This is a genomic window from Myroides albus (assembly GCF_024722315.1).
Taxonomy (GTDB): Bacteria; Bacteroidota; Bacteroidia; order Flavobacteriales; family Flavobacteriaceae; genus Flavobacterium; species Flavobacterium album_A.
In genome coordinates this window covers 1,035,925-1,093,595 of the sequence record NZ_CP102754.1, presented here as the reverse complement: position 1 = coordinate 1,093,595, position 57,671 = coordinate 1,035,925, and the positions used below count along the sequence as shown (strand labels likewise).

Annotated in this window: 46 protein-coding genes (2 of these 46 only partly in view); 29 read left to right on the top strand and 17 right to left on the bottom strand. The window is 34.8% G+C overall.

Features of this window, described 5'->3' with window-relative positions:
• The 8 genes from NWE55_RS05180 to NWE55_RS05145 form a co-directional block, all read left to right on the top strand.
• Nucleotides 1-1,183: the end of a SusC/RagA family TonB-linked outer membrane protein gene (locus NWE55_RS05180; RefSeq protein WP_155091315.1), read on the top strand. It extends 2,060 nt beyond the left edge of the window; only the last 1,183 of its 3,243 coding nucleotides appear in the window; its start codon lies beyond the left edge, outside the window; the stop codon is at nucleotides 1,181-1,183.
• Between the two features lie 11 nt (nucleotides 1,184-1,194).
• Entirely contained in the window at nucleotides 1,195-2,640 is a 1,446-nt protein-coding gene (locus tag NWE55_RS05175; protein ID WP_155091316.1) for a SusD/RagB family nutrient-binding outer membrane lipoprotein, read from the top strand.
• A 1,142-nt stretch (nucleotides 2,641-3,782) separates the two neighbouring features.
• Nucleotides 3,783-4,781: a pyruvate dehydrogenase (acetyl-transferring) E1 component subunit alpha gene (gene pdhA / locus NWE55_RS05170; protein ID WP_155091317.1), complete on the top strand. Its 999-nt coding sequence runs from the start codon at nucleotides 3,783-3,785 to the stop codon at nucleotides 4,779-4,781.
• Between the two features lie 9 nt (nucleotides 4,782-4,790).
• Nucleotides 4,791-6,428: a pyruvate dehydrogenase complex dihydrolipoamide acetyltransferase gene (locus tag NWE55_RS05165; protein ID WP_155091318.1), complete on the top strand. Its 1,638-nt coding sequence runs from the start codon at nucleotides 4,791-4,793 to the stop codon at nucleotides 6,426-6,428.
• Nucleotides 6,429-6,579: 151 nt separating this feature from the next.
• Nucleotides 6,580-7,518: a M20/M25/M40 family metallo-hydrolase gene (locus NWE55_RS05160; RefSeq protein WP_155091319.1), complete on the top strand. Its 939-nt coding sequence runs from the start codon at nucleotides 6,580-6,582 to the stop codon at nucleotides 7,516-7,518.
• A 6-nt stretch (nucleotides 7,519-7,524) separates the two neighbouring features.
• Nucleotides 7,525-8,205 (top strand): SDR family NAD(P)-dependent oxidoreductase, encoded by a 681-nt coding sequence (locus tag NWE55_RS05155; protein WP_155091320.1) that lies wholly within the window; start codon nucleotides 7,525-7,527, stop codon nucleotides 8,203-8,205.
• Nucleotides 8,206-8,216: 11 nt separating this feature from the next.
• Nucleotides 8,217-8,840, top strand: coding sequence for a SprT-like domain-containing protein (locus NWE55_RS05150; RefSeq protein WP_155091321.1), 624 nt, complete (start codon nucleotides 8,217-8,219; stop codon nucleotides 8,838-8,840).
• An 8-nt stretch (nucleotides 8,841-8,848) separates the two neighbouring features.
• Nucleotides 8,849-9,928, top strand: a complete 1,080-nt coding sequence (locus NWE55_RS05145; RefSeq protein ID WP_155091322.1) for a mannose-1-phosphate guanylyltransferase — start codon at nucleotides 8,849-8,851, stop codon at nucleotides 9,926-9,928.
• A gap of 63 nt (nucleotides 9,929-9,991) precedes the next feature.
• Here the strand turns inward: NWE55_RS05145 and NWE55_RS05140 are convergent, their stop codons facing one another.
• From NWE55_RS05140 to NWE55_RS05130, 3 genes are all read right to left on the bottom strand, one after another.
• Nucleotides 9,992-10,771: an ABC transporter ATP-binding protein gene (locus NWE55_RS05140; RefSeq protein ID WP_155091323.1), complete on the bottom strand. Its 780-nt coding sequence runs from the start codon at nucleotides 10,769-10,771 to the stop codon at nucleotides 9,992-9,994.
• A 2-nt stretch (nucleotides 10,772-10,773) separates the two neighbouring features.
• Nucleotides 10,774-11,520 carry an MlaE family ABC transporter permease gene (locus tag NWE55_RS05135; RefSeq protein ID WP_155091324.1) on the bottom strand — a complete coding sequence of 249 codons (747 nt, stop codon included), beginning with the start codon at nucleotides 11,518-11,520 and terminating at the stop codon, nucleotides 10,774-10,776.
• Between the two features lie 69 nt (nucleotides 11,521-11,589).
• Nucleotides 11,590-12,426: a glycosyltransferase family 2 protein gene (locus NWE55_RS05130; RefSeq protein ID WP_155091419.1), complete on the bottom strand. Its 837-nt coding sequence runs from the start codon at nucleotides 12,424-12,426 to the stop codon at nucleotides 11,590-11,592.
• Nucleotides 12,427-12,577: 151 nt separating this feature from the next.
• On the opposite strand from NWE55_RS05130, the gene NWE55_RS05125 reads away from it, so the two are divergent.
• Nucleotides 12,578-14,053: a lipopolysaccharide biosynthesis protein gene (locus NWE55_RS05125; RefSeq protein WP_155091325.1), complete on the top strand. Its 1,476-nt coding sequence runs from the start codon at nucleotides 12,578-12,580 to the stop codon at nucleotides 14,051-14,053.
• A 47-nt stretch (nucleotides 14,054-14,100) separates the two neighbouring features.
• Here the strand turns inward: NWE55_RS05125 and NWE55_RS05120 are convergent, their stop codons facing one another.
• From NWE55_RS05120 to NWE55_RS05105, 4 genes are all read right to left on the bottom strand, one after another.
• On the bottom strand, nucleotides 14,101-15,018 hold the full coding sequence (locus NWE55_RS05120) for a DMT family transporter (RefSeq protein WP_155091326.1): 918 nt from the start codon (nucleotides 15,016-15,018) through the stop codon (nucleotides 14,101-14,103).
• Nucleotides 15,019-15,384: 366 nt separating this feature from the next.
• Nucleotides 15,385-16,584, bottom strand: a complete 1,200-nt coding sequence (locus tag NWE55_RS05115) for an MFS transporter (RefSeq protein WP_155091327.1) — start codon at nucleotides 16,582-16,584, stop codon at nucleotides 15,385-15,387.
• Between the two features lie 93 nt (nucleotides 16,585-16,677).
• A complete protein-coding gene (locus NWE55_RS05110; protein ID WP_155091328.1) occupies nucleotides 16,678-17,592 on the bottom strand; it encodes a helix-turn-helix domain-containing protein in 915 nt (304 codons plus the stop codon).
• A gap of 44 nt (nucleotides 17,593-17,636) precedes the next feature.
• Entirely contained in the window at nucleotides 17,637-19,025 is a 1,389-nt protein-coding gene (locus NWE55_RS05105; RefSeq protein ID WP_155091329.1) for a phosphatase PAP2 family protein, read from the bottom strand.
• A 229-nt stretch (nucleotides 19,026-19,254) separates the two neighbouring features.
• Here NWE55_RS05105 and NWE55_RS05100 point away from each other — a divergent pair, with 229 nt between their 5' ends.
• Entirely contained in the window at nucleotides 19,255-19,434 is a 180-nt protein-coding gene (locus tag NWE55_RS05100; RefSeq protein ID WP_160339120.1) for a hypothetical protein, read from the top strand.
• Between the two features lie 37 nt (nucleotides 19,435-19,471).
• Here the strand turns inward: NWE55_RS05100 and NWE55_RS05095 are convergent, their stop codons facing one another.
• Both NWE55_RS05095 and NWE55_RS05090 read right to left on the bottom strand, forming a co-directional pair.
• On the bottom strand, nucleotides 19,472-20,530 hold the full coding sequence (locus tag NWE55_RS05095) for a 3-oxoacyl-ACP synthase III family protein (RefSeq protein ID WP_155091331.1): 1,059 nt from the start codon (nucleotides 20,528-20,530) through the stop codon (nucleotides 19,472-19,474).
• Between the two features lie 132 nt (nucleotides 20,531-20,662).
• Entirely contained in the window at nucleotides 20,663-21,706 is a 1,044-nt protein-coding gene (locus tag NWE55_RS05090) for an alpha/beta hydrolase (RefSeq protein ID WP_155091332.1), read from the bottom strand.
• 880 nt (nucleotides 21,707-22,586) lie between these two features.
• Between NWE55_RS05090 and NWE55_RS05085 the strand changes: the two genes are divergently transcribed.
• The 3 genes from NWE55_RS05085 to NWE55_RS05075 all read left to right on the top strand — a co-directional run bounded on the left by NWE55_RS05085 (nucleotide 22,587) and on the right by NWE55_RS05075 (nucleotide 27,614).
• Nucleotides 22,587-26,054 (top strand): AAA domain-containing protein, encoded by a 3,468-nt coding sequence (locus tag NWE55_RS05085; protein ID WP_230381495.1) that lies wholly within the window; start codon nucleotides 22,587-22,589, stop codon nucleotides 26,052-26,054.
• A gap of 292 nt (nucleotides 26,055-26,346) precedes the next feature.
• Nucleotides 26,347-27,057, top strand: a complete 711-nt coding sequence (locus NWE55_RS05080; protein WP_155091333.1) for a hypothetical protein — start codon at nucleotides 26,347-26,349, stop codon at nucleotides 27,055-27,057.
• A 68-nt stretch (nucleotides 27,058-27,125) separates the two neighbouring features.
• Nucleotides 27,126-27,614: a hypothetical protein gene (locus NWE55_RS05075; protein WP_155091334.1), complete on the top strand. Its 489-nt coding sequence runs from the start codon at nucleotides 27,126-27,128 to the stop codon at nucleotides 27,612-27,614.
• Between the two features lie 240 nt (nucleotides 27,615-27,854).
• On the opposite strand, the gene gcvP is transcribed toward NWE55_RS05075, so the two are convergent.
• Nucleotides 27,855-30,704, bottom strand: a complete 2,850-nt coding sequence (gcvP, locus tag NWE55_RS05070; RefSeq protein WP_155091335.1) for an aminomethyl-transferring glycine dehydrogenase — start codon at nucleotides 30,702-30,704, stop codon at nucleotides 27,855-27,857.
• Nucleotides 30,705-30,827: 123 nt separating this feature from the next.
• On the opposite strand from gcvP, the gene NWE55_RS05065 reads away from it, so the two are divergent.
• The gene (locus tag NWE55_RS05065; protein ID WP_155091336.1) at nucleotides 30,828-31,658 is read left to right on the top strand and encodes a UbiA prenyltransferase family protein; all 831 of its coding nucleotides are present in this window, start codon (nucleotides 30,828-30,830) and stop codon (nucleotides 31,656-31,658) included.
• A gap of 23 nt (nucleotides 31,659-31,681) precedes the next feature.
• Here NWE55_RS05065 and NWE55_RS05060 read toward each other — a convergent pair whose 3' ends face one another.
• The gene (locus NWE55_RS05060) at nucleotides 31,682-31,891 is read right to left on the bottom strand and encodes a helix-turn-helix domain-containing protein (protein WP_006259555.1); all 210 of its coding nucleotides are present in this window, start codon (nucleotides 31,889-31,891) and stop codon (nucleotides 31,682-31,684) included.
• A 10-nt stretch (nucleotides 31,892-31,901) separates the two neighbouring features.
• Nucleotides 31,902-32,528, bottom strand: a complete 627-nt coding sequence (locus NWE55_RS05055) for a DUF2975 domain-containing protein (protein ID WP_155091337.1) — start codon at nucleotides 32,526-32,528, stop codon at nucleotides 31,902-31,904.
• A 293-nt stretch (nucleotides 32,529-32,821) separates the two neighbouring features.
• Between NWE55_RS05055 and NWE55_RS05050 the strand changes: the two genes are divergently transcribed.
• Nucleotides 32,822-34,213 carry a leucyl aminopeptidase family protein gene (locus NWE55_RS05050; RefSeq protein WP_155091338.1) on the top strand — a complete coding sequence of 464 codons (1,392 nt, stop codon included), beginning with the start codon at nucleotides 32,822-32,824 and terminating at the stop codon, nucleotides 34,211-34,213.
• Between the two features lie 52 nt (nucleotides 34,214-34,265).
• Here the strand turns inward: NWE55_RS05050 and NWE55_RS05045 are convergent, their stop codons facing one another.
• Entirely contained in the window at nucleotides 34,266-35,156 is an 891-nt protein-coding gene (locus tag NWE55_RS05045) for an RHS repeat protein (protein WP_155091339.1), read from the bottom strand.
• A 124-nt stretch (nucleotides 35,157-35,280) separates the two neighbouring features.
• On the opposite strand from NWE55_RS05045, the gene NWE55_RS05040 reads away from it, so the two are divergent.
• The 4 genes from NWE55_RS05040 to NWE55_RS05025 all read left to right on the top strand — a co-directional run bounded on the left by NWE55_RS05040 (nucleotide 35,281) and on the right by NWE55_RS05025 (nucleotide 37,780).
• Complete coding sequence (locus tag NWE55_RS05040; protein WP_155091340.1) at nucleotides 35,281-35,793, top strand: GNAT family N-acetyltransferase; 513 nt, start codon at nucleotides 35,281-35,283, stop codon at nucleotides 35,791-35,793.
• Between the two features lie 164 nt (nucleotides 35,794-35,957).
• Complete coding sequence (locus NWE55_RS05035; protein ID WP_155091341.1) at nucleotides 35,958-36,506, top strand: HugZ family pyridoxamine 5'-phosphate oxidase; 549 nt, start codon at nucleotides 35,958-35,960, stop codon at nucleotides 36,504-36,506.
• Nucleotides 36,507-36,612: 106 nt separating this feature from the next.
• Nucleotides 36,613-36,927, top strand: coding sequence for a hypothetical protein (locus NWE55_RS05030; protein WP_155091342.1), 315 nt, complete (start codon nucleotides 36,613-36,615; stop codon nucleotides 36,925-36,927).
• A 499-nt stretch (nucleotides 36,928-37,426) separates the two neighbouring features.
• Nucleotides 37,427-37,780: a hypothetical protein gene (locus tag NWE55_RS05025; protein ID WP_155091343.1), complete on the top strand. Its 354-nt coding sequence runs from the start codon at nucleotides 37,427-37,429 to the stop codon at nucleotides 37,778-37,780.
• Between the two features lie 109 nt (nucleotides 37,781-37,889).
• Here NWE55_RS05025 and NWE55_RS05020 read toward each other — a convergent pair whose 3' ends face one another.
• Nucleotides 37,890-38,792, bottom strand: coding sequence for a DMT family transporter (locus NWE55_RS05020; RefSeq protein ID WP_155091344.1), 903 nt, complete (start codon nucleotides 38,790-38,792; stop codon nucleotides 37,890-37,892).
• Nucleotides 38,793-39,023: 231 nt separating this feature from the next.
• Here NWE55_RS05020 and NWE55_RS05015 point away from each other — a divergent pair, with 231 nt between their 5' ends.
• The 6 genes from NWE55_RS05015 (at nucleotide 39,024) to NWE55_RS04990 (ending at nucleotide 44,311) form a co-directional block, all read left to right on the top strand.
• Nucleotides 39,024-39,725, top strand: a complete 702-nt coding sequence (locus NWE55_RS05015) for a hypothetical protein (protein ID WP_230381496.1) — start codon at nucleotides 39,024-39,026, stop codon at nucleotides 39,723-39,725.
• A gap of 23 nt (nucleotides 39,726-39,748) precedes the next feature.
• Nucleotides 39,749-40,438, top strand: a complete 690-nt coding sequence (locus NWE55_RS05010) for a hypothetical protein (protein WP_196216215.1) — start codon at nucleotides 39,749-39,751, stop codon at nucleotides 40,436-40,438.
• Complete coding sequence (locus tag NWE55_RS05005; RefSeq protein ID WP_155091346.1) at nucleotides 40,431-41,093, top strand: hypothetical protein; 663 nt, start codon at nucleotides 40,431-40,433, stop codon at nucleotides 41,091-41,093. The genes NWE55_RS05010 and NWE55_RS05005 overlap by 8 nt, the downstream gene beginning before the upstream one ends.
• 289 nt (nucleotides 41,094-41,382) lie before the next feature.
• Nucleotides 41,383-42,063, top strand: coding sequence for a hypothetical protein (locus NWE55_RS05000; protein ID WP_155091347.1), 681 nt, complete (start codon nucleotides 41,383-41,385; stop codon nucleotides 42,061-42,063).
• A 140-nt stretch (nucleotides 42,064-42,203) separates the two neighbouring features.
• Entirely contained in the window at nucleotides 42,204-43,760 is a 1,557-nt protein-coding gene (locus NWE55_RS04995) for a M20/M25/M40 family metallo-hydrolase (RefSeq protein WP_155091348.1), read from the top strand.
• Between the two features lie 161 nt (nucleotides 43,761-43,921).
• Nucleotides 43,922-44,311, top strand: coding sequence for a hypothetical protein (locus NWE55_RS04990; RefSeq protein WP_155091349.1), 390 nt, complete (start codon nucleotides 43,922-43,924; stop codon nucleotides 44,309-44,311).
• 325 nt (nucleotides 44,312-44,636) lie between these two features.
• On the opposite strand, the gene NWE55_RS04985 is transcribed toward NWE55_RS04990, so the two are convergent.
• The gene (locus tag NWE55_RS04985; RefSeq protein ID WP_155091350.1) at nucleotides 44,637-45,620 is read right to left on the bottom strand and encodes an alkaline phosphatase family protein; all 984 of its coding nucleotides are present in this window, start codon (nucleotides 45,618-45,620) and stop codon (nucleotides 44,637-44,639) included.
• 290 nt (nucleotides 45,621-45,910) lie between these two features.
• On the opposite strand from NWE55_RS04985, the gene NWE55_RS04980 reads away from it, so the two are divergent.
• The 3 genes from NWE55_RS04980 (at nucleotide 45,911) to NWE55_RS04970 (ending at nucleotide 53,732) form a co-directional block, all read left to right on the top strand.
• Nucleotides 45,911-52,018, top strand: a complete 6,108-nt coding sequence (locus NWE55_RS04980) for an alpha-2-macroglobulin family protein (protein ID WP_155091351.1) — start codon at nucleotides 45,911-45,913, stop codon at nucleotides 52,016-52,018.
• A gap of 137 nt (nucleotides 52,019-52,155) precedes the next feature.
• The gene (locus tag NWE55_RS04975; RefSeq protein WP_155091352.1) at nucleotides 52,156-53,034 is read left to right on the top strand and encodes a pirin family protein; all 879 of its coding nucleotides are present in this window, start codon (nucleotides 52,156-52,158) and stop codon (nucleotides 53,032-53,034) included.
• Nucleotides 53,035-53,183: 149 nt separating this feature from the next.
• Nucleotides 53,184-53,732: a hypothetical protein gene (locus NWE55_RS04970; RefSeq protein ID WP_155091353.1), complete on the top strand. Its 549-nt coding sequence runs from the start codon at nucleotides 53,184-53,186 to the stop codon at nucleotides 53,730-53,732.
• Between the two features lie 186 nt (nucleotides 53,733-53,918).
• Here NWE55_RS04970 and NWE55_RS04965 read toward each other — a convergent pair whose 3' ends face one another.
• The gene (locus NWE55_RS04965) at nucleotides 53,919-55,946 is read right to left on the bottom strand and encodes a M3 family metallopeptidase (RefSeq protein ID WP_155091354.1); all 2,028 of its coding nucleotides are present in this window, start codon (nucleotides 55,944-55,946) and stop codon (nucleotides 53,919-53,921) included.
• A 265-nt stretch (nucleotides 55,947-56,211) separates the two neighbouring features.
• Here NWE55_RS04965 and NWE55_RS04960 point away from each other — a divergent pair, with 265 nt between their 5' ends.
• The gene (locus NWE55_RS04960; RefSeq protein ID WP_155091355.1) at nucleotides 56,212-57,276 is read left to right on the top strand and encodes an acyl-CoA dehydrogenase family protein; all 1,065 of its coding nucleotides are present in this window, start codon (nucleotides 56,212-56,214) and stop codon (nucleotides 57,274-57,276) included.
• Nucleotides 57,277-57,549: 273 nt separating this feature from the next.
• Here the strand turns inward: NWE55_RS04960 and NWE55_RS04955 are convergent, their stop codons facing one another.
• Nucleotides 57,550-57,671, bottom strand: the end of a protein-coding gene (locus NWE55_RS04955) for a four helix bundle protein (protein ID WP_155091356.1). Its footprint extends 247 nt past the window's final position; 122 of the gene's 369 nt are visible here — the last part of the coding sequence; its start codon lies beyond the right edge, outside the window — the gene reads right to left on this strand; it ends in the stop codon at nucleotides 57,550-57,552.

The following is a 57,671-nucleotide window of genomic DNA, read 5'->3' as shown; positions in this document are numbered from 1 at the left end:
TTTAAGTGATATTTTTAATCTACCTTCTGTGATAGATTACTCTAAATTGCGATTTTCTTTTGCTGAAGTAGGTAATGGTACTAAGCCATATCAAACGTTGCTGTATTATAGCAATAGTGCATTTGCAAGTTCTGCTACTTCACCTACAACCTTACACAATGATGACTTAAAGCCAGAACGCACAAGAAGTTATGAAATTGGTTATGAGCAAAGGATGTTCAAGAATCGCTTATCTTTTGACGTTACCTTGTATAAAACTAATACCGAGAACCAGATTTTAACGGTGCCTTTAAACTACGCAACAGGTTATAGTAAGAAAGTTTTGAATATGGGTGATATTCAGAACAAAGGTATCGAATTGATGGTGAGTGGTACTCCTGTTAAAACAAAACATTTCTCTTGGAGAACCTCTTTGAATTGGGCGAAGAATGAGAATAAGATATTGAGTTTGGCAGAAGAGTTTGAAGGAGGAGATGAACAAGTAATTGCTCAATCGGGTACAGCTTCAATCATTGCGAAGGTTGGAGGAAGTACAGGTGACTTATATGGAGCTAAGTTTGTTCGAAATGACCAAGGTCAAATTATCTACAATGACAAGGGATTGCCAGAACAATCGAATGATTTACACTATATCGGTAGCGCTTATGCTGATTGGACGATGGGATGGACGAATACATTAAAATACAAGAATGTAACTTTTAGCTTTACAATTGATGGACAGTATGGTGGAAAAGTTTATTCTCAATCGCATCACAAGATGAGTGAGCAAGGTAAGTTGAAACATACCTTATACGGTCGTGAGCAAGGGTACATCGTTGGAGATGGAGTAGTGCAAAATGGCGATGGTTCATTTTCTCCCAATACAACTCAAGTTGCACCAGCTGATTATTATAAAGAGTATTACCGTAGAGCTAATTTAGAGTCTAATACATTTGATGCCTCTTATGTGAAGTTAAGAGAGGTAAGCTTAGAGTACAGTTTTCCTAAAACTGTTTTAGATAAGTTGAGATTAAAAAAGTTAAGCTTATCAATCTTTGGACGCAACTTAGCTATGTTGTCAAATTTCCCTTTGTTTGATCCAGAAACGGCTGCTCTAAATGGTGGGTCGATGATGCCTGGAGTAGAGATGGGACAGATGCCTTCTCCTGCTACCTATGGTTTTAATTTGAAACTTGAAATATAATATATAAAGACATGAATTTTAAAAAGATATTTATAGCAATTGTTGGTGTATGTTCGATTGCAAGTTGTACTTCTGATTTTGAAGAAACAAATACTGATCCCAATCGTCTACAAGCGATTTACCCTTCTACCTTATTAAGCCCTATTATATATGAAGTGGCAAGTCATGGGATGTATAGAAGTTGGTCACACAACAATCACTTTATGCAAGATATTGTTGCCTTTCCAAGTAATACAGATGGAATACAACGATATGATTTTTCTGACGACATAGGTTCTTCTTCTTGGAATGCTTATTTCAGATGGATGAAGAATGCTCGTGATATGGAGGCTGAAGCAGTAAAGGTTGCTGATCCAAACTATCAAGCAATTGCCATTACACTGAGAGCATGGATGGCATCTAACCTAACAGATCTTTTTGGACCTATTCCTTATTTTGATTCTTCTAAAGGAGATGAGGGAGTATTGAAACCAAAATTTGACAAGCAAGAAGAAGTGTATAAAAGTTTGCTTGAGGAGTTAGAATATGCTAATTCATTGTACGATGTAAAGCGTCCTATGAACTTTAGACCTGACATATTATTTGTCGATCAGAGTACTTATTGGTTGCGTTGGCAAAAATTCACGAATAGCTTACACTTGCGTTTATTGTTAAGAGTATCGAACAAAGCTGAGATGAATGCTTATACAAAGATGGCAAACATTATCAATGATCCTATAAAGTATCCAGTAATAGAGAATAACCAAGAATCTGTTATTTTGGATATAACAGGAGTTACACCTAATGTATCGCCTTGGAGTCGTATTCAAGATTTTACGTTAAGTAGAAAAATGGCATCTTTCTTCCTTGACAATTTAGTTGACTTTAAAGATCCGCGTTTGCCTTTGTATGCTACAGAGGCTTATAGAGTTGTAGATAAGAAAAAGGTTTATATCGGATATAAGGGAATACCAAGTGCATGGGATGGACCAGACTCTCAATTTGATTATGAGGCTTCAGGGTTGAACAATATTATAGCAAAGAATCCTACTAAAGCACCAATTTTGACATATGCGGAATTGATGTTTATCAAGGCTGAATTGGGAGTTAAAGGTTATTTGAGTGATGCTAAACTGCATTATGAAGAAGGGGTGAAGTCAGCAATAACTCAGTATGGAATTGAAGTGCCAGCAGACTATTTTGAGAATGAAAAAGCAGCTTTTGACGGTACTTTAGAGAGAGTAATGTTGCAAAAGTACTATGCATTGTATATGGTTGATTATCAACAGTGGTTTGAGCATAAGCGTACAGGGTTGCCAAAATTACCTAAGACGCAGTCTATGTTGAATGACGGTAATATGCCTAATCGCTTTCCTTATCCTTTGTCTATTCGCAGTCAGAATAAAGATGAATATGAGAAGGTTAAAGCAGAGATGGGTGGAGATGATATTAATGTAAAAATGTGGTGGCAAAATTAGATAACGCGATATGAGTTTAAGACACAGCGTTATAAAGATTTTCTTTTCCTTGGATTTAGTGAAGTTGTAGTAAGCACTAATTTAAAATCTTAGAAGGATAAAGCCTTTTTTTACCAGTGAAATACACTTATAGTAATGAAAAGTATAGGTTATAAGTAATGATCCTTTAGGTGTAGTATTACACAAAGGAGTAAAAATATTGGAGAGAATAATAATAGGGAGAGCCTGAATTGATTAATCACCTATTTTTATTATCTCCAGCTTCCCAAGCGAAGTCAGTTGTTGTAGAAATTATAGATAGGTTTGGTAATATTTATAGTGAAATGTATTCTAATCAAGTAATACATGAAGTTTGGTTGTGGTTTTTTTGGCCCAGGAGATTTTTTCTTCTGGGCCTTGTTTTGTTTAGTCAATGTTAAAGGTGAGTTCACCCTGAAAAATGGCAAAAGGAAATAGTGGCTAATGTTTTAAAGCTGTTAGTATAGCTTCTTTTTATTTGTGTAGTCTATTAGGTATTATTCCGGAAATTAATGAAGAATCAGGTGAGATTTCAAAGGCATATTTATATGTTTTAGTATAGGAGTGGCTTGCACTTTGTTGGGGATTACTGGCACTTTTCTTGGGGTTTCCTCGCCCAGAGAGAGGTTTTCTCGAAGAAAGGTGCAAGAAAGGTGCAAGAAAAGTGAGTGCAACACGCAAGCAATCTCCACGCGAATTGGTGTCAAACTATGGAGTACTTGAAGCTTTACTTGTATGAGGTGTGGCATCATAAGCAATATATTCGTAAAATAGGAACTAATAGAAGCGCTTATTTGTAGTGTAAAACGAGTCAGATAAAGTAAGAAGGGAGTTATATTTTGTTCTCTAAGACTAACTTAGCTGTGTATTTAGTGGTATGTATGTTTAGAAGGTCTTAAAACGAGAAAAGGCAATTACGATAAAAGTATAATTAGGTATAAAATAGTAAAAAAGTTTAAACAAAATCATAAAATTTATATATATAATCTGTTGAGTTCTAAAATAGAGAAAATAAATTTTCCTATGTAAAGTAGATGTGCTACTTTTGTTGCTCCACACTATTGTGGGATATTGAAACAGTCTGTATTTTAAGCGGTCACGCCGCAGATGAAAAGTAAAGTCATATGAAAGAAATTACAAAAGAAGTTTATCTAAAATGGTATGAAGACATGCTGTTTTGGAGAAAGTTTGAAGACAAACTTGCCGCACTATATATTCAACAAAAAGTTAGAGGATTCTTACATTTATATAATGGGCAAGAAGCTGTTTTAGCTGGAGCTTTACATGCAATGGATTTGTCAAAAGACAAAATGATTACGGCATACAGAAATCACGTTCAGCCTATAGGATTAGGTGTTGACCCAAAAAGAATCATGGCTGAGTTATTAGGAAAAGCAACTGGTACTTCACAAGGTTTAGGAGGATCAATGCATATCTTTTCGAAAGAGCACCGCTTTTATGGAGGACACGGAATCGTAGGAGGACAAATTCCTTTAGGAGCAGGGTTAGCATTTGCAGATAAGTATTTTGACCGCAACGCAGTAACTATGTGTTATTTTGGAGATGGTGCTGCTCGCCAAGGTTCATTACATGAGACATTCAATATGGCTATGAACTGGAAATTGCCAGTAGTATTCTGTATCGAGAACAATGGATATGCTATGGGTACATCAGTAGAGCGTACAGCAAACCATACAGATATATGGAAATTAGGTTTAGGTTATGAAATGCCTTGTGGACCTGTTGATGGGATGAATCCTGTGAAGGTTGCAGAAGCGATGTACGAAGCTATTGAAAGAGCTCGTCGTGGAGATGGACCTACATTATTGGAAATAAAAACGTATCGTTATAGAGGACACTCAATGTCTGATGCTCAACATTATCGTACGAAAGATGAAGTTGAGGAGTACAAAAAAATCGACCCTATTACTCAAGTGTTAGATGTTATCAAAGCAAATAACTATGCTACACAAGAGGAAATAGAAATCATGGATCAAAGAGTAAAAGATCTTGTATCTGAGTGTGAGAAATTCGCAGAAGAGTCTCCATTCCCAGATAAGAATGTTATGTATGACGTAGTATACGAACAAGAAAATTATCCTTTTTTACCTCATAGATTATAATAAAATAATATGGCAGAAGTAATTACAATGCCACGCTTAAGCGACACGATGACAGAAGGTGTTGTTGCGGCATGGTTAAAGAAAGTTGGAGACAAGATTTCAGAAGGAGATATCTTAGCTGAAATTGAAACAGATAAAGCAACAATGGAGTTTGAATCTTTCCATTCAGGTACATTGTTATATATTGGATTACAAGAAGGAGAATCTGCACCTGTAGACTCTTTATTGGCTATTATTGGAAATGAAGGTGAAGATATATCTTCTTTAATCAATGGAGGAGGTGCTAAAGCTACAACTGCTGTAGTGAAAGAAGAAGCTACTCCCAGTGCTGAAACATCAAAACCTGTTTCAAAAACTACTGAACTTCCTGCGGGGGTGAAAATAGTTACTATGCCTCGTCTAAGTGATACAATGACAGATGGTACAGTTGCAACTTGGATTAAGAAAGTAGGAGATAAAGTAGAAGAAGGAGATATTTTAGCAGAGATTGAAACAGATAAAGCAACGATGGAATTTGAAGCTTTTGAATCTGGAACACTTCTTTATGTAGGTATTGAAGAAGGACAATCAGCACCAGTAGATAGTGTACTTGCTATTTTAGGACCTGCGGGAACTGATGTTTCTGCTGTTGTAGAGTCTGTTAAAAATGGTGGTTCTATTGGAGGAGATGTAAAAGAAACAGCTGCTGAGGCTCCAAAAGCTCAAGAGCAAACATCAAATGCTGCTGCAGCTGCAACAACAACATCAAATACAGGTGGTAGAATATTTGTTTCTCCATTAGCGAAGAAGATCGCAGAAGAGAAGGGAATTAACTTAGGAGATGTAAAAGGTAGTGGAGAGAATGGTCGTATTATCAAACGCGATATCGAAAACTTCGTACCAGCTGCAAAAACAGTTTCTACATCAGCACCAGCTGCAGCTACTGCTACAGTGAATGAAGTAAAACCTTTTGTTCCTGCTGGAGAAGTTAGTGTAGAGGAAGTGAAAAACTCTCAAATGCGTAAGACTATTGCGCGTCGTTTAGCAGAGTCTAAGTTTACTGCTCCTCATTACTACTTAACTATAGAAATCGACATGGATAATGCAATAGAATCTCGTAAAGTAATCAATGCTCTACCTGATACTAAAGTATCATTCAATGATATGGTGGTGAAAGCTTGTGCAATGGCATTGCGCAAACACCCACAAGTAAATACACAATGGAGAGATGATGTAACAGTATATAACAACCATATCGCTGTGGGAGTTGCTGTAGCTGTGGAAGACGGATTGGTAGTACCTGTATTGCCTTTCACTGATCAAATGTCATTGACTCATATTGGTGGTAAAGTAAAAGAATTGGCTGGAAAAGCTAAATCTAAAAAACTTACACCAGCTGAAATGGAAGGAAGTACTTTTACTGTATCTAACTTAGGTATGTTTGGTATTCAATCTTTCACTTCAATCATTAACCAACCGAACTCTGCAATTTTATCAGTAGGTGCTATTGTTGAGAAACCTGTTGTGAAAAACGGACAGATTGTTGTTGGTAATACGATGACAGTTACATTAGCTTGTGATCACAGAACTGTTGATGGAGCTACAGGAGCTCAATTCTTACAAACTCTTAAGAGTTATATAGAGAATCCTGTAACTATGCTTGCATAAGCAGTTTGTTTTAAGATAATTTGAAGTCCCGTCTTTTTTGTAAAGACGGGACTTTTATGTTCTATTTATTTGTAAAAAAACTAATAAGTATAATGGCTTATGTACGCTATATGAGGTTGGATTTTTGTATTTTTGATTAAATTTTTGAGAAATGAGAGTTTTAGGATTATTTATGTGTTTGTTATTGCTTAGCTGCGGTGGAGTAAAACAACCTGCTAAAGCGGATGTTAGTGCAAACATGAAGAATATTGAGGAGACAGTATATTTCCTTGCAAGTGATGAGATAAAAGGGAGAAATACCAGTACGTATGAGAATCAAGTAGCTGCTAAGTATTTAGCTGATAAATTGAATGAATATCACATCAAACCGTTTTTTACGTCTTATAACGATACTTTATCTACAATAAAAGATACTTGGAATGTTGTTGGTGTAATCGAAGGTACTGACAAAGAACTGGCAAGTGAATATGTTGTTTTGGGAGCGCATTACGATCATATAGGAATTGTATCTAAGTTAGTAGAAGGTGATTCTATTGCCAATGGCGCAAATGACAATGCCGCTGGGACTGCAATTTTATTAGAGTTATCGAGAAACTTAGCTAAGCTTAAAGAAAGTAAAAGAAGTGTGATCATTGCCTTTTTTACAGCAGAAGAAATAGGATTAGTGGGCTCAAAACACTTAGCTACTCGATTGAAAGAGGCTAATGTAAATGTCGTTTCGATGTTGAATTTCGAAATGCTTGGTTTATCTATGAATCGCGATTATATGGCTTATTTGACTGGGTACGATTTATCTACTTTAGCAGAGCGATTAAATCACTATGCTGGTGAAGCTTTGGTAGGGAAATTAGAGAAAGCTGAGGAATACCAACTATTCAAACGTTCGGACAATTATCCTTTCTACGAAGCGTTTAAGATACCAAGTCAAACTTTCAGTTCATTTGATTTTGAGAACTATGAGTACTATCACCATGTAAAGGACGAAGCTCATTTGATGAACTACGAGTTTATGACTGAGTTTACCAATAAAGTAATTCCTGTAGTGAGTAAAGTGATTAACGCTCCACAGGGAGAAATAAGAATGAAATAGTATAGAATGAAAAATATTATTGTAACTGGTACAAGTAGAGGTATCGGTTTAGAATCTGTGAAGATATTTGCTGCAATGGGTTACCAAGTGTTAGCGATTTCGAGAAAAATATCAACTGAATTAAGTACCCTTGAGAATGTACATTGTCTTTCAGTTGACCTTACAAAAGAAGATGATCTAAAGCAAGTTTGTGAATTTATAGAACAAAGATGGGCTGGTAAAGTCGATATCTTGGTGAATAATGCAGGTAAACTTATCAATAAACCATTTGAAGAATTGACCAAAGAGGATTTCTTAGAAGTTTATAATGTCAATGTATTTGGAGTTGTAGGTCTTGTACAAGTTTGTATACCGTTTATGTCTGTAAATAGTCATGTGGTAACGATCAGTAGTATGGGAGGTGTGCAAGGAGCAATGAAGTTTGGTGGACTTGCTGCTTATAGTTCAAGTAAAGGGGCTGTGAGTATATTGAGCGAGCTATTAGCAGAGGAATATAAAGATAGAGGTATATCATTTAATGTTATTGCTTTAGGAGCTGTGCAGACTGAGATGTTAGAGGAAGCTTTCCCTGGCTATCAAGCACCATTAATGCCTGAAGAAATGGCGGAGTATATCTGTGATTTCGCCTTGAACGGAAATAAATATTTTAATGGTAAAGTACTGCAAGCATCGAGTACAACACCATAAATTAGATTGATTTGATAGAGAAGTTAAAACCATATTTACCTGAACACGCTGTCGAGCCCGTTTTTGAGTTGATTAAAGCATATCAAATACACTTAAAAATCGTGAATGAACGCGTTACAAGACATGGGGATTATACAAGGAGGTATGATGGCAAGCATTTGATAACAGTAAATGCAAACCTTAATCCATATCGTTTCTTGATGACGCTAATACACGAGATAGCTCATTTGGTAGCTTATCAAAAGTATGGGGGGCGTATTAAGCCACATGGGGTAGAATGGAAGTCAACTTTTCAATTGTTAATGGTACCTTTTATACGGCCTGAAGTCTTTCCAAATAAGTTATTGCCTTTATTGGCTAATCACTTTAGAAATCCCACAGCGAGTAGTGATACAGATGATAGATTATCTATCGCTATGCGTATGTATGATAAACAGGAGAAAGGAGATCATGTGTGTTTCGTTTACGAGATACCTTTGGGCAGTCATTTTAGAATTAGAAATGGCAAGATATTTAAACGTGGACCATTGCGAATAAAGAGATTTGAGTGTCAAGAAGTTTCTACGGGTTTATTATACACTTTTAAAGCAAATGCAGAAGTGGAATTGTTGACCCATTATGTTGTAAAAAGATAAGTAAATATATGAGTTCGAATTATTATGCTGTTGTAATGGCTGGTGGAGTTGGGTCGCGCTTTTGGCCAGTAAGTACTCCTGATTTTCCAAAACAGTTTCATGATATGTTAGGTACGGGGGATACATTGATCCAGAAGACCTTTAAAAGGCTTTCTCTTTTGATCCCTAAAGAGAACATCTTAATCCTAACACACGAAAACTATAGAGATATTGTACGAGAGCAATTGCCATCAGTAGAGTTAGAGAATATAATTCTTGAACCCGCTATGCGTAATACGGCACCTTGTATTTTATATGCAGCAATGAAGATTAAGAAGATTAATCCTGATGCTGTTATGGTGGTAGCGCCAAGTGATCACTGGATTGAAGATGAAGTGCAGTTTATCAGTAATTTACAGCGTACATTTGATGTTTGTGAGAGAGATAGGGTATTGATGACTTTGGGTATATTACCTACGTTTCCCAATACTGGATATGGATATATCGAATTCAATAAGCTGGATTCACGACCGATTAAGAAAGTTGTACAATTTAGAGAGAAGCCAGATTATGTGACTGCGCGAAAGTTTATTCAAAGTCGTCATTTTCTTTGGAATGCAGGGATATTCGTATGGAGTGTACAAGCTATTATAGAGGCTTTTTCTGAGTTTCAACCCAAGATGATAGAGTTATTTAACAAGGGGAATGATTTGTATAATACAAATGGTGAAAAGTCCTTTATTAACGAACATTATCCTTTGGCAGAGAATATCTCTATTGATTATGCTATCATGGAAAAGGCAAATAACGTCTATGTCTTACCTGCAACATTTGATTGGAATGACTTAGGTACTTGGGGGTCTTTATACGATAAGTTACCGAAAGATTGCTCAGAGAATGCAGTAGTGAATGCTAAGGCATTTTTTAATAATGCTACGAATAATATTGTTCGAACAGATAGTGATAAGCTTGTAGTGGTGGACGGATTAAGTGATTATATTATCGTAGATAAAGAAGGAGTTTTGCTTATTTACCCTAAAAAGAAAGAACAGGAGATAAAGACAGTAAGTCACTATATTGAAGATAAGTTAAAAGAGGAAAACAAATAAGGTTTATAAAAAGTAAAAGGGATTGACAATTGTCAATCCCTTTTACTTTTTATAATAGAAAGATTATTTATTCTTTTCATTTCCAATGTGACGTATAGCGTCGCGAACCATTCTGAATAATTCTGAAGAATAGACGAAGTCAACTACGTCTTCATTGTCCGTTTGGATGATTTCCTTGTTGTTTCCAGACCAAGCAAGAACACCGTTTTTCAAGAATACAATATGTTCTCCAATCTCTAACACAGAGTTCATGTCATGTGTATTAATTACAGTAGTTATACCGTATTCATGTGTAATCTCTTGGATAAGGTTGTCGATGACAATTGCTGTTTTGGGATCTAATCCAGAGTTAGGCTCATCACAGAACAAGTATTTAGGGTTGTTTACTATTGCACGAGCAATGGCTACCCTTTTCTGCATACCTCCAGAGATCTCAGCAGGTTTTTTCTTGTTTGCATTGATTAAGTTCACTCGGTTAATTACCTCGTTTACACGTTGCATGATTTCAGCATCAGATTTGTCTGTAAACATTCTCAGTGGGAAGGCGATATTTTCTTCTACTGTCATAGAATCAAACAAAGCACTACCTTGGAATACCATGCCGATTTCTGTTCTTAGGTTTCTTTTTTCCGATCTGGATAACTCACTATATACTCTGCCATCGAAGGCAATAGATCCATTATCACTTTGGTGAATACCCAATAAGGTTTTTAACAATACTGTTTTACCTGAACCACTCTGACCGATAATTAAGTTGGTCTTACCTTTCTCAAAAGTGGTAGAAATGCCTTTAAGAACTTGAGTTCCTTCGAACGACTTTTCAATGTTTTTAACTTCGATCATGATTAGTTACTTAATAATAGAGAGGTTAATATATAGTTTGTTAAGATAATGGCTACACTCGTCCATACAAATGACGTTGTGCTGGCTTTACCCACTTCTAAAGCTCCACCTTTCATATAATATCCAAAGTAGGAAGGAATAGTAGCTAATAGGAATCCGAATATAAAGGTTTTGATAAAAGCGTAGGTGATGTGAAAAGGAATAAATGTGTCTTGTAATCCAATGATAAATTGTTCTGAAGTAACAAAATTACCCATTACTCCTCCAAACCATCCTCCAAGTATTCCTAAGAACATACTGATTCCAATCACAAAAGGATAAAGAAAAACCGCTACAAGTTTAGGGAATACTAAGTAGTTAAGAGAACTTACTCCCATTACTTCTAAGGCATCAATCTGTTCGGTTACACGCATAGTACCTATGCTCGACGTGATGAATGACCCCATTTTACCTGCCATAATAATAGAGATAAAAGTAGGTGCAAACTCTAAGACAACGGATTGTCTGGTAGCAAAACCAATTAAATATTTTGGAATTAATGGGTTTGTTAAGTTTAATGCAGTTTGTATTGCTACAACCCCTCCTACGAAGAAAGATAAGAAGCAGACAATACCAAGTGAGCCAATAATTAAATCGTCAATTTCTTTGAAGATTAGTTCCTTCATCACCTTCCATTTGGTCATCTTGCTGAAGATTTCTTTCAACATAATGAAGTACTGACCTATATTTTTTAATCCTGATTTTATCATACAAAAATTAATATCCGGCTAAATTACCAATTACAAATGAGTTTTTAAGTGTGAATTGCTAAAAAATGCCTACCTCAGTTTTGCCTTTATCTTGTTCCAACGGTATTTGCGAATAAAGATTCCTTGTTCTTCCGTAACTAAATAGGGCATTTTAGCTTTTTTAGCTTTCCTAAAACCTGAGAGATAGTCTATGAACAAGAGCGTCTTTTTCTTTTTAAAAGCAAGTTTAAGCGAAGCGATGAGTGTAATGACGAACCCGTAATGAAGTCTGTAAAAAGCCTCTCCTTGTTTGTATCTTGATGCTTTGTTGTACATTGCTCCTGTGGGTTTTAAATGCTTCACTTTCAAAGTCTCATCGGTTTTTATTTTCCAATTGTAGAAATGACATAATAGCTCATCTACTGTATCCCAACCCATAGCGGGCTTTAGCCCTCCAATTTGCTGAAAGCACGAGACTCTATAAGATTTAAAGGCTCCTCTAATATGGTCTTTGTCAGTTAGATTTTCTAATATCCAACTCCCGTCTTTCTCGATATAAGCGAAACCTCCAACCATGCCGATTGTAAGATCTTGTTTAAAGTGGTTACTTACTTTTTCAAAGTAATTTGAGGGCAAGATTAGATCTGCATCTAACTTGACGATAAATTCAAATTCCTCAAGGTTTTCTATTGTATCTAAGCCATAGTTGAAAGCTTGGATTACTTTGCTACCAGGCAAGTGAATATTTTCAGAATCTTTATTGACAAGTGTTATCCAATGATAGGTCTTAGCAAAAGAGTTAACTATTTCAGCTGTATGATCAGTGGAATTGTCATTAACGACAATAAGCCTGTGAGGTAATAAGCTTTGCAAAACAATGCTATCAAGGGTTTTGGCGATGTAATCTGCCTCATTGTAAGCAGGCATTACAACTATGTATTTTGTCATTTTATGTAGGTTTAGACACGATGAGATTCAACTCATAAAATAGGGTGGTCAGATTACAAATGTAAAAAAAATGTAGTTAAACGTTGAATAGCAAGTATATTTGTAAGTAAGAAAGTCTATTTAAATAGTAATGAAAGCTAATATCTCTACAAAACAAGCACTGTTGTTTACTGTTATCAATTATATTGGAGTAGTAATAGGTGTAGTATCAACTATATTGATTTATCCGCAAGATAAAGAGATGTTAGGTGTTATACGATTTGTAGATGCCTGTGCTCAGATAATGTATCCCATTATCGTTTTGGGTAGTACACATGCATTGATTAATTACTATCCAAAGTTAAATGAGCGATTGCAAAGCAAGCTATTTAGTTTCTCTTTGTTGTCTTTGTTTAAACTCGCACTTTGTCTGGGAATTGTACTCTTTATTGGTATGTTCTTTTATCAAGGAGAAGATATGAAATTTATTTTGTATGCTTATCCCTTAGCTTTTTCGATGGCTTATATAGAGCTTTTTCGCAGGCAAGCAACAAATCTCCAGAAGATCTCTTTTCCCACTTTCTTTGAAAAGATAATCCCTAAAATAACGCTGCCTACCGTATTCTTATTAGTAATTTATTTGCAATACAGTATCTCTAAGGCACTTGTATTGTATATATTATCTTATTTCTTAATAGCCTTAGTGATTGGTTGGTATATCTATCGATATTTTAAATTTAAGTGGCATTGGTCTTATAGTGATCTATTTACAGATATTAGTAAAAGGGAGTATTATCAATATAGTTTATTTGCATTTGCAGGAAGCTTTGGCTCTTTCTTTGCGTTTAGAGTTGATTCGTTGATGATTCCCTATTTTATATCCTATGAAGCAAATGGAACCTATAATATTGGTGTTGCTTTAGCTTCCACACTGGCGATACCAGCCACAGGAGTTTTTGCGTTGTATGCGCCAGTCATATCAGAGTTGTTAAATAAAGGCGATTTGCGCACCTTGAATTACAAGTATAAAGAGGTCGCAAGGAGTATGTTTTTTATAGGTATGTTTTTATTTAGTTGCACAGTAGTGGGAATTGCGGATTTGTTTCAACTCATGCCGACTTATGATAAGTTAGCTCCTTCACTTCCTATTATTTATTTGTTAGGTATAAATGTAGTTATAAACATGTCCACAGGATTTAATACGGAGATTATTTCCTATTCCAAGTATTATAGGTTTAATTTAGTTTCTATCTTATGCTTGATGGTATTGAATGTGCTACTGAATATTTATTTTTTAACGCAAACCACTTACGGCATTTTAGGTGTAGGAATTGCTTCGATGCTCTCATTAACTTTGTTTAATGTCGGTAAAACTTACTATATCTATAAGAAGATGAGGTTGTGGCCTTTTGACAGCATGTTTATGAAGTTATTCTTTGTGATGATTGGGATCTGTTTACTTGTTTTCTATTTGCCCTCTGTTGGTAGTCATATCGGGGATTTGCTTGTCAAAGTATTCCTTGTTCTATGTTTGAACTTGTATGTCCTATTTAAAACACAATGGGCTGAAGGGTTAAGAAGTCAAGTGGTTAAAATATTAGTTAGAATATTTAATTTAAAAATGTAATGACATAAAAAAAGCGATAACTCATTGTTTATCGCTTTTTTTATAATTTATAGTTCCGGTTCGGGAAGTACTTTCTTCTTAATCTTTGTAAGTAGTAGGATTGTCGTGATGATACACAAACTACCTATCCAGTCAAAATAGTGAAATTGTACTCCGAAGTAAGTAATCGCAATGAATGTAGCTGATAAAGGTTCAGCACAAGCTAATAAACTTGCTCTCTGAGGACCAATATTCTTAATTGCAGTTAAGAATATATAGAAAGGGATCAGAGTTCCTAAAAATACAATGAATGTAACAGCAGCAAATGTTTCACCATCCCATATTCCTTCTAAGTGGTGTGGTGGGTGGATAATACTCATTGCAATACCTGCGATTAACATACTCCATCCGATGATTGAGATAGGACTGTATTTTTCTAACAAGTGGACAGGCATAATTGTATATGCTGCCAAAGCGATAGCTGAAGCCATACCCCATATTAAGGCAGTAGGGTTTATGCTAAGCTTAGAAGTATCACCATGTGTAACCATTAAGAATGTACCTAACATGGCTAAGCCGATAGCTAAGAATTCAATTGGTTTGGGCCATTTCTTTAATCGTAGTGCAATGTAAACAGCTATAAATACAGGCCCTGTATATTGTAATACAGTTGCAGTAGCAGCGTTTGAATGAAAGATAGTGACAAAGTAAGTATATTGTACTGTCAGCATTCCCAAGACGCTAAATAGCAATAGTTGAATAGCATCTTTTTTATTTTTCCAAATACCTTTTACATCTGGATTTCTTTGCATTATACCAAAGAATAACATCAGAACTCCCGAGATTAATAAACGGACTGTTACTAACCATTCGGCATTGAACTCTTTCTTGTCAAAAAGGAACTGTGCAAAAGCACCTGAAACTCCCCAAAGCATCGCTGCAAATATAGCAGATGCAAAGCCTAAAAATTTTTTATTTGATTGCATTTTATTTGATGTACTACAAGTACACTATGGTTAAAGAAATAATTTACTACTTTTATTTATAGACCTAATTATGTTGCAAAATTACTGATAATAATGACTGTTTTTATCTCTTTTTTAAGTCAAGAAGTGAATTTACTGACATCTTAGTGAAGTCAATAATTTCGCATCGTTTATAGCATTGTTTTTTAGGTAATTGTGTTTTTTTGATAACAAAATTGTTTTATTGTTGATAGGAGGGAATTTTTGAGGATTTTGTAAAATGAAAAAAGAGTAAATAAAGCCTTTTTTAATTACTTTATTTACTCTTTTTTCGTGTTATTAACTTGTGTTATTGATAATTTACTAAAGCTGTTTTTGTATTTGAATTTATTTTAACAGTTTTTTATTTGCTTGAACAATGAGTAAAATGGTAGAAAAAAGCAATAGAGAGATAATTATATATCGAATGCTTAATTCCATTTGTCCTGAGATGTTCCCCGTTGATGAAATGACAAAACTTGATATGGAGGTAATAACGTAAACAAGTCCTCCCATTAATCCACCTGCAGTTCCCGAGTTTTCTGGAAAGGTCAACATTGTTGAAGTAAAGAAATTATTGAACAGTGTACCCGAGCAGATGTGAATAAGAAATAAAAAGGGCATCATAACCCAAATGTTTTCTAAGAAGTAACTCATTGCAATAAGCCCACCAATCAAGATAAGCTGTACTATTGCGGGTTGTTTTACTCTTGGTTCAAATTCGAGATAGATTCGCCTTTTACCAACAAATCCTCCTAACATCCACGAAAAGCCAAGGATTAATGTACAATAGCCTATTACAACAGAATTATAGTGAAAGGTATTTTCAATTATAAAGGGCCCTGCAATATTGAAGATCATAACAATGGAATAGCTTAAACCTAAAATGATAATACCTAACATGAACATTTTATTTTGAAGCATGGTTGAATACAATTGAACTGTGTTTTTAAGATTAAACTTTTTCTTCTCTGGAATACTCTCTCCACTGATTGCCAAGTCTAATATTAATAGTATTCCCGCATAGATAGCAAGGAAAAAGAAATTAGCTTGCCAGTTGAATAGCTTTTCCAAGTATCCACCAAGAAATGGAGCTAATATCGGACCACAAGACCATACTACTGTAAAGTAACTCAAGTAGTGTGCTCTCTTTTCGGTATCATATAGGTCCATGAATAGAGCTCTTGTTGCAACAACTAAGATAGAGATACCTATCCCCTGAACTATTCTAAGTAAGCAGATATAAAAGATATTATCTAAGTAGGCAATACTTATGCTTGTAATAACTAAGGTAAATAAAGCAATAAGCCGTGGCTTATATCTACCAATGCTATCCAATAAGCTACCTACAAATAGCTGTGAAATACCATAACTCAATAAGTAGCAGGTAAGCGTAAGTTGTATCTCTTTTTCCAAGACATTCAAATCCTTTGCCATAGAAGGGAATGACGGTAAGTAAATGTCAGTGACAAAACCTGAAAGAGGTATGGAAATAAAAGCCAAAGCGGTTATCAATTTCTTTCGTTGTTCTGATGTGTTTTTAAGCATAAAGTACATTGTTGTTTAGACGTGCAAAATTAACAGCTAATGCCTTTATGGCTTTTATTGACTCAAAGGGATAATTACGAAAATCAAAGATTGTTAGAGGGTGTTCTTAAATTGCAAGGGGGTTATTGAGGCGTATTTTTTAAAGAAGTTATTAAAATGGGTAGGGTGATCGAAGCCGAGTGTATAACCTATTTCTGCTATGTCCCAGGTTGTGTGTTTAAGAAGGTTTTTTGCTTCCTCGAATACTCTGTTTTTGATTACTTGGGTAGTTGTATTTCCTGTGTTTTTTTTGACGATTGCATTTAAGTGATTTACATGTACGTTCAGTAGTTGAGCAAAGTCTTTGGGTGTTTTCAACAACAGAGGATAAGCAGGAGAATCTAAAGGAAACTGATTATCTAAGGCATTGTCAAACAAACGGTATAGTCTATCGGCAGGAGATTGCTCTTGTATGTGAATATCTTCTGCTTTTAACTGTAGGGCTTTGTGCAAGACAATAGCTACTAAGTTTCGTATGATTTCGTACTTTAAAGGGTAAGAGCTTTGTGCCATTTCATACATCTGCATAAAGTAGTTATTAAGGCTTTCTACTTCTGCGTCAGCTAAGAATATAAACGGCTTGCTCCATTCCTTGAATAAGGATGTTTTTTTAAATAGTTCAAGAGACGCATCTGAGTGAAAGAATTCCTTGTTGAATAAACAGAAGTATCCCTCTTGGTTTTCTGAGCATGATTCCCATTCATAAGGTATTGTTGGACAAGGAAGGAATAGAGTAGGTTTGTCTATCACTAAGGTGTGTTTACCATATTTGAACTTCCCTTGTCCAATAATTAAACAGATTTTAAAAAAGTCTCTCCTGTTGTAGGGAGTGCTGAAGTGACAATGTTTACGCGTATTTATATTAAAGTGAGACTGTCCATCTTGATAGTTGTTGATATCAAAACCGTAGTTTTTGCCTGTGATAGTATATTTGTAATAATCCTTTATGGTTTCTAAATCTTTACTCATATCATTCCTAAATTCAAGTGTGTAAAGTTACTAAAATCAAATATTTAAAAATAGGCTGTTAATCTAAATCCTAAACTCATATAGTTAAATGGTTGATGAAAAGTATTGATCTGAGAATCACCTTCTTCTAATATTGATTTGTTGATTGTATATTTCATTTTCGCTTGGCTGTGATTAAAGTCAGAATATAGAGTTACACCTAAATTATCTGTTATATTGTAAGTCAGAGCCATACCAGCAGTAAATTGGAATGTGTCAGCTGGTTTGTATGATGCAATTTGCAGTTGTCCATTCTCCAAGTCTGGAATATCGATATCAGATGAACGTACTTTTAAAGAGATGTTTCCATCTGCTCCTGTGCTATATCCTCCTAAAGCCTTAAGCATAAGGTTCCACTTTTCTCCGAAGTGAAAAGCATAGTAAGGCCCCACAGAGAAGGTTAGGTTACCCATTGATTCAGATAGTACTTTTGCATCAATTTGATGATTCTCTGGTGCGCTTAGTTTTTCTTCGGAAAAGGGAAAACTCGCTACCATTATTTGCCCTCCGATTCCCCAATGCCTATTGAAGAAATAAGCACCTTCCAATCCTGCTTCCCATCCCATTTTGGCAAGTGATTCATTATCTTCTGTTTCTACTAAGCTGGCTAAGCCACTTGTGTAACCTACTTTAATGGATAAGAAAGAGGGGTTTTCATTACCTTCATATTTAGAGAGTAAGCTCAAGTTGTCGCCTTTGTTTCCATAAATTTTATCTACAAAAAAGTAAGCTAATTGGGTAGATAATATACCAATACCTGCGCCCGCTAATACATCTGGTGCCCAGTGGCGATTGTTTAGGCTTCTTCCTACTCCTGTCATCGTCGCTATTCCATATCCTCCTATAGCATACGCAGGATTGACAAGACCATATTCTTTGTCTAAAAATGCTGCATTGGCAAATGCCATGGCTGTATGACCTGATGGAAATGAGTTTTTCGTGGATCCATCTGGTCGTTCAACTTTGGCTGTATATTTAATACCATTTACAAGAATAGCCATTATAGCCATACTTGTAGCATAGGATATTGTAGTTCTTTTTATGTTATTTCTTCCTTGTACGCCAGCTGCCTTTAGTCCAAAAGTTGCAGCTGCTGGTACGTACTGGAAATAATCGTCATATTTGTATTTGAAAGTTGGAATATAGCGATTTCTTATTTCGCGTATATCTTCTTTGCTGTGCCAAGTTGCAGCTGAAGCTCCAAAGAATACGGTAGGTACTAAGGCAATTTTAGTTACCTCACGATCCCAGAAGTTTTTGTTGTTGGCTACTGACAGATTTAATTTCTCCGCAGTTAATTCTTTTACAAGATCTTTATCTGATTGTTTTATATGTTGTGCGAACGATTTTGTTCCCAATAAGATTATAACGAATAGATAACACTGAATCTTCATATTGCTTTTTTTGTGCAAATGTAGTTGGATATTTGTTTTTTAAATGATTGTTTTACAGTGTTTTATATAGATGGTTTTAGTGTTTTTTTAAATGCTTTTGTCTAAAACAAATGCCATTTAAGGTCTTGTGAAAAGCTAATAATTGGCATAATAATTGGTCTATAAGTAGCTAATAACTATACAATTCGTATAGTTGCATGGCTATTTATTAACTAAAGGTATATAAGTGATGGTAAGTAAGAGTTCTGTTAAGCGAAGTTTAGCCCTTGTTATCCTTGTCGTTATTATTATCCTGATCTTGGACTTGTTTGACGTGTTCAAGAAGTATAAGTTTAGCATTAGTATTTTCTGCTATATAGTATTGTTGATTGCGATTGGTTACTATATCTATAAGATGAAGAAGAAATAAAAAAGGTCTATGAACAATTTCATAGACCTTTTGATTTTTATAGTTGATAAACAAATGCGTTTATATTCATACCTGCACCTACTGATGCAAATAGTAATATATCTCCTTTTTCAAGTTGATGATGATCAATTTGTTTATTAATAATCATATCATATAGGGTTGGGAGAGTAGCGACACTACTATTGCCTAATTTGTGAATATTCATAGGCATGACATATTCAGGCATCTCCATATTGTATAATTCAAAAAAGCGCTTAACGATGGCTTCATCCATTTTCTCATTGGCTTGGTGAATCATCACTTTCTTAATTTTCGATATCGGCACCCCACTTTTGTCCATACAGGCTTTCATAGCCAGTGGTACACAAGTAAGAGCAAATTCGTATATCTTTCGCCCGTACATTTTGATGTATTTTGTATCAGGATCTAAGTCAGGATGATATGATTTGCCGTAGTGTATAAAGAAAGCTTCTTCTAATGTGTAGCTTGCACTGTTTACTGCAAGAATACCACCTTCTTCAGTTTTACTTTCAAATATTGTCGCTCCAGCACCATCAGCGTAAATCATTGAATCTCTATCGTGTAAGTCTATTGTGCGAGACAATGTCTCCGCTCCAATAATCAAACAGCGTTTGGCTAAACCGGATTGCATCATGGCATAAGCATTAATCACTCCTTGTAACCATCCCGGACAACCAAACAGCATATCGTAGGCAATACAGTTGGGGTTTTTGATTTTTAAATTGTGTTTGACACGCGATGCTAAACTTGGGACATTGTCCGATTGTATTGTACCGTGTTTAATATCACCAAAGTTGTGCGCAAAAATAATTTGATCTATCGTCTCAGGGTCGATGTGAGCATTTTCGATTGCTTTTTGTGCTGCAATGGTTCCTATATCAGAAGTGGTTAGATTGTTTTCAACATATCTGCGTTCTTCTATTCCCGTAATCATTTGTAGCTTCTTAGCTATTCTCTGATTGTTGTCGTTGAATGGCTTACCGCTCTCATCTCTAAAGTCAAATTGGTCAAAATCATTATTGGTGATTACTTGAGTTGGGATGTAGCAGCCTGAGCCAATAATTTTTATATTCATAATTATAGGAGGTTGTTTTTGTTTCTTATCCGTAAACTTAGCGTAATTATCATATAATGACAAGATAATAGTTATTTTATTTAGAAGTTGATGAGGTTTTTATATGCAGAGCAAGAAGTTGTGAAAATGTGTTTATTTTTGATGTAATTTGTCTCTATATTGTTCAAAGTACTTTACTGTGTCTTGCTCATCCATCTTTTTGTAGTAGTCAATGATGTAGTTTAAGTAAGCTTCATTAGGCTTAAATTCAAAGTGCATTTTTTGGCTAAAGCTTTTGTAGTTTTCTTCGACTAATTTTGGGTTCTCTTTTATTTGCTTGAAATTTATACCAAATCCTTCAAAGATATATCTAAGTCCGTCTAAGTTTCCTTTTAAGGGAATGCTTCCGTGATCCTCTCCTTCGTATTGAACGTATTTATAACTTAAATTTTTTAGTTTCGTCTTAGTCATATACTGGTTGTATTCTTGAATACTTGAGTAATGTTCTTTTTGTCCACCTTTATTTTGAGATTCGTCTACTTGTGTCACAAAGAGTTTTCTATTTTTAAAATCTTTGGTTGGGTTCAACTCATATTGCTTTAACATATACTGCCCATCCCACCAGATACTTGGGTCATGTACGATATAGGCATGAAACATATCGGTGTAGTTTAACAAGTTGTTAAGTGCAGTAATTCCTCCAAAGGAATGTCCAATTAGTACGTTATAGCCCATAGTTCTATAATTCTCATTGATGTAAGGCATCAATTCTTTTTCTATAAAGCTAAAGAAGTTCGCATTACCGCCGCTTTCTCCCTTGATTTTACTCTTTTGAGCCTCTGTCATATTTTCTTCTTTTCGCGTACTCGGGGTAAGATCTCTCGTGCGATTAGTATTTACAATACCTACGACAATCATTTCAGGAATACTTGGATAAGGGTACTTCGAAAGTTTTTCGACATAAGCAGTTAAATAGTTGAAGTTTGATTCACCGTCAAGTAGGTAAATCACGGGATATTGTTGAGGTGTAATGGTTGTGTCTGTATAACTTTTAGGCAAGTAAATTTGTATTTCTCTGTCTTCGTTAAGTTGCTTAGAGTTTAGTTTATACATTTTGCCAATTGCAATGTCATTTTGTGCTTTTGCAGCTATTGTACTTAAAGAAAGTACTGCTAATAATAATAGTTTTCGAAACATAATAAGTGGTTTTATCCTTGCAAATATAATTGTTTAAAACAATTCTAAATAACAAAATGAGATTAAATAGCCGTTTTTGTCTCTCTACTCTTTCTGTAAACTGGCATAATGTGGTTTTTAAGACAGCTATATTTTGTCACAATTATGCACACTACTTTTTAGTTGATTATTGTCGTTTAAGTATAGAGCAGAAGTTCCGTTTCTCTTGATGAGTAGAATATCTGTTTTTTATTGTAATTGTTTTAGTTCCAAAAGGTGGAATCGCTAAAGTCATCCTCTGATTTAGTCAGTCGCAGTTTCCTTTTAGGGATTTCCTATGAGGAATACTTTAAAAAAAAGAAGGATGTTTTTTTATAGAATTGTAGTTTTATATCACTGTTTTTTTAGAAAAACAGGTGTTTTGTCTTGTTTTTGTTTCTTTAATAGCTGCTTTTGTTGTCTTTTATTTCTTAAAAGCAAAAAAAAGGGTCTTTTTTTTATTGTATTATTTGGTGTAATGTACTGTTTTTTAGGTAATTAATGTTGTTGTTGGTAAATATGTTGATTTGAAATAAGGCTCTTATCCTTAGTAAATAGGCGGGTTGCAGCGAGATCGTAGGACACTTCTGGGACAATAGTAGGACAATAACGCGAAAAATAGGGCTTTTGCCCATTCATTGTCCTATTATTAATGGTTGATGGATTTATTATATTTTATACACCTCTGAAGGTATATGGATGTAGGTTTGTCGTATTACTGGTTGATTAACTGTGTTTTTTAGGATGCAATTGTCTTTCTGCTTTGGGTTCTCTATTGGCAGTATTGCTTTTTGTTTTTTAAATCACTTTGTATACTGTGTAAGTACAGTATATACTCTTATTTTTGTGATATAATTACGCGATGATGAAACTTAGGAACTCTACTGACTTTTTCTTTTCTTCTCTGTGTGAAATCGCACAGAAAGTCGAAGGCACTTCCATACGATTGAATTACCTTCGATTAAAAGGGCTTTTAGATAAGGTTACCAAAGAGATTGTAAGAGATGAGAAGATTGTTTTTTCCAATTTGTTTAGTCGACTGGCTTTTATTTGTAGTAAGTATAAAGTATCCACGGTAATTCACGAATTTAGAATTGTTTCGAATGAGATTTACCGCTATGATGAAAGGGATTTAGAATCTTGGTTTATTACATATTGGAAGGATGTTAACTTGTTTTTATCTCAAGTAAGCGGTGTACCAGTACCTTATGTAAATACTTGCTTTTTCTCCGAAGTCGATTGTAGGAAAGCAAGTGCGACTAAGTATTTTGATAGCTATTTGGAACGGGTAAAGGTGTCGTTGGTCAATAGAGATGACAATTTTATTTATTGTCTTAGATTGGATATCAACGAAGTCATAAAGGTAAAAGTTCACGATGGAGAAATGAGTACACCATTTACTTCTCTGCCTCACTTTCCATTGCAATCCTTACTCTATTTAGTACATATTCACATCGATAGCAATGATGTTTATTATCCTTCTGTGATCGTTTTAGAGCCTGATTATCTTATAGATGTATCTGCAATAGCGGAGTGTAATCAAGATTTTGGATTATCTCCTTTACTTTTCTTGAAATCAAAGATGGATGCGATTCCCAATACCAAGCACCTATTGATCGGTAACTTTGCTAACTTGGTAATGGATGAGGTTGTGAATAATTTTTACAATCAAGGAGTGAACTTTGATTCTCTATTTCAAAAGCACTTTGAGAATTATCCATTTGAACATTTGTTTTGTAGGGATATTCAATCAGTGGAGCATTTTAGGGAATATCAAGAGGCTTGCCAAATGCACTTTAGACACATATCTAAGGTAGTTCAGGAAGACTTTACCTACTATGGTTTACGCGATATTGATAATATTGCTCTGGAACCTTCATTTTTGAATAATGTATTTGGGTTACAGGGTCGTTTGGATCTGTTCTACGATAATCCCAATAACGATCGGTCTGCTGTCATTATTGAACTCAAATCAGGAAGTACTGCATATCCTGACTACGGTACAAATATTAAGGATAATCACAATACACAGTTATTTTTATACTACTTGATGATTAGTGAATCATTGGGGATTTCGTTTAAGAATATTGCCAATCAACAATATATTAAGGGGTATATTCTATATAGTAAGGTTAGTTCTAACAATCTTCGTTCTGACCATATTAATTTAGAAAGAGTACAGGAGATTTGCGAACTTAGAAATCGCATTATCTTGAATGAGAAGATGATACAGAGTGGAGATCTCAATAAGGTAAGCGCGGTATTTCGCGGTTTAAACGTAGAGTCTATTGTAAACAAACCGACTAATGACAAGTTTAAGAATATTTTAGAAAAGCAATACAAAGCATTTGTAGAGCCGATCTATGGGGCAACGATTTTACAACAAGCTTATTTTTACAGTTTTTACAGTTTTGTAGCTCGCGAACAAAACCACAGCAAATTAGGAGATGGTCGTAGAGAAGGGGTTTATTCTCTTGCAAGTCTTTGGAATCAAACATTTCATGAGAAAGAAGATGCATATAGTATTTTTTATGATTTAGTTATTAGTCAGAACGAAGTGGATACTGATCAAAAAAAGATAGTCTTTAAAAGACCTCTTATTGGCGATGGTTTTGCCAGTTTTAGGGTTGGCGATTCTTGTGTTTTATATCCATTTGAGAGCACTGAGGATACAGCTGTAAAGCACCGTATTTTTAAAGTCGTGATTAAGAGTATTACACAAGAGAGTATTGAAGTTGCACTGAGATATAGGCAGAATAATAAAGCTTATTTCAACCGATATCAAAAATGGGCATTAGAAAAAGACTTTATGGACTCTGGCTTTAATAGTATGTATCGCAGTCTATACGAGTTTATGAAAGGCAGTTCACATAAGAAAGACCTTTTATTAGGGGTAGAAAAACCTAAGCAAAAAACTCCTTATGCTTTTCACAAAGACTATCTGTCTGTAGAGCAAAACAGGATTCTCACAAATATTCTTTCTTGTGATGATTACTTTATTCTGAATGGGCCTCCGGGAACAGGAAAGACCTCTCATATTATCAAAGAGTTAATCAAGGAGCTTTACCAAAATTCTCGTGTAAATATCTTGGTGTTATCTTATACAAATCGGGCGGTCGATGAGTTGTCATCTGCCGTATGCGAGGCATTGTCTGATTATGATGTAGAATACCCCTTTATTCGCATAGGAAGTGAACATTCTTGTGAGGTTGATTATCACAAGTATTTGCTTAAAAATACGATTGCTATGAAAAAGGAAGCTCTGGAACTTCAAGGCAAAACATTTTCGCGAAAAAGTTTGATGCATTTGGTTCAAGCGCAACGTGTTTTCTTGTCAACTGTAGCTACTATCAATAATCAGTCAGACTTGCTGGCCATGAAGAAGTTTGATATGATCATTATTGACGAGGCATCACAAATATTAGAACCTCAAATAGTGGGGATTTTGGCTAATTGCAAGCGATTTGTTATGATTGGGGATCACAAGCAATTGCCTGCTATTGTTTTGCAAAATGATGAATTAGCAAAGACTAATAACACTATGCTTGAAGGCATAGGTCTGTACACGCATAGCAATTCCCTGTTTGAACGCCTGTATAATTATTGTGTGAAAGAGCGATTAGATTATGCTTGTGACACGCTTACTTTTCAAGGACGTATGCACAAGTCTATTGCTGAGTTTCCCAATGAGGTATTTTATGACGGTATTTTGAAAGAGGCTTTTGAGTTGAGTAATTTGTCACAAGAGGCCAAAGGGTACTTGGCAAGACAAGTCAGAATGATGGACTTCAAACCCTGTAGTGCAAATGCGTTAGATCAATTATTAGCTTCTAAGCGAATGCTATTTTTAGACGTAGAAGATCAAGCAGGTCAAAGTTTTGCTAAAGCCAATGAATTAGAGGCTGATTTGGTGGTCGAGGTGATTAAGCGGCTAATCTCCTTATATGATGTTAATCAACGACCTCTTGATGTCATCAAGCAAATTGGCGTTATTGCACCTTTTAAGAATCAAATAGCACTTATTAGATCAAAGTTGGAATCTCTGAATATCGCTAATAGCAACGAACTGATAGTCGATACAGTGGAGCGTTTTCAAGGAGGTCAAAAGGATATTATTATCTACTCGCTGACAGTAAGTGACCCTTATCAACTGGAGAGTTTGGTGAATCTCAATGAGGAGCAATCTGTTGATAGGAAACTAAACGTAGCTCTGACTCGTGCCAAAGAACAGATGATTATCGTGGGTAATAGTAAAGTGGTTAGTGAAGATCCCATATATATGCAATTAATTGAGTATCTAATTTCTAATTCAAGTTATCAACAATTGTAAACAAATGATGTTTATAAGTGTTGATAAGATAGGGATAAGATGTTGATAAGTATAAGTGTATTTGTTTATAAAGTTCTTAATTAATTGAAATTTAGTATTATATGAGTTTTTTAGTTATTAACATATTAGAAAGGCTATGTTGATAACTAAAAGTAGCGGTTGTCTATTCTTTGTAAGTCATTCACAATTAAAGCTCATTATTTGATTGTCATATTTATTTAGCGTTACAATATTTTATATTGTGAATGTTTTTTGTAGTTAAAACATTGAATTGATAAATAAATGAGAGATTATGAATGAAAAAATTGATTTTGTTTGGCATGAGGCTGCAAATAGGTGTGCTATTTGCAAAGCTGAATTAGCCAAAAACGAAACAGAGAACTCTACTACTAATGCGTCAGGAGTCATTTTAGAATATAATACTCATTTAGAAGTAACTGAAGATATAAGTTCTGACGAACCTGATATGGTACTTCTTTGTCAATCTGACTATGACTATGTCAGAAGAAACTCAGATACTTTTGACCGGGATATTCTCGATATCTTAAAGCGAAAACACGAGTTGTGGGTGTATAATTTTTTATATAGTAAGAAAGAGCAGGGAATTAATGGAATTTACTTCGATGAAATTGTTTCAGTGGATCGGTTGTTAAGTCTTTTAGATCAAGCAGAAGGTTACTTTTTGGATTCTAATCTTCAGAGAAGTAGTATCAACAACGTAGTCTGCCGAAAGCTGTTTAAGGCAATAAATGAGTATGAAACGACAGATAAAGAAATAGCTCTTGAGAAGAGAGAAAATGTTTTAAATGCTTTTAATATATTGGTTAAGAAATGGGTTAGAGTTTTTGGAAAAGTTGTTTTGCAGGATGTTTATCAAAAGGCAAGTAGTGATTATCGAACGCTGAGTATTTGTTTTATAGTAGTCTTGAATAAGAATACATCTCTAAATCACTTTAATGGAAAGAAACTGATCTATCATATACCAAGTGGCTTGGCATTTTAATTAGATCATTTTTTTTAATGCGTTTTTATTTTTCCAATGTAAGTTTGCGGAAATTTAAAAAGGATAGGATGAGAAAGTATTTTATTTTATTTCTCGTGAGTAGCTTGTTTATGGTTAGTTGCGACAATCGCGAATCTGATTTAGGTTACAATGTATCGGTTTGGAATACGGTAGTGACTAAAGTTAATGATGTTGTAGGTATTGAGCAGAGCATTGTGAGCCTGGATGGATATTCGATGTTTAGTCAAAGGGGAGAATCTGCTCAGGAGTACATAAGGGAAGCTATTGAGGAGTATGCTAAGATGGATGTCAAGGAAGACGTTGTACCAATGAGAGAGGCTTTGATTTCGTATATGAAAGAATGCGATAAATTATTGGATATTTACTTATCGTTAAGTAAACAGTCAGTAGATAAGGTTCTCACAGAGGAGGTAGTTGAGGAAAGCTATTTACACATCGAAAGTGTATTTATGGAAATGGAGAAGCTGTCAGAGCAAGTAACTTTGGAACAAAAAGCCTTCGCTAAAAAACATTATATTACAAGATATGTATTGTAGTAAGTATTGTGTTTAACCCCAAATCCGCATTCGCTAAATACTGCAAAGTAATTCGACTTTGCAATTCCACTATTAGCTATTGTAGCATACTATAGTATATGTGTATTGTTAATTCTGACCTATTCAGTATCATTTAATAGCTTCTCTATCTAATGCGTATTTTGGGTAAAATACAAGTGATTACAATACAAAAAAGGCTGTCCTCAAGGACAGCCTTTTCCATTTATAATTATTCAGATATTAGTTTTCTAAATAAGCTTCGATAGGAGCACAAGAACAAATTAAGTTTCTGTCACCGTAAGCATCGTCAATACGACGTACAGTAGGCCATAATTTGTTTTCAGCTACATAAGGAAGTGGGTAAGCCGCTTTCTGTCTTGAGTATGGAAGATCCCAGTTATCAGCAGTTAATAATGCTAATGTGTGAGGAGCATTCTTAAGCTCGTTCACAGGGTTTTCGATAGTTGCATTCTCAATCTCTTGACGGATAGAAGCCATAGCATCACAGAATCTATCAAGTTCTTCTTTGCTCTCACTTTCAGTTGGCTCGATCATTAATGTACCAGCTACTGGGAAAGATACTGTAGGAGCGTGGAAACCGTAGTCGATAAGACGTTTAGCGATATCTGTTACCTCGATACCTTTTTCTTTAAACTCACGTACGTCTACGATCATCTCATGTGCAGCACGTCCTTTCTCACCTGTATAAAGGATAGAATAATGCTCCTCTAAACGAGATTTCATGTAGTTAGCATTTAAGATAGCTTGTTGTGTTACTTTCTTCAGTCCTTCAGTTCCTAACATAGCGATGTAACCGTAAGAAATTAAACACACTAATGCAGATCCATAAGGAGCAGCAGAGATAGCAGTGATTCCTTTCTCTCCACCTACCTTAACGATAGGGTTAGTAGGTAAGAATGGTACTAAGTGCTCAGCCACACAGATAGGTCCTACACCAGGCCCACCACCTCCGTGAGGAATAGCGAAAGTCTTGTGTAAGTTTAAGTGACATACATCAGCCCCGATATTAGCAGGGTTAGTGATTGCCACCTGTGCATTCATATTAGCACCATCCATATATACTTGTCCTCCGTTATCGTGGATGATTTGAGTAATCTCCATGATAGCAGACTCATATACACCATGTGTAGATGGGTAAGTCACCATAAGACAAGATAAGTTATCTTTATATTGTTCAGCTTTAGCTTTTAAGTCAGCCACGTCGATATTCCCTTCAGGTGTAGTTTTAGTCACGACTACTTTCATACCAGCCATAGCAGCAGAAGCAGGGTTAGTACCGTGTGCAGAAGCAGGAATAAGTGCGATATCGCGTTGGAAGTCACCTCTTGAGTGGTGGTATGCACGGATAGCCATAAGACCAGCGTACTCTCCTTGAGCTCCAGAGTTTGGTTGTAATGTAGTACCAGCAAAACCAGTAATCACATTTAACTTCTCTTCTAATCCGTGTAGCATCTCTAAGTATCCTTGTGCTTGATCAGCAGGTACGAATGGATGAACGTTGTTCCACTGTGCATTACTCAATGGTAACATCTCAGCAGCAGCATTCAATTTCATTGTACAAGACCCTAAAGAAATCATAGAGTGGTTAAGCGCTAAGTCTTTACGCTCTAATTTTTTGATATAACGCATTAACTCAGTCTCAGAGTGGTAGCTGTTAAATACAGCGTGCTCTAAGAACTTAGAAGTACGTTTTAGTTTATCTTGGTATTTAATTTCAGTGCTTAATGCAGTTACTTCTGTAGCTGTCTTACCAGTAGCTTGAGCGAATACATTAACAATAGCATTGATATCAGCTAATTCTACAGTCTCGTTTAATGAAATAGAGATAGTGTTAGCATCGATATAGTTAAAGTTAATAGAATTAGCTTCAGCGATAGGTTTTACTTTAGCAGCATCCGCTTTCACTAAGATTGTATCAAAGAAGTTAGCATTAAGTTGTTCAATACCTAATTTACCTAATTCAGTAGCTACAGTTACTGCTTTTGCATGGATTAAAGAAGCGATGTTAGTCAATCCTTTAGGTCCGTGGTAAACAGCGTAGAAACTAGCCATAACAGCTAATAATACTTGAGCAGTACAGATATTAGATGTAGCCTTCTCACGTTTGATATGTTGTTCACGAGTTTGTAAAGCCATACGCAGTGCGAAGTTGTCATCAGCATCTTTAGATACTCCGATGATACGACCTGGCATGCTGCGCTTATATTCTTCTTTAGTAGCGAAGAAAGCAGCGTGAGGACCTCCGAATCCTAATGGAATACCAAAACGTTGAGTAGTACCTACTACTACGTCAGCACCCATTTCTCCTGGAGGAGTTAATAATACTAAAGACATGATATCAGCAGCTACAGCTACTTTAATGTCTTTTGCTTTTGCTTGGTTTATAAAGTCAGCATAGTCAGCTACGATACCGTGTTTACCAGGGTATTGTAAGATAGCACCGAAGAATTCTTCTGAGAAGTCAAACTCTTCGTGGTTACCTACTACTAACTCTACACCAAATGGAGTAGCACGAGTCTGTAATACTGATAAAGTCTGTGGTAAGATTTCTTCAGAAACGAAGAATTTCACTACGTTATTTTTCTTTTGATCTCTTGTTCTTACGTCGAATAATAAGATCATAGCTTCAGCAGCTGCAGTTGATTCATCTAATAGAGAAGCATTTGCAATCTCCATACCAGAAAGCTCGATAACAGTAGTTTGGAAGTTTAATAAAGCTTCTAAACGACCTTGAGCTACTTCAGCTTGGTAAGGAGTATAAGCTGTATACCATCCTGGGTTTTCAAATACGTTACGGATAATAGCAGCAGGAACTACTGCCTCATTATATCCTAAACCAATGAAAGAACGGAATATTTTATTTTTGTTTCCTAATGCTTGAATGTGAGATAAGTACTCATACTCAGTCATTGCAGGGGCAAGGTTTAAATCTTCTTTAAGACGAATAGCGTCTGGGAAAGTTTCGTTGATTAATTGTTCGATGCTATCAGCTTTCACTGTTTTAAGCATCTCTGCGATATCCTCAGGACGAGGACCAATGTGTCTTAGAGCAAATGCGTTTGTTTTCATTTGGACAATAAATAAAAGTTGTGTTTAATCACACAAAAATAACCATTAATCTGACAATTGTGTCTTTATATCAATTAATTTTGAAAAGTGTATAAGCATAACAGTAGAAGACTGATAAATAATATGGATTTGTTAAAAAATAGAATAGTTGCTCTTTATTTAAACGGAAGTATTCACGTTTCCTTAGCAGTATTTGCTTTGGCACAAATGACATTTTATTTCTGTCACCTTCCATTTGATGCAGTTGTGTCTGTATTGGCTTTTACAGGAACATTGTTTTCGTACAACTTCATTAAATATGCTGAGGTAATCTATAGGCATAAAACTCCATTTACGCTTCGGTTAAAGGTCATTATTGGGATAAGTATTATTGCGTTGCTGATAGGGACTATGGCTTTCTTTATGTTGAAATGGAAGGCACAGTTGGTCACTTTGAGCTTATTGGTGTTGTCAGTTTTATATGCTATACCTATTAGTAGTAATCGAAGTAATCTGCGCAACCTGGCAGGGCTTAAAGTATATATCGTCTGTCTGTGTTGGGCTACTGTAACGCTTATAGTACCGGTGATGAATGCGGATATACCGGTCAGTTGGGATATTGTAGTTAAGTTTATACAGCGTTTTATCTTAGTGTTTATTCTAATCGGGATATTCGAAGTTGTTGACTTACAATACGACGACAAGTATTTAAAGACCTTACCTCAGATGCTTGGAATAGCTAATACCAAGTGGTTGTTGGGATTGTTATTAATTCCTTTTTATGTTATCGAATTTTTTAAGGTAGGGTATCAACCTATACAAGCGTGGAATAACTTATTGATTGTTCTTCTTACGCTGTTCTTTATTTATTATGCATCTCCTAAGCGCACCAAATTCTTTACGCTATTTTGGGTAGAGAGTGTGCCTATTGTTTGGTGGTTAATTGTTGTAGTTCAGGGAAATGCCAGTTTATAAGAATAAGAAAGACCAAGCAGTGCTCAGTCTTCATTTACATATTCTAGTATATCAGCTGGTTGACAATCTAACTCTTTACAGATTGCCTCCAATGTACTAAAGCGTATGGCTTTTGCCTTATTGGTCTTGAGTATGGATAGATTACTCACAGTGATACCTACACGCTCAGCCAACTCATTAAGCGATATCTTTCGCTTAGCCATCATGACATCAAGGTTTACTATTATTGGCATATCGTGGGGGTTATATGGTTAGATCTGCATCTTCTTTTAGACGCAAATGTTGTTTCAATACTTCTACAATCATCAACAAAATTAAGGGAATAAAGAATAATGTGATGTCGTATGCTGTAGTTTTAACAAGTGTTAAGTTATAGAAACTGGCAATACTCTGTTGTTCAAGTTGAGTGAAGTACACGATAGTGTTCCCTATTATAGCGAATGTAATTTGTATATAGGCTAAGAATTTTAGACGTCCTATTTGATCAGCATCTACAATAGTTCCCTTGTATAAATTCTTAAAGAATTTGAATAAAACAATTAATAGCATAGGTATTATAAAGAGACTTATTAGACCTAATAATCCCAATAAAAAGCTTGTCATTGTTGATTTTGTTTCAGAAACTTCAAATGTGATAGTTTCTTCTACAGTTGTCACTTGTGCCGTGATTGATTGGCTGTTTTCTTTACTAACTAACGTTTTGTTTAAATTAGGTGTTTTATCTGATTTCACCACTATAGTGGCATAGTCTTTTCCTTCTTTAAATGCATTATTTCCTTCCTTTAATCCTTCTGTAAAATCTTTGAAGTGAGAGGTAAATGAAAAAATATAGGCAATTAAGAAAAGTACAGTAAGTAGTTTTAGTTTCATAGTATTGATTTTTTAAAATACGATATCAATTACCCATTCACAAAACGCTACTAAAAGTGTCACCCAATAGAATAATAATTTAATCATAGTAGTTTATTTGTTTGGTTTTACAATGCTTCAAAAGTAATAGTTTTTTTTTATAAAACAAGAATAATTTATTGTTATTCGATAAATAGTTATCTTTAAACGTAAAATATATCTATTAGAATATTTATGGATTAGATTAGAGTTTTGCGGAAAGCTCTTTTTTAGTTGTGTCTAAAAATGTATCTTTGTTGTAAATTATAAAAAGGATGATAAAATTAATTAACGAGCTAAAAACAAATAGTAATATTGTTTTTGTTATTGGAAAAGAAACGATTGATACTACAAATTTTCCTGTAGTAATTTTTGATTTTGCAAAAGAGTTTCAAGCAAGCGATAAAGAGGAGGACTTTGCAAAGATTGGTGGTCAGTATTTCTTCTTTGTCAAAGAAAATGAGAACTTAGAAAAGATGCGTTTGGCAGGTTTTAACGTTCGCAAACAGCTTGACAAGAAAGCTAATAATATCACAGTGGTAGGTAATGGCACTGGGACGTTGGCAGTGGTAGAAGGATTAGCTTTATCAAATTATCAATTCTTAAAGTACTTTAAAGAAGCAGCTGAAATGAAGTATGCCTTAGAAACAATTGAGGTTAAAGGGCAGTTTTCAGTTAAGGAAATAGAAGATCTTCAAAACACGATAAAAGCAGTTTATTGGGCTCGTACAATGGTAAATGAACCAGTAAACTTTTTGAATGCTACACAGTTGGCAACTGAAATAGAAGTTTTAGGTAAAGAAGCGGGATTCAGTGTGAAAGTTATGGAGCGCAAAGAAATCGAAGACCTAAAGATGGGTGGTTTATTGGCAGTTAATAGAGGTTCTGTAGAGCAACCTACTTTTACGATTATGGAATATAAGCCTGCTAAACCAGTAAACGCTAAACCGATAGTTTTAGTTGGAAAAGGTGTGGTATATGATACAGGGGGATTGAGTTTGAAACCAACAGCAGGATCAATGGATTCTATGAAGAGTGATATGGGAGGAGCTGCTTGTATGGCAGGTACTATCTATGCTGCTGCTTTGAACAAATTGGACGTACACGTGATTGGGTTAATTCCAGCTACTGATAACCGTCCAGGAGGAGATGCTTATGCACCAGGAGATGTGATCACGATGTACGATGGAACAACAATCGAGGTGTTGAATACAGATGCTGAAGGACGTATGATTTTAGCAGATGCTATTGCTTATGCGACTAAGTATGATCCACAAGTGATTATTGATGCAGCTACACTTACTGGAGCAGCATTAGTAGTGGCTGGAGATACGGCATCTTGTATTATGGGTAACGATGAGCAGATTATCGATGCTATCATCGCTTCAGGATACAATGTACACGAGCGTTTAGCTAAGTTACCTTTCTGGGATGACTATAAAGACTTGTTGAAATCTAACGTAGCAGATATGAAGAATATCGGTGGACGTTTTGCTGGTACTATCACAGCAGGTAAGTTCTTAGAACACTTCGCAAAAGCACCTTATGTACATATCGATATCGCTGGTCCAGCATGGATGGATGCACCAAGAGATTACAAAGGTAATGGTGGTACAGGAAGTGGAGTACGTACTCTAGTTGACTTCTTGACTAACTACAAAGGATAATATCTGATTAGGATATAAAGTAAAAGGCGTTCGAAAGAACGCCTTTTTTTGTTTATTTTTTCACAAGAACTTTAATTGTTTTGTAAGTGTATTTTATCTCCGATACTTTACCTCTATTATTTACTGTGCTTATTACAGTCGAAGTTTCTAGATAATCATCCTTATCATATGTGTTTTGATGAGTAAACTTATCATTGTAAGTTTGGTCTGAAGGCTTATAATCAAAGGTAGTTCCTGTTACGTTGTGAGGACTACGAATTAAAAACTGCTCTTCAGTTTCAAAAAATTCTATTGAATAGGCTTGATCGCTTATATTCATATTAGTATAAGGGGATTTTTTGTCGTCATAAGTGATAAGTTCTATTATTCCATTACTATTAACTTCAATAAGATTTCCTCTATCGTCATATTTGTAAGTCGTTTCTTGATCAGTTTTGTCTGTGGAATTTTTTGTTCGAATTAGCTGTCCTTTTGGATTGTAATAGAATGAGTATAATGATTTATTTCCTTCAGTTTCATTTGTAATTGCATCTGCTTTAACTATTCTATTATTTTCATAAATGTACTGTAAATCCCAATATTCGTATTTTTTATCAGTAGTGTAGGTTTCTAATGTCATAGCAAAAGGGAGATTATTCTCATATGTGTATGTAAGTATTTCTTTTTCTACTTCATTTTTTCCATCAAAGGATTTAGTGATTTCCTCTGTATTATTAACAGTACCATCTTCATTGTAAAAGAATGTAATAGTGATATCTTCAATGTGTTTTTCATTATCATATGAAGAGTATACGAAGTTGTCTATTACTTTTAATTCTTTGATCTCTATACCTGGATCTACTTCTTCTTTGCCTGGTTCTGTAATAGAATTGTCATCAGAGGAACAGTTTACCGCAAACATACCTACTAGGCATAGTGCTAGTATTCTTAAATTGTTTTTCATATTTAAATTTTTTAACAAAATTAACTAAAATATCCTTATTGTCAAAAGAAGGGTAAATTTTGTATCTATAAGCCGAGTTCAGTGTATTTATCATATTTTTGTCATCTTATAAAAAATTATAACAATGATTAACTTAGCAGAAACAACCACGTTTATACCTGTAGATAAAGATAATATACACTTAATTCTTCCTTTAGCAGAGAAGATATGGGAGGATACTTACCTTCATATTATCGGGCAAGAACAGATAGACTATATGCTACCGATGATGTATAGTGACGAGCGTATCTTAGGTGAACTAAAAGAAGGGTACCAATGGGAACTGTTAATGCAAGGGGATGAGTTATTAGGCTACACGAACTATAAGCTTATGGAGGACAATCGTGTGTTTCTTTCTAAGTTGTATACTAATGTGTATAAACAGGAAAAAGGCTTGGGGCATTTTATGTTTCAGCATGTAGTAGACTATGCTAAACGAGAGGGAGCTACTGCTGTATATCTTACAGTAAATAAAAATAACCAACGCGCTATAGATTTCTATATCCGCAATAATATGAAGTGTATAGAGTCTAAGACTTTTGATATCGGTTGTGGATATGTAATGGATGATTATATCTATCAGTTAGATTTATTATAACAAAAAAGGTTAGCCATTGGCTAACCTTTTTCTATTTTACCACTGTTTTATTTGTTTATCGAAAAGAGTTAAAAGGATCTACATGTGATAAAAGATTGTTGGTTTATTATTTTTATTTAGTTTAAATAATTTATTATCTTCGCTTGAAATTAAAACATTAAACTATGAGATCATCAACAATAAATCCTGATTTCGATCAACATAAAGTAAAGCCTAAAGCTCCTAAAATAGAAGAATTAGTAAACTCTGTAAAGTCAGTAATGCTTGCGACGATTAATGAGGATGGTACTCCTTTAGTAAGTACAGCTCCTTATTCAAGAGTTGGCAATGAATTTCAGGTTTTGGTTTCCTTCATGGCCAAACACACTAAGAACTTGAGAGATAGAAAAACGGTATCTATCATGTTCGTTGAAGATGAGAGTACATCTAAGCAGTTGTACGCTCGCCACCGTTTAACAATAGACTCAGAAGCAGTTTTAGTGGAAAAAACAAATCCTCTATATGATAAAGCTATTCAAGATCTTAGAACAAGACATGGTAAAGTAGTAGAAGTCCTTGATAATTTGGAAGACTTTATTATGTTTAATTTTAAGGTAATTAAAGGATCTTATGTGAATGGATTCGGTAGTGCATACTTCGTAGATGAGAATTTAGAAGTGATGGAGCACAGAAGAGGTGCTCATGGTCAACATAATATTGATGTGAAAAAATAGACAATATTTAGTTAGAATATAAAAGGTCTTTATGCGTCTTGTCATAAAGGCCTTTTTTTGTTTTGTCGTAAAATAATGTAGTTTTGAAGGAATTTAAAAAATAAGTATGTCATCAGAAAAAGTTCATATTCGCTGCTCTCATTGTGGAACGTTTAGTGTAAATGCGGAATACTGTACGCATTGTGGACAGGCGCTGAATATTGTAAAACAACGAGAGGAAAGGAGAAAAGATGACGAGAGGGACCGCATTGCTAAAGCCTTAGCGGAGGAGCCTTCTGCAATAGAAAAGTTTTTACTCAAGATGACTAAGCACCCCTGGTTTGTGATACGCGTATTTTTTAAATTGATATATGGGATATGGTTTGTTGTGATGGCTATTGCAATGTTCTTGGCTTGGTTAATCGGTATGATTGTAGCATGAGTGTATTAAAGAGTTGGTTTTTTATCTTGATAGTGCTTATTGGATCTAGTGTATATACTTTACAAAGAATTGGTGTCGTCCTACCAGTGTTTGTAAACAATTACTTGAATGATATACTTTCTATCCCTATTGTTTTATCAATTATTCTCATCGTCGTTAGATTGATTAGAGGCAACTCCTTTCAGTTGTCACTTTGGATGATTATTAGTGTAGTACTTTATTTTAGTTTTTATTTTGAATACTATATTCCCCAATTTAACCCTCGCTACACTGCAGATATTTTAGATGTAGGCTGTTATCTGTTAGGGGGAATTACTTTTTATTTTGCACAGCGTTATTGTATACCTACTTAAATTTATTTTGAGTGCTATTTCTGTTGATTGAAATAAAGAAAATAACAAGTGTATGAACAACAAAAAAAGAAATACCTTTAGCCTTGAAATTTTGACTAAGTCGAGTAGTCAATCTTAAAGTTTAATATCAATAGCTAAAGTGACGTATGATAAAAGTATTTTATACTGATTATTATGAGAATATTGCCGAAGAAAACCTTGAGTTATCTTTAGACGAATGTGTGGAAATATTCGAAGAAACAATTCATCTCGTGGATAATTTTGTTGGAATTCAAGTAGGAAAACACACCATGATGTTTCACCGTGATGAAGAACAAATTTTAGTTGAGGTGCTCAATCCTCCTACTTTGGTAAATCCACAGATGTATGCAAGCAAAGAACAATGTCTTACAATAATTCAAGAGATTTACGCTAAAGAGCAACTCTTTGTTTATCCTCAAATGAAGTTAGTTGATGTTAGAAAAGAGAGTCTAAACGATGTGTTAGAAAGAGGGGAGTAAATAGGGTTTTTATCTTTTCGCAAGGTAATACGCGATTTTAAATAAAAAAATGACAGTTAACAACTTTTATATCATGTAGATATAATTTGTTAACTGTCATTTTTGAATATTAAGCCTGTTGGTTTTTATTGCTTAAGATGACTAAAGTCACGGCTCCAAGAACGAAAAGTAGTCCAGTAGCAGACATCCAGTCGAAGTGCTCTGCGAAGAATAAGGTACCTACTAGTACAGCTACTACTGGTTCCATAGATCCTAAGATAGAGGTAACGGTGCTACCTGCGTGCTTCACTGCTAGTACTAGACATAAGTCAGAAATGAAGGTAGCGAATACTCCTAATAGGATAAGATTAATCCAATCACTCGTTAGTGTCACCGTCTGTATTCCTGTCGTGAAAAGACAGTAGAATAAGAAGATTAAACACCCCATTAACAATACATAGAAGGTCAATGAATCAAAGTTCATCTCTGATATTCTAGATTTATTTAAGCCTACGATATACAGTCCATAAGTGAATATTGTCAGGGCAGAGAGTACTAGACCTGTGATCAGTGAAGGTGAAGCCTCACCGTGTATACACATCATACCCACTCCCACTAGAGATAGAATAGATGCTACCAAGAGTGCGATAGACTTCTTCTCCTTATAGAACATAATCATGACTATACTGACGAATATTGGGTATAAGAAGTGTACAGTAGTGGCTAGTCCACTATCTATATACTCATACGCATCGACTAAGAATTTGGCTGTTGCGGCATACAATAACGCCAAGAAAAAGACGACTGCTAGATCTTTAATAGAAATTTTTAAGCTTGTTTTTTTGTACAAACATACTGCGCCCATAGTCACAGATGAAAATAAGAATCGATAAAATAGAATGGTCGGTATGCCTATAGCAACCACTCCTTCTGGTCGCAAGTTCGGCAGTATCAATGGTAAGGAGAACAAAGGCACCAAACCAAATGTACCCGAAGAAATCAATGCGAATAGAATTCCTTTAAGGTTTTTCATTGTTTTAAAAATCTTTTAATTAAAAATCTGCGCAAAGGTACATTTTCGAGACGGAGTATAGAAGTAGGTGGTATATTATTGTTAATCTCTTGTTTTACTTGGGATAGGACCGTTTATTTTGATAAGAGATTTGGTAGAGAAAAATTAAGATGATAACGTTTTTCGTAATAATTTTAGAATAAGATAATGAAGGAATAGCGTATCTTTAACATAAAATTCGATATGAGGAATATGTTGATATTGGCCTTTATACTTATTTCTGTCTCTTGTTTAGGGCAAATACCTACAGATTGGCAAGTGGATGGGGTAAAGGGAAAGGTGAAGAATATGGAAATAGTTATGAATGGGGTAGGTGAAAGTGCATACTTTAAAGAAGTAAATGTTTATAATGAAGAGGGGTATTATCTATCTAAAAAAATGTCAGTTTCTGATGATAAAGCACCTGATGTTACTATGTTTTTAAATATGATGGAGAACTATGAACCATATAAAGGTAATAAAAGAAGTACGACAAGCTTTTTAGGTGATAAAGTAGAGATAGCTAAGGGGACAGAAGAGTGGCAGTCAGATAGTGTTCGCCTTAATATTAGTAATGGCATTTCGTGGGGAGAAAGTAGTGAAGAAAAAGAAGTTTTGATTAACATAACTACTGAAACATTTAATGAAAAAGGACTTTTAGTAAAAAGTTTGTACGAAGATGAATTTAGAAGTTCAACCGATTTGCCAGGTAAAAGATTAGAGACAGTTAATACGTTCAATACAGAAGGATATTTAATTAGTTTTAGAGTAAATGATTTAAATAAAAATACATCTACAGAGTTGAAAGTGGTAAATGTAGAACTAGATATTAAGGGAAATGTAATAGTACAAAAGCATTACGAGGATGATGTATTAGTGCTTAATAAAACCTTCACCTACGAATATTACGATTAATAAAAAAGGCTAAAGTAAAGGAAATGAAAAAGTGTTTACTGTTTATGCTAGTGTTAGTACTAACGAGTTGTACTAAAGATACCATTACCCCTATACCTGATACGCAGTTAGAAGGGTTAAATGGAAAGGTGAAGAGTAGAGTGGCTAATAGTTTCGTTGCTTTATTAGGAGCAGCAAGTAAGCAAATCACTCTGTATGATGAGCAAGGATATAAGATATCAGAAGAGGTGCTCTTAGATGAGACTAAGACAGGAGAATATTCTTTATTGGCTAGAATGGAATATACATCTTATCAAGATAGTACTAGAATTAGTAAAACGTATGGGGCAGATCATAAGTTATATGATGTGACAACAACTAAGTGGCTTACTAGGGATGAGTATATGACAACGATAGATAATGAAGAAGAAAAAGGACAGATACATAAGGAGGTAGTAAAGACAGATGATAAGGGGAGACAATCCTATAAGGTAGTATTAAGAGAGTATATAGGTAAAAGTCAGGTGGATACTATATCTAGGAATATATTCGAGTATGATGAGAAGGGGTATAAAGTGTTGGAGAAATCAAGTTTTATGACTGAGTCTTATGGTAAGATTAAAGTAACTAATTTAACATTCGATAAGTATGCTAATGTAACAAGACAAAAAATATCTAGTGAGGACATAGATGCTAATTATGAATTAGAGTATACCTATGAATATTATGAATAAGATAGTAACGTTACTGTGTATAATGCTGTTTGCGTCTGCACAGGCACAACCACTCACGGATTGGCAGTTGATGAACCTGAAGGGTAAGGTCAAAAGACTTAAAGTACATACTTATACTGATAGATCAAATATTAAATGGGGTGATGATACAGATTATAACTTTGATGATAAGGGGTATATACAATCTGTAACAGCATATAGTATAGGTGAGAGTACGGGGCTAAAAATTATTAAAAAGAGTTTAGTCTATGGTGCCTATGAGAATCAAAAAAGAGAGATTAAAGGAATTAGCGGTTTTACCAATAGAGATTATCATGAAGTACAGGAATGGTTATACCCTACTGAGTATCGCAGTACTATTTATGCAGTTTTTCCATCGAATAATAATAAAACTATATTGGGCAGATGTGATGCTGAAGGTAGACTGATTTATGAAACGAATAAGACGCATGATATGGGTAGCGAAGAAATGTATGAATATAGTGAAGAAGGACAGCTCGTGTGTATAGTCATTACCACTGATGATTTATTCGTTCAGTATACTGAGGTAGCACAAGGAGCATTAGATGCTATGGGCAATCCTATGGAGACAGTCTATAATCACCGAGATGGTTTTATAACTACGATAACTTATACCTATGAATATTATGAATAAGATAATACCGCTTTTGTGTATACTGGTATGTATAGTTAACAGATATAAGCACAGTACCTATAGACTTACAATTATCAGGTATAAAAGATAAAGTAAAGTCTATGCTATAGTTAAGAATTTTACCAGTGGGTATAAATCACGGCCCCCTAAATCTAAAAAGGGAAATGAAGTGCTAAATCGAAGATATGGAATATATAAGATCTTAGGGGGATTTATTTGTCTATTAAAGTATTTTTTTATTTGGAGTAAAAGTGTTAATTTTCTATGTTAAAAATAATATATAAAAGATATGAAGAAGTTAGTGTTATTGTTGTTGTTAATATCGGTGGCCAGTTGTAAGACGGAAGATAGTAAGGTTCAAAATGATTTACAAGTAGAAGGATTACAAGGGAAAGTCAAAACGTATACAAAAATAACTACAGATTTACAGAAGTTTGAAACTCAAAAAAGTGTTTACCACTTTAATACAGATGGGTTTATTACAAGTGTAGAAGGCTATTTAGTTGTTCAAGAACCAGAGGTTGGAAACGTTGATTTGTCCGTTTCAAAGATTGATTACGAACCATATAAAGGAAACAAAAGAGAACTGAAAGTAAAAGGGATAGAGGGTGTTTCTCCGATTATATCTACAGAGGAATGGAATTCAAATAACCAGTTAATCACCTATCAAAAGAATGGAGATTTTATATCTAATAAAATACATTCTTTCAACGATAAAGGACAATTGCTATCTATTGAAAGTAATGGAACTGTCTCTGATATAGCGTTTAACATAGTGGAAAGTTATTATTATAATGATGATAATACAATCCAGAAAGTGATCAGAGAGGATAGAGATAGTGAACAAAAGCGAGAACAAACCTATAAAGTATGGGGCAAGGATAAAGAGGGGAATCCTGCTGTGTTAGAAAAATCAGTAAAGGATCTTGTCGTATCAAGAGTTCTCTATGAATATGAATATTACGAATAGATATAAGGTGCTTGAAGCACCTTTTTTTATGTGAATTTGTTAAAGATTGTCACTTTTTATAGATAAGTGAGTAGTTCTGTTGTACTTAAGGTACTAATTGTGTATTTTGCTGGCCTATAATTTTATTAAAACTAACCAAAATGAGAATTAACAAGGCTATAAAAGTAGGAGTACTTGGAGTAACTTTATTTTCAAGTTCATTTATTTTTTCGCAAACAACACAAGACCCAATTGTAGAAGCAATTGTCAAAGAAGGGACAGCTAATTCCCAATTAAAGAATTATGCATTTGAACTAATGGACGTCATTGGGCCTCGCTTAGTGGGAACACCACAAATGATGCAAGCACATAATTGGGTAAAAGACCAATATATCGCTATGGGATTAGAAGCTCGTAATGAAGAATATGGAACTTGGAAAGGATGGGAAAGAGGTACTACTCAGATTACGATGACCTCTCCAAGGTTAAAAAGCCTTGAAGGAACGCAGTTAGCATGGAGCCCCGCAACTAAAAAGCAAGGAGTTGAGGCAGAAGTAGTTTTACTTGTGGATGCAAAGAACACTACAGAGTTTAACTCTTGGTTATCTACGATTAAAGGCAAGTTTGTCATGATCTCAATGCATCAGGAGAGTGGAAGACCAGACTATCAGTGGAAGGAGTACGCTACAGAAGAATCTTATACAAAAATGACAGTAGCAAGAACCGCAGCATCAAAGGCATGGTCTCAACGCCTTAAGAATACTGGGTTTACTGAAAAGGAATTACCTAAAGTATTAGAAGATGCAGGTGCTGTAGGAGTAATAAAGTCATCTTGGAGTGGGGTAATGGGAGCGAATAAAATATTCGGAACAGATACTAATAAAATTCCAGTAGTAGATTTGTCATTAGAAGATTATGGACTACTCTACAGATTGGCGGAGAATGGAATTACTCCAAAGGTAAATATCAATGCGCAGTCTAAGGATCTTGGAACTGCCAAAACGTATAATACCATAGCAGAGTTTAAAGGAAGTGAAAAAGCAGATGAATATGTTGTTCTTTCTGCACATTTAGATAGTTGGGATGGTGGAACAGGAGCAACTGATAACGGCACTGGAATTATCACGATGATGGAAGCAGTTCGTATTTTGAAAACAGTTTTGCCGAATCCTAAGCGTACCATTTTGATTGGAAACTGGGGAAGTGAGGAGCAAGGATTGAATGGATCTCGTGCATTTGTTGCAGATCACCCAGAACTGCACGACAAGATTCAAGTAGTTTTTAATCAAGATAATGGTACTGGACGTATTGCAAATATTTCGGGACAGGGATTCTTACATGCTTATCAATATCTATCAGATTGGTTATATGCAGTACCTACTTCGTTTAAGCAAGATCTTAAAACACATTTTCCTGGTTCTCCTTCTGGAGGAGGATCTGATCACGTTTCATTTGTGAGTAAAGACATACCAGGTTTTATGTTGAGTTCATTGAGTTGGGGATACGGACAATATACTTGGCATACCAATAGAGATACTGCAGATAAAATCGTGTATGACGATATACAAAATAATGCTATCTTGATAGCTATATTAGCCTATAAGGCGAGCGAACAAGAAGAATTAGTTTCAAGAGAAAAGGTTGTTCTTCCTTTAAATGAAAAAGGTGAACGTCAACAATGGCCTGTTTCTAAGGGACCAAAACGCAAACAAGAGTAAAGAAAAGGGATACTGAACTCAGTATCCCTTTTTTAGTTTTATTAGAAAGTAGCCGTATTTGATCTCTTTTGGATACTTTTACTTGATGATGTGTTAAAATGTGTTCTGTTTAAGAGGTATTGTGAATTTATTTTTTTTATTTTGTGTTAAAATGAGATAATATGAAAAAAATAGCTTTGGTTTTAACAGTGGTATTAAGTAGTTTGGCTTTTAGCTGTTCTTCTGATGACGGTGGAATGACAGTAAACGATAAAGATGTAACTGCGGATTTTATTAATACTCATATGGTAGATAAATCTGGAAAAGAGTATACCAGTTTTAATTATAAAGTCGTGTCTACAGCAAATTTAGCACTGGATGGACGATTGGAATTAACGACAGTAAAGAATGAAGTATTTAAGTCTGACTATTTTCAGATTAGACCTAATGGCAACGTAGTTGTACCTGTTTTGGTTGAAGGTAAAGTAGGAGGTGAAGAATACATTAAAAGTAAAAAAGTATATGTAAGTCCAGCTAAGCCTATCACAGATCCGATTTATCCTAAGTTATAGGTAAACTTGGTTTGCAAAGATGGCTATTTTACTGTAAGGTAACATAATATGCAACAATTGTAAAATAGATAAATGAAAAAGAGGGCATCTAAATTTTAGATACCCTCTTTTCTTTTGGACAGTGATATATTGCCTTAATTATCTTAAGCTTCGATTATGTGTTAGCCCATTAGGAGAAGATGATTTTGATTTAAAGCTCATTTATTAGTTTGTTAATATTACTATAGTGCGCTTATTATCAATAAATGCAAACTCCATGATGCATATAATGACCTTTTGTTTATGGGTTTATCGTATAATCGAGAATGATCTCTTTTTGTATAGCTTATTTAAAAGCATCTTTTATTACTTTTCCTTTTGCGTATTCTAAAGGAAATTCTAATAATTCAGCTACAGTGCTTGCTACGTCAATTTGCTCGTAGTTTCCAGTTGAAATAGTAGCGTTTTGTTTAAAATCAGGTCCCATAGCAAAAAACTCTATATGACGACATCCTGTACAATCATCTCCGTGATCTTTAAAACCTGTTTTGTGCCCGTCAATGTGTCTTCCATGGTCATTAGATACGATTAATGTTGTTTTGTCTTTGTATTGAGGTAGTGCTTGGATATAGTCCCAAATATCCTTAATTGATTGGTCAGTAATTTGAATAGATTCGATGTACTTCTTCCAATTATTTCCGTGTCCATAAGAATCGACATCCTTTAGGTTAACTACGATTAGATTTGGAGAATGTTTAACCATGACATCTCTTAAGTTATTCATGGTAACCATATCTTCTCTATATCCTGTTCCGTTACCTGCTATACCAGCATCCGTTGCAGGCATATATTTATTGTTCCACTCTTGTTGTTTGCTATTGTTTAGTACAGCTAATTTATCTTTAGAAACGATTACCCATGCTTTTAGGGAGTCTGCTTTGCTGTGTTTTAACCACTGTTGTAGAACAGAAGGATAAGTAGGTAATTCTTTACCATTGTTACTTATAGTATCGTACACTCCCGTTATAAGTGCAGTATGCCCCGCATTCGTATTCGTCATACCATTGTTTTGGAAGTTGTTGATAAACACCCCTTGCTTGAGTAGTTCTACGCGATTTGGGATGTATTGTTGTTTTTCTTCTAACCATGTCTCAGACATTCTTGGCCCGTCAATTGAAAGAATAATCACATTTTCTGTTTTGTACTTTTTGCCTGGTTCTTCTGGTTTCTCGATTGGTTTTTCGTTGTCAGTGATTTTAGTGCTGTTGTCGTCACTTGAGCATGCCATCAAGGTAAAAAGTGCTGAAAATAGAATAATTGTTTTTTTCATTTTTTATAATTTTTGTTTCATCAAAGTAACCAAGTATAAATGTGAATAAAGAGATTTTAGTATTATCAAATTGTGAAGTATTAGTTGGGAAAAAAGGGGTATTGTTTCTAAATTATTAATAGATCTCTTGTATTTAATAAGGGGATATTAAGAGATGCGAGTATATTATTTAAAGGTGTTAAACCACAATTCTTTTCGACAAATCTCGTTTTCTTTTTGAAGAAGTGATGAGATATTGGTAATGTCATTTCTTATTATAGTAACTTTATAGAATATTATAAAAAAGAATTATGAAGAATATAGGGATGTATTTAATGCTTTTTGCTCCTATTATTACATTTGGACAGGGGGGAAGTAATAATGAGCTTTCTAAACTTTGGAAGAACGTTCTGGATAAAGAGCGCAATTATGAAGTTAAAGAAATGAGGTCTGAAGTAGAACAGATTATTGACTTATCTCGTAAACAAAAAGACCAAGCAAGTCTTTTGAAAGCGATGTTTTATAAGGCGAAAATCATGATTACTACGGAGGCTGAACAAGATTATAATGTCAACGTAATAATGGATTCTTTTGAAGACGAACGCAAAAGTGCAAGTGGTATTTATGCTGCAGTTATAGATGCGTATATAGCTAAACTTTACGTTATCTATAAAAGTGAAAATCTCTATACAATTTCTAATAGGACAGCATTAGCAGATAAAAATGACAATAGCGATATTCGCTTTGCTACTATAGAGATGTTAGATCTCCAAATAAACAAGTACTATAAGAGTGCAATCGCCTTGAGTAAGCAATATCCATTTACTTTAGTAGAGGATTGGCAATTATTGTTTTTATACGACAAGAAGTCTTCTATTGACTTATCCTATTTTTCAGTTTACGAAGCTATTCGTTTAGACTATGCTAATTTCTTAAAGTTTAGTTATGACTATACTTTAAGTGAAAAAGACATTGAGGCTAAAACGTTAGAAGGAGAAAAATATGAAAAAGAAGTAATCAGTGATTTGCAGAAGAGAAATCAAAAAGATTTGGTACTTTATGTCAGCTTGTATCAAGTTCAGAATAATCATCGTTTGACTTCAGTGGATAAAAAGGCACTTTATGAACAATTGCTGAAGGAGAACGCAACTCATGTCGCAGTCAATAAAGTGTACGCTCAGTTTCTTTACGATAATTTTTCTCAGTATTCTGTGACAAATGACTTTAAAGTTGAAGGACAAGAAGTATTGGCTTTTGCAGATAAAGCTTTGTCTACGCTAAAGGGAAAAATCACAGTTGAAGAAGAAAAGTTCTTTACAAGTATTAAACAGAATATAAGTAATGCCAAAATTGCAATAAGAACTTCAACTTATGCACTAGAGAATAAACACATTCCCCTATTTGTAGAGTACAAAAATACAGATAAGGTATATGTACATATTTATGCCAATGAAAATAAGAACAATAGCAACGAGTTCGAATTTGATCTACATCAGAAAGAGGGGTATTCATATTTAACAACGCAAAGTACGCGTGTAGATTCGTATGAATTGTCATTAAAGAAATATGATGACTATAAGACACATGCATCACACGTCGCTCTTCATGCTCTAACAGCAGGTAAGTATTTCATCGTTGTGAGTTCTTCTCCATTTGATAAGTTAATCGACGGAAAAGACAACGTAGAATACATTCCTGTAAATGTAACTGATAAAGTTATTGTCTTTGGGAAAAAGTCGTTGCGTGCCTATAATAGAGTAACAGGTGAACCATTGGCAAACGCTCGTATTAAAGTGGCAAATTCGAGAAGTGATAAGGATGATAAGAACTATTGGGAAACAATTATAGTGACCGATAGTAAGGGGGAGCATGACTTGTCGTTAGATAAACAAACAGGAAATAGAAATTTCTCTTTTGAAGGCGATAATATTATTTATTCAAATAGATATTATAAGAATGACTACTTAAATGAAATAGAAGATAAAAAGTATTCTTTGGCAAAGACTTTTTCTGATAGAGCAATTTACAGACCAGGTCAAATAGTATATTTTAAAAGCATATTGACCTCTCTTGTAGGGGTGAAAGAAAAGATAGAACCAAATAAGCAAGTAGAGGTTATATTGAAGGACGTTGACAACAATTCAGTAGCGACACTTAAGTTGACTTCTAATGAGTTTGGTTCAATTCAAGGATCTTTCGTATTGCCTAACAGTGGAAGATTGGGCAGATATAGTATTGAAGTACAAGGGGCAAATGGAGTACAGTATTTGAGCGTAGAAGAATACAAGCGTCCAAAGTTTGAGGTAAAAGTAGACAAGGTTAAAAAACCATATCAAATTAATGATAAAGTTACGGTGACGGGAGAAGCAATCGCTTTTTCAGGAGTGAAAATCAGCAATGCTAAAGTTGTCTATCGCATTGATCGATCTATAGAGTACACTTTTATGCCATGGTATAAGCGAATGTCTATACCTTATTATCCTATAGAGCAAATTAAACAAGGCGAAACAGTTACAGATCAGGACGGAAAGTTTACTGTTGACTTTAAAGCTATTCCGGAGAAAGAAGAAGTAGATAAAGACAGCACGCAAACTTATCTATATACCGTCAATGTTGATGTTGTGGATGAAACAGGAGAAACACATTCTGTTTCAAGTATAGTAAGAGTAGGTAATAAATCAGTTATGCTTGATTTTGGTTTAGGAAATGTATTAACTCCAGAGGATTTAGCTCGTTTTACAATATCAACTAAGACTTTAAATCAGGAAGACTACCCTACAACAGGGGAGGTTGCCTTGTATGAGCTGAAATCCCTATATCCTACACGTGTCCTAAACAAAAAGCATTATCAGTTAAGTGACGAAGAAGTATATTCTTATAGTGAATTTGTGAAACTGTTTCCTTATTTGCCATATGGTAATGAATTGGATAAGAAAAAGTGGAAAGAGGGAAAGGCAATCTTTACAAGAGGATTTAATACCAAGGAATCAAAGGAAATTACTTGGAAAGAATCGAATACAATTAAGTCAGGGTCTTATGTCTTAAAAGGTAAAGTAATCGGAGCAAATGGCGAATTGATAGAAGTTGATCAGCTTGTGCAGGTGGTCAATAAGTTAGATACTACTTCACCATTAAGTGATTTAATTCAAGTAGAAGAAACGCAAGGTACTTATACAAACGGAGGCTCAGCCATTTTTAAGTTGAGAGCTGCCATTAATCAGACAAAAGTATTGGTGGAGCTTTATGCATTGGGCGAGCGTAGATCAAGTAAATTGGTTGTGATTGACAAGGGAATTACGAATATAGAACTGCCAATTAAGAAAGAATACAAAGGAGAAGCAATCGTTTACTTTACAGCAGTTAAAGATAATTTATATCAAACGGAGTCTATCAGTATTACTGTGCCACAAGATAGAGAAAGTATCTCGATCGAAATGGGAACGTTCAGGGATAAGTTGGCACCAGGTCAGCAAGAATCATGGAGTTTGACCATAAAAGGAGAACAAAAAGATAAAGTATTTGCTGAGGTTTTAGCATCTATGTATGATAAATCGTTAGACGAGTTTACTTTTCACTCCATGAATCATAGTTTTGTGAAAAGAAAAGAATATTATGATAATAGTAACTACTACTCATTTAGGAAAGTATTTGATAATATAAATTATCCTACAACTATCTTATATACTATTGATAGTTATGAATCTTATTATATACCTGAATTAATAAAACTAAACACTTTTGGTTTTTCGTATAATTATTACTCTATTGCTGAGGGGAATAACATTTCTTCTGATGCTATCTTAGCTTCTGCGCCACCAAGTCCTGTTAAGGGGGGAGCTGTTATGGCTTCCGCTATGGCTGAACCAGGTATTGGAAGAGTAAGACCAAAAGGTGCAAAAGGTGTAGGTCCTTCACTTGAAGCAGGAGAATTATATGTTGTAGATGGAGAAGTAAGAACAGAGTTGCCTGCAGCAAATTTAATTGCAGAAATGAATGTCTTAGAAGGAAATGAAGCTACTGCTTTGTATGGTAGTAGAGCAGCAAATGGTGTAATCTTAGTTACTACGAAAGAAGCAGCTCTACAAGAGTTAGCGCAAATTGAAAGTAGAAGTAATCTGAATGAAACGGCATTTTTCTATCCACAACTTAAAACAGATAAAGATGGGAATATTGTGTTTGAGTTTAAGGCACCAGAGGCTTTAACTCAGTGGAAGTTTATGGCTTTTGCACATACGAAAGACTTGAAGAGTGCCTATATTGAGAAAATAGTCCAAACGCAGAAAGAGCTAATGGTTATTCCTCATACACCGCGTTTCTTGAGACAAGGAGATAAATTGAATATTTCAGCTAAAGTGGCTAATTTAAGTGGTAAGGATCTGAATGGAACAGTAGCTTTAATGTTTTTCGATGCTGTGACAATGCAGCCAATAGATGAAACTTTTGCTAATAGCGAGAATCTAAAAGCATTTGCAACAAAAAAAGGAGAATCTGCTGTAGTAGAATGGGCTATCAGTGTTCCTGAAACCACACAAGCAGTTGTATATAGAGTTGTAGCTAAATCAGGTGAGTATTCAGATGGTGAAGAATCTGTATTACCTGTATTAACTAATAATATATTACTAACAGAGGTGATGCCTATTTACGTGAAAGAAGGACAAGATAAACACTTTAATTTCGATCGCTTAGAAAGTGGCAGAACCAATACAACGCAAGATTATAGATTGACTTTTGAGATGACTACAAATCCGCTGTGGAATGCTGTATTCTCCTTGCCAAGTCTGAGGGATAATGACGTAAAAAATACAGATGGCATATTCCGTCAACTTTATGCCAATGTTATCTCTACAGGGATTATAAATAGCAATCCTAAAATCAAAAGAGTATTTGATCAATGGAATAAGTCAGGTGAAATTACATCGCGTTTAAGTAAGAATGAAGAACTACGCTCAATATTGTTAGCAGAAACACCTTGGTTAGTTCAAGCAGAGAAAGAGGAAGATAGAATGAAACGCATTGCTTTGTTATTCGATTTGAATGAGATGCAATTAGACCGTAAAGATAAGTTTACTAAGTTAGCTCAACTGCAAAACAATGATGGAGGTTTCCCTTGGTTTGCAGGAAGTGATTCAAACTTGTTCATTACGCAATCTATCGTAGAAGGTTTTGGAACCTTAAAAAAGATGGGAATGTTATCAGGTGATTTGGGCTTTGATTATAAAACGATGTTGTCTAATGCTATTCAGTATATTGATGGAGAACAATTCAAGAGTTACCAACGTCAAATGAAAAACAAGAAAGAAAACTATGCTCCTATAAATGCACAGTATTTATACGTTCGTTCGTTCTTTATTGACGATATCAAAATCAAGGAGGAATATACAACGATGTTTAATTACTACTTGAAAAATGCTGAAGATGCAGATGTTGCTGAAGATGTCTATACAAGAGGGGTACATGCCATTATTGCTAACCGCTATGGGAAGACCAGTAAAGCAAATAAGTTGTTGAAGTCTATCTTTAGTCAAGCAGTGGAAACGGATGAAATGGGTACCTATTGGAAGAACAATAAATCAGGGTATTTATGGTATCAATTGCCTATAGTAAATCAAGTTTTATTACTTGAGGCAGCTAATGAGATTAACCCGACCAAGTATGAGAAAGAAATCGAGAATATGAAAGTATGGTTGTTGAAGAACAAACAAACAAATGGATGGTCTTCTGATCATGCAACAGCTAAAGCAATTTACGCTTTAATGGGAATTGGCAAGTCATGGATTGATGCAGAGCAAGGAGTTAGTATTAAGATAGGAGGGGAACCTTTAGATATTGTAAAAGAAGAACAATTAACGAATGGATATGTTAAACAAGCTTGGTCAAAAGGAGAGATTAATCCATTGATGAAGTCGGTTGAAGTAAAGAAAACTTCTCCAGGGATAGCCTATGGGGCAATGTATTGGCAATATTTTGAAAATATAGATAAGATAACTTCTTCGAGTACAGGAGTCCGTTTTAATAAACAATTATTTATCAAGGTAAATACTGATAAAGGAGAAGTGTTACAAGAAATCACAGCTGCTACTCCTGTTAAAGTAGGGGATAAAATTACAGTACGCTTAGAAATTGAGATAGATAGGGATATGGATTATGTTCATATCAAAGATATGAGAGCAAGTGGATTTGAACCTACAACGGTATTGTCTGGATATAGATGGGGTAGAGAATTGTCGTACTACGAAGAAACAAGAGATGCTTCAACGAACTTTTTTATCTCAAGAATGCAAAGGGGAACCTATGTTTTTGAGTATGATTTGAGAGCGAGTTCAAAAGGATCATTCTCTAATGGCATTACTACAATGCAAAGTATGTATGCTCCTGAGATGAGTGCACATAGTGAGGGAATTAACGTAGAGATTAAATAAGATTATTACTGTTTAATATAGAAAAAAGGAGACTTACATCGTAAGTCTCCTTTTTTTATGCGATTTGCTTCTTGTTGTAGGTTAAGTGTTTAAGGAGATTGTTGGTCGTAAATTTGTAATACAAAAAACAAAGAGATATGAAAACAAAAAGCATAGAACAAATCGTAGCACCGCAACCAGCTCACTTTGTAGGAGATGGTTTTAGAGTACATAATTTTATTCCAAGCATGCCTGGAATGAGTATGAAGCGAATGGATCCATTCATTATGTTAGATTACAATTCTAAGTATGAGTTTGGACCATCAGAAATTCCGAGAGGTGTAGGTGTTCACCCTCATAAAGGATTCGAAACAGTAACGATCGCTTATAAAGGACGTGTAGAACACGGTGATAGCAGTGGAGGTGGAGGTATTATTGGAGAAGGTGATGTGCAATGGATGACTGCTGCTTCTGGAGTATTGCACAAAGAGTTTCACGAAACAGAATGGAGTAAAACTGGGGGACTGTTTCAGATGGTACAGTTATGGGTTAACCTTCCAGCAAAGGATAAAAAAGGTCCTGCTAAATATCAGGCGATAGAGCATTCAGATATGAAAAAGTACGCTCTAAAAGATGGTCTTGGATTTGTAGAAGTTATTGCTGGAGAATACGAGGAGACAAAAGGTCCTGCATCTACATTTACTCCAATTCACTTATCAAATTTAAAAGGTAAGGTTGGGGCAAAGGCTCATTATACTTTTCCAGATCACTATAATACTGTATTGTTAGTAATCGAAGGAGAAATAATTGTCAACGGGGAATATGCTGTTCCAACCGATCACGTTGTTGTTATGCAACACGATGGTGAGAATTTTGATGTAGAAGTTAGCAAAGATGCAGTTGTGCTTGTCATGGCAGGTGAACCAATTAACGAACCAATCGAGCACTATGGTCCTTTTGTAATGAATACAAGAGAAGAGTTGATAGAAGCCGTAAATGATTTCAACGCTGGTAAATTTGGGGATTTAGAGGATTAATGAATTTGAGTACTCAATTTATGGTTGTTTTGTTTGAATAAATGGAGAGGTAGAGTAATCATCTCTCCATTTTTATTTTCGAATTAGCTGTTTATAGCTATTGTCTCATGGATAGGTTATGATTTACATTTGTTTTTTAAATTAGATATATGAGACACTTAGGATTAACCTTATTGATGTTATCACTTTTCACTGTTGGTTGTAAAGACAAAGCAGTAAAAGTTGCTGTAATTGAAAAAGAGAGTAAAGTTGAGGTAATACAAGAACAAGTAAAAACAAATGAACTGAGGTTAGCCGTAGAGGATATGGAAGCCTATATGGACTCAGAAGATAAAATGATGGCTTCTTTAGGAGATGCAGATCAATTGCGTTTACAGAAAGCTATACAGATTATTGGAAATTACAATATTGTCTATAGTGAAGATGACGGTATAGATAATGATAAAACCGATGCTGTTTTTTTAAAGTTGGTAGGCGGTAAGATATTTAGTGAAGTCTGTGAATTAGCAGAGGGATATTTGCGTGAAGATAAGCAAAGAGAATTAGATCGCATTCAAGCACTTTTGGGCAGTATTAAAACCCCAGAGGTAGATTCTGAAGTAGAGCGCTTTAATGAGGCACAACAAAATCTAAAAGAGGCAGATAAGATGCCAATTACTTTGGATGATTATGAGTATAATGAAGAATGTTTTTTATAGTTTACAATTGATGGTTAGTAATTTGCTTTAGAGACGGCAATAGATTGCCTCTGCTATCTAATAACTACAATATAGGTTATCTTCTATATAAAACAACTAAGCCCATTGCACTGCAATGGGCTTAGTTGTTTTGTGATTATAGTTAAACGGTCTACAGCTGTTAACTGTAAACCGTCCACCGTTAACTTATAACAATCCCGCTCTTTCTAATAAAGCATCAGGAGTAGGTTCTTGACCTCTGAAATTTTTGTATAATGTCATTGGGTGATCAGTTCCCCCTTGAGATAAAACATAATCTTTAAACTTAGTAGCTACTTCTTTATTGAAGATGCCATTAGCCTTAAAGTATGCGAATGCATCAGCATCTAATACCTCTGCCCATTTATAGCTGTAGTATCCAGATGAGTAACCACCTTGGAAGATATGGGAGAATGAAGTACTCATTGCATTCTCTTTTACATCAGGATATTGTTGTGTAGAAGCAAATTGTTTTGTTTCGAAGTCTTTTAGACTTGTGATAGCAGTAGGGTCTTGACCATGCCATCCCATATCTAATAGACCGAAGCTCAATTGACGTACTGTAGCTATTCCTTCTAAGAAGCTCGCACTCTCTTTGATCTTTGCTATTAATTCCATAGGGATAGTTTCACCAGTTTGGTAATGTTTAGCGAATAGCTCTAAAGCTTCTTTTTCATAACACCAGTTCTCCATCACTTGACTTGGCAATTCTACGAAGTCCCAATATACATTAGTTCCAGATAACGATGGATAAGTTGTATTTGCTAACATACCATGTAATGCATGTCCAAACTCGTGGAATAGCGTTGTTACTTCGTTAAATGTAAGTAATGAAGGCTTAGTAGCAGTTGGTTTAGTGAAGTTACACACGATAGAGATATGCGGTCTTTCATTGATGCCGTCTTTGATATATTGGTTTTTGAATGAAGTCATCCAAGCACCGTTTCTCTTTCCTTTGCGTGGGAAGAAGTCTGTATAGAACACAGCTATAAAATCTCCTTGCTCATTCGTTACCTCGAATGTACGCACATCTGCGTGGTACTTCTCTATAGTCTGTACTTCTGTAAACACTAATCCGTATAGCTTATTCGCTACTTGGTAAGCACCGTCTAATACATTCTCTAATTGAAAGTAAGGTTTAAGTAATTCGTCATCTAAGCTAAAGCGCTCTTGTTTTAACTTCTCAGAGTAGTATGAACCATCCCATTTTTGCAATACATCAATGTTGTCTATCTTCTTTGCAAAAGCAGTTAATTCAGCAAACTCTTTATCAGCTGCAGGCTTAGCCTTCGCTAACAACTCCTCTAAGAAAGCATTTACCTTATCAGGGCTCTGTGCCATGCGCTCTTCTAATACGAAGTGTGCATGTGTAGCATATCCTAATAGATTAGCTCTTTCGTGACGTAGGTTCACAATCTTTAAAACATTAGCTTCATTGTTGTGTTCGTTGTCTTGAAAGGCTTTCTTACCAGCTGCAATAGCCATCTCCTTGCGCAATTCACGATTATCAGCATAGGTCATAAAGGGGATATAACTTGGATAGTCTAATGTGAATACCCACCCCTCTTTACCTTCTTGTTCAGCTAAAGCTCTTGCTTCTTCTACAGCACCTTCAGGAAGACCAGCTAGGTCTTTTTCCTCCGTAAGGTGTAGTTGGTATTTATGCGTTTCTGCTAATACGTTTTCTCCAAACTTCAACGCAGTTGTAGATAACTCTGCATCTATTGCTCTTAATCTTTCTTTTTTATCTTCTGATAACAATGCACCATTGCGGACAAAGCTTTTATAATTCTTTGTCAATAAGGTTTCTTGTTCTATAGTAAGGTTCAGTGTCTCTTTTTGTTCATAAACTGCTTTTACGCGTTTAAACAATTCCTCGTTTAAAGAGATATCATTGCTCAATGCTGATAGCATAGGAGCAACTTCTTGTGCTATTTTCTGCATCTCATCATTTGTCTCAGCTGAGTTCAGGTTAAAGAAGATATTAGACAATATATCTAATTCCATCCCTGAGTACGCTAAAGCCTCTAAGGTATTTTCAAAGGTAGGTGTTGCAGCGTTAGCAGTAATAGCGTCTATCTCTGCTTTTGTATTTTGTATTGCTTTTTGGAAAGCAGGTATATAGTCTTCCGTTTTAATTTGAGTGAATGGAGCTGTTCCATGGACTGTGTTAAATGGATTGTTCAATGCCGACATATCTTGTATAATTAATTTTTATTTAAAGTATAAAAGTACGTTATTTTCAAGGAATTTGTTGTTAAATCTATATCAATGTTTCTGTAGTTTGGCTTGTATGAGAAGCCTTTAGTTTTTTATGATAGGTAAGATTGTATATTGATAATATCTTCTTTTGCTTTAGAATTGTCAAAAAACAGCAGAAGTGTTTGTTAAGTCTTTATTTGTAAAGGTTCTCTGTTTAAAAAATGATAGATTTGTATTCAATCAAAAAACATGATAACAAATGAGTAATAAAATATCTTTGGAGGATAGGAATATCTTGCGAAAATTTGTTCCTCAAGCTGAGCAACAAGGATACTTGACAAAAGAACAATTGGCAATCCTGTATGAATATAATTTGTTTAATCTTTTTGTACCTAAGGAGTTTAATGGATTAGAATTAGACTTTATAGAAGCTCTGGAGGTAGAGGAAGAGTTAGCTACTATTGATGGTAGTCTTGGGTGGACTGTGACATTGTGTAGTGGCGCAAATATGTTTGTAGGGTATTTAGATAGTAGTTTTAGCCAAACTCTTTTTAGCAATCCCAAAGTGTGTTTAGCAGGAAGTGGTAAAGTGGGAGGAGTAGCAATTGAAATAGAGGAAGGGTATATCGTAACAGGACATTGGAAAGTCGCAACTGGATTGCACCACAGTACTGGTTTTACTGCGAACTGTCGTATTGAGCGCAATGGTACATTCGTGACAGATGCTGATGGGAATCCAATCTACAAGTCTTTTTGCTTTTTACCTGAAGAAATTGAAGTTGTCAAAGAATGGGATACAATAGGGTTAATCTCTACGGGTAGTGATTCATTTAACGTAAAAGGAGTTAGGGTTGGTAGGGAACGTGCTTTCTCTATTGCTAAAGAAACTAAGGTTATCAACAATGATGTTTTTAGCTTTCCCTTTTTGCCCTTTGCTAAGTTTACTTTAGCTGTAAATCACATTGGGATGCAAGCTCATTTTATTGAATTGGCAGAAAATTACTTTGACAGTTTATCTAATAAGGAATATATCATAAAGCACAAGAGTATTATTGAGAATATGAAATCTTCTTTTTTGAACCGCAAGATTATGTTTTATCAGAAGGCGCATGAAAGTTGGGAAGTAGTAAAGGAAGGTGGTGATATTTCATGTAAAATGTCAGAAGAAATTGACAAGGTATGTGAACGCATTGTCTTTAAAGGGCGTGAAGATGTAATGAATTGTTTACCGTATTTGGGCTTGGACGTAATTAATAAGAACTCAGAAATTAATAGAGTTTTTAGGGATTTGATCGCAGCAGGTCAACACAGCCTGTTTCTTTAATTACGATTTTCAAATTACGAATTACAAATGGTTTGCCTACGGCATTAAGTATATATATCACTTCTAATCTATATCTAATATTTTGGGGTGTACGCTATATATTCAATAATAGAGATCGATGAGTATATTCATCGATTATGTATTTTTGAGGGTAATGAAAGATCACATCCTTATGTTTAATTACTTCAAAATAAGAATGACATTTTTTAGATGAGGTATATTGATGTAAATGAAGTGTTTTTTATTGAAAAGAATAACTTTGAGTTGTAAATATTATTTGGCACTTTTTAGTTTAGCTTTAAGTGATATTTGGATGCTACCTATGAGTTTTAGTAATTCTTCAATATCTTTTAATAAACTGTTTTTTTCTTTAGGTGTAAAGTAATCTGTTTCTG

Coding starts and splice junctions, on each gene's coding strand:
- NWE55_RS05175 (WP_155091316.1), top strand. CDS start 1,195: ATGAATTTTAAAAAGATATTTATAGCAATTGTTGGTGTATGTTCGATT.
- pdhA (WP_155091317.1), top strand. CDS start 3,783: ATGAAAGAAATTACAAAAGAAGTTTATCTAAAATGGTATGAAGACATG.
- NWE55_RS05165 (WP_155091318.1), top strand. CDS start 4,791: ATGGCAGAAGTAATTACAATGCCACGCTTAAGCGACACGATGACAGAA.
- NWE55_RS05160 (WP_155091319.1), top strand. CDS start 6,580: ATGAGAGTTTTAGGATTATTTATGTGTTTGTTATTGCTTAGCTGCGGT.
- NWE55_RS05155 (WP_155091320.1), top strand. CDS start 7,525: ATGAAAAATATTATTGTAACTGGTACAAGTAGAGGTATCGGTTTAGAA.
- NWE55_RS05145 (WP_155091322.1), top strand. CDS start 8,849: ATGAGTTCGAATTATTATGCTGTTGTAATGGCTGGTGGAGTTGGGTCG.
- NWE55_RS05140 (WP_155091323.1), bottom strand. CDS start 10,771: ATGATCGAAGTTAAAAACATTGAAAAGTCGTTCGAAGGAACTCAAGTT.
- NWE55_RS05135 (WP_155091324.1), bottom strand. CDS start 11,520: ATGATAAAATCAGGATTAAAAAATATAGGTCAGTACTTCATTATGTTG.
- NWE55_RS05130 (WP_155091419.1), bottom strand. CDS start 12,426: ATGCCTGCTTACAATGAGGCAGATTACATCGCCAAAACCCTTGATAGC.
- NWE55_RS05125 (WP_155091325.1), top strand. CDS start 12,578: ATGAAAGCTAATATCTCTACAAAACAAGCACTGTTGTTTACTGTTATC.
- NWE55_RS05120 (WP_155091326.1), bottom strand. CDS start 15,018: ATGCAATCAAATAAAAAATTTTTAGGCTTTGCATCTGCTATATTTGCA.
- NWE55_RS05115 (WP_155091327.1), bottom strand. CDS start 16,584: ATGCTTAAAAACACATCAGAACAACGAAAGAAATTGATAACCGCTTTG.
- NWE55_RS05110 (WP_155091328.1), bottom strand. CDS start 17,592: ATGAGTAAAGATTTAGAAACCATAAAGGATTATTACAAATATACTATC.
- NWE55_RS05105 (WP_155091329.1), bottom strand. CDS start 19,025: ATGAAGATTCAGTGTTATCTATTCGTTATAATCTTATTGGGAACAAAA.
- NWE55_RS05100 (WP_160339120.1), top strand. CDS start 19,255: ATGGTAAGTAAGAGTTCTGTTAAGCGAAGTTTAGCCCTTGTTATCCTT.
- NWE55_RS05095 (WP_155091331.1), bottom strand. CDS start 20,530: ATGAATATAAAAATTATTGGCTCAGGCTGCTACATCCCAACTCAAGTA.
- NWE55_RS05090 (WP_155091332.1), bottom strand. CDS start 21,706: ATGTTTCGAAAACTATTATTATTAGCAGTACTTTCTTTAAGTACAATA.
- NWE55_RS05085 (WP_230381495.1), top strand. CDS start 22,587: ATGATGAAACTTAGGAACTCTACTGACTTTTTCTTTTCTTCTCTGTGT.
- NWE55_RS05080 (WP_155091333.1), top strand. CDS start 26,347: ATGAATGAAAAAATTGATTTTGTTTGGCATGAGGCTGCAAATAGGTGT.
- NWE55_RS05075 (WP_155091334.1), top strand. CDS start 27,126: ATGAGAAAGTATTTTATTTTATTTCTCGTGAGTAGCTTGTTTATGGTT.
- gcvP (WP_155091335.1), bottom strand. CDS start 30,704: ATGAAAACAAACGCATTTGCTCTAAGACACATTGGTCCTCGTCCTGAG.
- NWE55_RS05065 (WP_155091336.1), top strand. CDS start 30,828: ATGGATTTGTTAAAAAATAGAATAGTTGCTCTTTATTTAAACGGAAGT.
- NWE55_RS05060 (WP_006259555.1), bottom strand. CDS start 31,891: ATGCCAATAATAGTAAACCTTGATGTCATGATGGCTAAGCGAAAGATA.
- NWE55_RS05055 (WP_155091337.1), bottom strand. CDS start 32,528: ATGAAACTAAAACTACTTACTGTACTTTTCTTAATTGCCTATATTTTT.
- NWE55_RS05050 (WP_155091338.1), top strand. CDS start 32,822: ATGATAAAATTAATTAACGAGCTAAAAACAAATAGTAATATTGTTTTT.
- NWE55_RS05045 (WP_155091339.1), bottom strand. CDS start 35,156: ATGAAAAACAATTTAAGAATACTAGCACTATGCCTAGTAGGTATGTTT.
- NWE55_RS05040 (WP_155091340.1), top strand. CDS start 35,281: ATGATTAACTTAGCAGAAACAACCACGTTTATACCTGTAGATAAAGAT.
- NWE55_RS05035 (WP_155091341.1), top strand. CDS start 35,958: ATGAGATCATCAACAATAAATCCTGATTTCGATCAACATAAAGTAAAG.
- NWE55_RS05030 (WP_155091342.1), top strand. CDS start 36,613: ATGTCATCAGAAAAAGTTCATATTCGCTGCTCTCATTGTGGAACGTTT.
- NWE55_RS05025 (WP_155091343.1), top strand. CDS start 37,427: ATGATAAAAGTATTTTATACTGATTATTATGAGAATATTGCCGAAGAA.
- NWE55_RS05020 (WP_155091344.1), bottom strand. CDS start 38,792: ATGAAAAACCTTAAAGGAATTCTATTCGCATTGATTTCTTCGGGTACA.
- NWE55_RS05015 (WP_230381496.1), top strand. CDS start 39,024: ATGTTGATATTGGCCTTTATACTTATTTCTGTCTCTTGTTTAGGGCAA.
- NWE55_RS05010 (WP_196216215.1), top strand. CDS start 39,749: ATGAAAAAGTGTTTACTGTTTATGCTAGTGTTAGTACTAACGAGTTGT.
- NWE55_RS05005 (WP_155091346.1), top strand. CDS start 40,431: ATGAATAAGATAGTAACGTTACTGTGTATAATGCTGTTTGCGTCTGCA.
- NWE55_RS05000 (WP_155091347.1), top strand. CDS start 41,383: ATGAAGAAGTTAGTGTTATTGTTGTTGTTAATATCGGTGGCCAGTTGT.
- NWE55_RS04995 (WP_155091348.1), top strand. CDS start 42,204: ATGAGAATTAACAAGGCTATAAAAGTAGGAGTACTTGGAGTAACTTTA.
- NWE55_RS04990 (WP_155091349.1), top strand. CDS start 43,922: ATGAAAAAAATAGCTTTGGTTTTAACAGTGGTATTAAGTAGTTTGGCT.
- NWE55_RS04985 (WP_155091350.1), bottom strand. CDS start 45,620: ATGAAAAAAACAATTATTCTATTTTCAGCACTTTTTACCTTGATGGCA.
- NWE55_RS04980 (WP_155091351.1), top strand. CDS start 45,911: ATGAAGAATATAGGGATGTATTTAATGCTTTTTGCTCCTATTATTACA.
- NWE55_RS04975 (WP_155091352.1), top strand. CDS start 52,156: ATGAAAACAAAAAGCATAGAACAAATCGTAGCACCGCAACCAGCTCAC.
- NWE55_RS04970 (WP_155091353.1), top strand. CDS start 53,184: ATGAGACACTTAGGATTAACCTTATTGATGTTATCACTTTTCACTGTT.
- NWE55_RS04965 (WP_155091354.1), bottom strand. CDS start 55,946: ATGTCGGCATTGAACAATCCATTTAACACAGTCCATGGAACAGCTCCA.
- NWE55_RS04960 (WP_155091355.1), top strand. CDS start 56,212: ATGAGTAATAAAATATCTTTGGAGGATAGGAATATCTTGCGAAAATTT.